The organism is [Ruminococcus] torques ATCC 27756, from assembly GCF_000153925.1.
Taxonomy (GTDB): domain Bacteria; phylum Bacillota; class Clostridia; order Lachnospirales; family Lachnospiraceae; genus Mediterraneibacter; species Mediterraneibacter torques.
Map to the genome: position 1 here is coordinate 1 of NZ_DS264344.1, position 57,671 is coordinate 57,671.

At 41.9% G+C, this 57,671-nt stretch carries 51 protein-coding genes, 3 pseudogenes and 1 riboswitch (1 of these 55 running past the window's edge); of the genes and pseudogenes, 50 read left to right on the plus strand and 4 right to left on the minus strand.

Going from position 1 to position 57,671, the window contains the following annotated elements; translation table 11 throughout:
- The first annotated feature begins 127 nt into the window (after window positions 1-127).
- The 29 genes and pseudogenes from RUMTOR_RS00110 to RUMTOR_RS00250 all read left to right on the plus strand — a co-directional run bounded on the left by RUMTOR_RS00110 (window position 128) and on the right by RUMTOR_RS00250 (window position 36,454).
- Window positions 128-1,720 (plus strand): peptide chain release factor 3, encoded by a 1,593-nt coding sequence (locus tag RUMTOR_RS00110; protein WP_004844925.1) that lies wholly within the window; start codon window positions 128-130, stop codon window positions 1,718-1,720.
- 109 nt (window positions 1,721-1,829) lie between these two features.
- Window positions 1,830-2,213 carry an Asp23/Gls24 family envelope stress response protein gene (locus RUMTOR_RS00115; RefSeq protein WP_009243331.1) on the plus strand — a complete coding sequence of 128 codons (384 nt, stop codon included), beginning with the start codon at window positions 1,830-1,832 and terminating at the stop codon, window positions 2,211-2,213.
- Between the two features lie 187 nt (window positions 2,214-2,400).
- Window positions 2,401-2,808, plus strand: a complete 408-nt coding sequence (gene nusB / locus RUMTOR_RS00120) for a transcription antitermination factor NusB (RefSeq protein WP_004844929.1) — start codon at window positions 2,401-2,403, stop codon at window positions 2,806-2,808.
- A gap of 1 nt (window position 2,809) precedes the next feature.
- Window positions 2,810-4,018: an exodeoxyribonuclease VII large subunit gene (gene xseA / locus RUMTOR_RS00125; RefSeq protein ID WP_004844930.1), complete on the plus strand. Its 1,209-nt coding sequence runs from the start codon at window positions 2,810-2,812 to the stop codon at window positions 4,016-4,018.
- Between the two features lie 22 nt (window positions 4,019-4,040).
- The gene (xseB, locus tag RUMTOR_RS00130; protein ID WP_009243330.1) at window positions 4,041-4,253 is read left to right on the plus strand and encodes an exodeoxyribonuclease VII small subunit; all 213 of its coding nucleotides are present in this window, start codon (window positions 4,041-4,043) and stop codon (window positions 4,251-4,253) included.
- A complete protein-coding gene (locus RUMTOR_RS00135) occupies window positions 4,243-5,133 on the plus strand; it encodes a polyprenyl synthetase family protein (protein ID WP_004844932.1) in 891 nt (296 codons plus the stop codon). Before xseB ends, RUMTOR_RS00135 begins: the two co-directional genes overlap by 11 nt.
- Window positions 5,134-5,150: 17 nt before the next feature.
- Entirely contained in the window at window positions 5,151-7,010 is a 1,860-nt protein-coding gene (gene dxs, locus RUMTOR_RS00140; RefSeq protein WP_004844933.1) for a 1-deoxy-D-xylulose-5-phosphate synthase, read from the plus strand.
- A 16-nt stretch (window positions 7,011-7,026) separates the two neighbouring features.
- Window positions 7,027-7,845, plus strand: a complete 819-nt coding sequence (locus RUMTOR_RS00145; RefSeq protein WP_004844934.1) for a TlyA family RNA methyltransferase — start codon at window positions 7,027-7,029, stop codon at window positions 7,843-7,845.
- Window positions 7,846-7,889: 44 nt separating this feature from the next.
- Entirely contained in the window at window positions 7,890-8,723 is an 834-nt protein-coding gene (locus RUMTOR_RS00150; RefSeq protein ID WP_004844935.1) for an NAD(+)/NADH kinase, read from the plus strand.
- Window positions 8,724-8,727: 4 nt separating this feature from the next.
- The gene (locus tag RUMTOR_RS00155; RefSeq protein ID WP_004844936.1) at window positions 8,728-9,186 is read left to right on the plus strand and encodes an arginine repressor; all 459 of its coding nucleotides are present in this window, start codon (window positions 8,728-8,730) and stop codon (window positions 9,184-9,186) included.
- A gap of 9 nt (window positions 9,187-9,195) precedes the next feature.
- On the plus strand, window positions 9,196-10,872 hold the full coding sequence (recN, locus tag RUMTOR_RS00160; protein ID WP_004844937.1) for a DNA repair protein RecN: 1,677 nt from the start codon (window positions 9,196-9,198) through the stop codon (window positions 10,870-10,872).
- 132 nt (window positions 10,873-11,004) lie between these two features.
- Window positions 11,005-12,096 (plus strand): SpoIVB peptidase, encoded by a 1,092-nt coding sequence (gene spoIVB, locus RUMTOR_RS00165; protein WP_004844939.1) that lies wholly within the window; start codon window positions 11,005-11,007, stop codon window positions 12,094-12,096.
- Window positions 12,097-12,203: 107 nt separating this feature from the next.
- A complete protein-coding gene (gene spo0A, locus RUMTOR_RS00170) occupies window positions 12,204-12,995 on the plus strand; it encodes a sporulation transcription factor Spo0A (RefSeq protein ID WP_004844940.1) in 792 nt (263 codons plus the stop codon).
- Window positions 12,996-13,087: 92 nt separating this feature from the next.
- Window positions 13,088-14,536 carry a glycogen synthase GlgA gene (gene glgA, locus RUMTOR_RS00175; RefSeq protein ID WP_004844941.1) on the plus strand — a complete coding sequence of 483 codons (1,449 nt, stop codon included), beginning with the start codon at window positions 13,088-13,090 and terminating at the stop codon, window positions 14,534-14,536.
- A 272-nt stretch (window positions 14,537-14,808) separates the two neighbouring features.
- Window positions 14,809-15,678: a methylenetetrahydrofolate reductase [NAD(P)H] gene (gene metF, locus RUMTOR_RS00180; protein ID WP_004844942.1), complete on the plus strand. Its 870-nt coding sequence runs from the start codon at window positions 14,809-14,811 to the stop codon at window positions 15,676-15,678.
- Window positions 15,679-15,686: 8 nt separating this feature from the next.
- The gene (locus tag RUMTOR_RS00185) at window positions 15,687-16,328 is read left to right on the plus strand and encodes a vitamin B12 dependent-methionine synthase activation domain-containing protein (protein WP_004844943.1); all 642 of its coding nucleotides are present in this window, start codon (window positions 15,687-15,689) and stop codon (window positions 16,326-16,328) included.
- A 60-nt stretch (window positions 16,329-16,388) separates the two neighbouring features.
- On the plus strand, window positions 16,389-18,869 hold the full coding sequence (locus RUMTOR_RS00190; protein ID WP_004844944.1) for a homocysteine S-methyltransferase family protein: 2,481 nt from the start codon (window positions 16,389-16,391) through the stop codon (window positions 18,867-18,869).
- Between the two features lie 119 nt (window positions 18,870-18,988).
- On the plus strand, window positions 18,989-20,500 hold the full coding sequence (locus RUMTOR_RS00195) for a 4Fe-4S dicluster domain-containing protein (RefSeq protein ID WP_004844945.1): 1,512 nt from the start codon (window positions 18,989-18,991) through the stop codon (window positions 20,498-20,500).
- Between the two features lie 187 nt (window positions 20,501-20,687).
- Window positions 20,688-23,330: an alanine--tRNA ligase gene (gene alaS / locus RUMTOR_RS00200; RefSeq protein ID WP_004844946.1), complete on the plus strand. Its 2,643-nt coding sequence runs from the start codon at window positions 20,688-20,690 to the stop codon at window positions 23,328-23,330.
- Window positions 23,331-23,506: 176 nt separating this feature from the next.
- The gene (rpsU, locus tag RUMTOR_RS00205) at window positions 23,507-23,683 is read left to right on the plus strand and encodes a 30S ribosomal protein S21 (RefSeq protein ID WP_004054229.1); all 177 of its coding nucleotides are present in this window, start codon (window positions 23,507-23,509) and stop codon (window positions 23,681-23,683) included.
- Window positions 23,684-23,934: 251 nt separating this feature from the next.
- Entirely contained in the window at window positions 23,935-25,269 is a 1,335-nt protein-coding gene (gdhA, locus tag RUMTOR_RS00210; RefSeq protein ID WP_004844947.1) for an NADP-specific glutamate dehydrogenase, read from the plus strand.
- 363 nt (window positions 25,270-25,632) lie between these two features.
- Window positions 25,633-28,254 carry a cation-translocating P-type ATPase gene (locus tag RUMTOR_RS00215; protein WP_004844948.1) on the plus strand — a complete coding sequence of 874 codons (2,622 nt, stop codon included), beginning with the start codon at window positions 25,633-25,635 and terminating at the stop codon, window positions 28,252-28,254.
- Window positions 28,255-28,317: 63 nt separating this feature from the next.
- Window positions 28,318-30,255, plus strand: coding sequence for an ATP-dependent zinc metalloprotease FtsH (gene ftsH / locus RUMTOR_RS00220; protein WP_004844949.1), 1,938 nt, complete (start codon window positions 28,318-28,320; stop codon window positions 30,253-30,255).
- Window positions 30,256-30,424: 169 nt separating this feature from the next.
- Complete coding sequence (locus RUMTOR_RS00225) at window positions 30,425-32,860, plus strand: cation-translocating P-type ATPase (protein WP_004844950.1); 2,436 nt, start codon at window positions 30,425-30,427, stop codon at window positions 32,858-32,860.
- A gap of 202 nt (window positions 32,861-33,062) precedes the next feature.
- A complete protein-coding gene (locus tag RUMTOR_RS00230) occupies window positions 33,063-33,695 on the plus strand; it encodes a flavodoxin family protein (RefSeq protein WP_004844951.1) in 633 nt (210 codons plus the stop codon).
- Window positions 33,696-33,934: 239 nt separating this feature from the next.
- On the plus strand, window positions 33,935-34,405 hold the full coding sequence (gene tnpA / locus RUMTOR_RS00235) for an IS200/IS605 family transposase (RefSeq protein ID WP_004844952.1): 471 nt from the start codon (window positions 33,935-33,937) through the stop codon (window positions 34,403-34,405).
- 151 nt (window positions 34,406-34,556) lie between these two features.
- Window positions 34,557-34,922 (plus strand): annotated as a pseudogene (locus tag RUMTOR_RS00240) (ATP-binding protein); the annotation flags it as partial.
- The gene (locus RUMTOR_RS00245; protein ID WP_004844954.1) at window positions 34,919-35,128 is read left to right on the plus strand and encodes a MerR family transcriptional regulator; all 210 of its coding nucleotides are present in this window, start codon (window positions 34,919-34,921) and stop codon (window positions 35,126-35,128) included. The pseudogene RUMTOR_RS00240 and the gene RUMTOR_RS00245, both read left to right, overlap by 4 nt.
- Before the next feature lie 135 nt (window positions 35,129-35,263).
- Window positions 35,264-36,454, plus strand: coding sequence for a site-specific integrase (locus RUMTOR_RS00250; protein ID WP_004844955.1), 1,191 nt, complete (start codon window positions 35,264-35,266; stop codon window positions 36,452-36,454).
- 1,125 nt (window positions 36,455-37,579) lie between these two features.
- On the opposite strand, the gene RUMTOR_RS00260 is transcribed toward RUMTOR_RS00250, so the two are convergent.
- Window positions 37,580-38,875 carry a tyrosine-type recombinase/integrase gene (locus tag RUMTOR_RS00260; protein WP_004841158.1) on the minus strand — a complete coding sequence of 432 codons (1,296 nt, stop codon included), beginning with the start codon at window positions 38,873-38,875 and terminating at the stop codon, window positions 37,580-37,582.
- Between the two features lie 86 nt (window positions 38,876-38,961).
- Window positions 38,962-39,591: a helix-turn-helix domain-containing protein gene (locus RUMTOR_RS00265; protein WP_004841162.1), complete on the minus strand. Its 630-nt coding sequence runs from the start codon at window positions 39,589-39,591 to the stop codon at window positions 38,962-38,964.
- Window positions 39,592-39,766: 175 nt separating this feature from the next.
- On the opposite strand from RUMTOR_RS00265, the gene RUMTOR_RS00270 reads away from it, so the two are divergent.
- The 3 genes and pseudogenes from RUMTOR_RS00270 to RUMTOR_RS00285 all read left to right on the plus strand — a co-directional run.
- Window positions 39,767-39,997: a helix-turn-helix domain-containing protein gene (locus tag RUMTOR_RS00270; protein ID WP_002578307.1), complete on the plus strand. Its 231-nt coding sequence runs from the start codon at window positions 39,767-39,769 to the stop codon at window positions 39,995-39,997.
- Window positions 39,998-40,143: 146 nt separating this feature from the next.
- A complete protein-coding gene (locus RUMTOR_RS00275) occupies window positions 40,144-40,458 on the plus strand; it encodes a hypothetical protein (RefSeq protein WP_009243674.1) in 315 nt (104 codons plus the stop codon).
- A 329-nt stretch (window positions 40,459-40,787) separates the two neighbouring features.
- Window positions 40,788-41,477, plus strand: a pseudogene (locus RUMTOR_RS00285) (MobA/MobL family protein); the annotation flags it as partial.
- Here RUMTOR_RS00285 and RUMTOR_RS13840 read toward each other — a convergent pair.
- Window positions 41,478-41,741: pseudogene (locus RUMTOR_RS13840) on the minus strand (transposase); the annotation flags it as partial. It abuts the pseudogene before it with no gap.
- A gap of 56 nt (window positions 41,742-41,797) precedes the next feature.
- Between RUMTOR_RS13840 and RUMTOR_RS00290 the strand changes: the two are divergent.
- The 4 genes from RUMTOR_RS00290 (at window position 41,798) to RUMTOR_RS00305 (ending at window position 44,387) form a co-directional block, all read left to right on the plus strand.
- Window positions 41,798-42,235, plus strand: a complete 438-nt coding sequence (locus RUMTOR_RS00290; RefSeq protein WP_082241021.1) for a CPBP family glutamic-type intramembrane protease — start codon at window positions 41,798-41,800, stop codon at window positions 42,233-42,235.
- A gap of 132 nt (window positions 42,236-42,367) precedes the next feature.
- Window positions 42,368-42,805, plus strand: a complete 438-nt coding sequence (locus tag RUMTOR_RS00295; protein ID WP_004844961.1) for a radical SAM mobile pair system MarR family transcriptional regulator — start codon at window positions 42,368-42,370, stop codon at window positions 42,803-42,805.
- Window positions 42,802-43,491 (plus strand): radical SAM mobile pair protein A, encoded by a 690-nt coding sequence (locus tag RUMTOR_RS00300; RefSeq protein WP_004844962.1) that lies wholly within the window; start codon window positions 42,802-42,804, stop codon window positions 43,489-43,491. The genes RUMTOR_RS00295 and RUMTOR_RS00300 overlap by 4 nt, the downstream gene beginning before the upstream one ends.
- Window positions 43,479-44,387, plus strand: a complete 909-nt coding sequence (locus tag RUMTOR_RS00305; protein ID WP_004844963.1) for a radical SAM mobile pair protein B — start codon at window positions 43,479-43,481, stop codon at window positions 44,385-44,387. Before RUMTOR_RS00300 ends, RUMTOR_RS00305 begins: the two co-directional genes overlap by 13 nt.
- Before the next feature lie 168 nt (window positions 44,388-44,555).
- On the opposite strand, the gene RUMTOR_RS00310 is transcribed toward RUMTOR_RS00305, so the two are convergent.
- Window positions 44,556-45,788, minus strand: a complete 1,233-nt coding sequence (locus RUMTOR_RS00310) for an ATP-binding protein (RefSeq protein WP_004844964.1) — start codon at window positions 45,786-45,788, stop codon at window positions 44,556-44,558.
- Between the two features lie 308 nt (window positions 45,789-46,096).
- Here RUMTOR_RS00310 and RUMTOR_RS00315 point away from each other — a divergent pair, with 308 nt between their 5' ends.
- The 14 genes from RUMTOR_RS00315 to ribH all read left to right on the plus strand — a co-directional run.
- Window positions 46,097-46,342, plus strand: coding sequence for a hypothetical protein (locus RUMTOR_RS00315; RefSeq protein ID WP_004844965.1), 246 nt, complete (start codon window positions 46,097-46,099; stop codon window positions 46,340-46,342).
- 25 nt (window positions 46,343-46,367) lie between these two features.
- A complete protein-coding gene (locus tag RUMTOR_RS00320; RefSeq protein ID WP_044997857.1) occupies window positions 46,368-46,886 on the plus strand; it encodes a ClbS/DfsB family four-helix bundle protein in 519 nt (172 codons plus the stop codon).
- 133 nt (window positions 46,887-47,019) lie between these two features.
- Window positions 47,020-47,373, plus strand: coding sequence for a hypothetical protein (locus RUMTOR_RS00325; protein WP_004844968.1), 354 nt, complete (start codon window positions 47,020-47,022; stop codon window positions 47,371-47,373).
- Between the two features lie 28 nt (window positions 47,374-47,401).
- Window positions 47,402-47,668, plus strand: coding sequence for a TetR/AcrR family transcriptional regulator (locus RUMTOR_RS00330; RefSeq protein ID WP_044997859.1), 267 nt, complete (start codon window positions 47,402-47,404; stop codon window positions 47,666-47,668).
- A gap of 51 nt (window positions 47,669-47,719) precedes the next feature.
- A complete protein-coding gene (locus RUMTOR_RS12860; RefSeq protein WP_004844969.1) occupies window positions 47,720-48,028 on the plus strand; it encodes a helix-turn-helix domain-containing protein in 309 nt (102 codons plus the stop codon).
- A 77-nt stretch (window positions 48,029-48,105) separates the two neighbouring features.
- On the plus strand, window positions 48,106-48,264 hold the full coding sequence (locus RUMTOR_RS14030; RefSeq protein ID WP_004611461.1) for a sigma factor-like helix-turn-helix DNA-binding protein: 159 nt from the start codon (window positions 48,106-48,108) through the stop codon (window positions 48,262-48,264).
- A 228-nt stretch (window positions 48,265-48,492) separates the two neighbouring features.
- Complete coding sequence (locus RUMTOR_RS00345) at window positions 48,493-49,116, plus strand: TetR/AcrR family transcriptional regulator (protein WP_009243655.1); 624 nt, start codon at window positions 48,493-48,495, stop codon at window positions 49,114-49,116.
- A 110-nt stretch (window positions 49,117-49,226) separates the two neighbouring features.
- On the plus strand, window positions 49,227-50,999 hold the full coding sequence (locus tag RUMTOR_RS00350; RefSeq protein ID WP_009243654.1) for an ABC transporter ATP-binding protein: 1,773 nt from the start codon (window positions 49,227-49,229) through the stop codon (window positions 50,997-50,999).
- A gap of 1 nt (window position 51,000) precedes the next feature.
- A complete protein-coding gene (locus RUMTOR_RS00355; RefSeq protein WP_004844974.1) occupies window positions 51,001-52,734 on the plus strand; it encodes an ABC transporter ATP-binding protein in 1,734 nt (577 codons plus the stop codon).
- Window positions 52,735-52,753: 19 nt separating this feature from the next.
- The gene (locus RUMTOR_RS00360; protein ID WP_004844975.1) at window positions 52,754-53,560 is read left to right on the plus strand and encodes a class I SAM-dependent methyltransferase; all 807 of its coding nucleotides are present in this window, start codon (window positions 52,754-52,756) and stop codon (window positions 53,558-53,560) included.
- A gap of 472 nt (window positions 53,561-54,032) precedes the next feature.
- Window positions 54,033-54,147: riboswitch (FMN riboswitch) on the plus strand.
- Between the two features lie 276 nt (window positions 54,148-54,423).
- Window positions 54,424-55,551, plus strand: coding sequence for a bifunctional diaminohydroxyphosphoribosylaminopyrimidine deaminase/5-amino-6-(5-phosphoribosylamino)uracil reductase RibD (gene ribD / locus RUMTOR_RS00365; RefSeq protein WP_009319981.1), 1,128 nt, complete (start codon window positions 54,424-54,426; stop codon window positions 55,549-55,551).
- Complete coding sequence (gene ribE, locus RUMTOR_RS00370) at window positions 55,533-56,186, plus strand: riboflavin synthase (protein ID WP_004844978.1); 654 nt, start codon at window positions 55,533-55,535, stop codon at window positions 56,184-56,186. The genes ribD and ribE overlap by 19 nt, the downstream gene beginning before the upstream one ends.
- An 18-nt stretch (window positions 56,187-56,204) precedes the next feature.
- The gene (locus RUMTOR_RS00375) at window positions 56,205-57,422 is read left to right on the plus strand and encodes a bifunctional 3,4-dihydroxy-2-butanone-4-phosphate synthase/GTP cyclohydrolase II (protein WP_004844979.1); all 1,218 of its coding nucleotides are present in this window, start codon (window positions 56,205-56,207) and stop codon (window positions 57,420-57,422) included.
- Between the two features lie 29 nt (window positions 57,423-57,451).
- A protein-coding gene (ribH, locus tag RUMTOR_RS00380) for a 6,7-dimethyl-8-ribityllumazine synthase (RefSeq protein WP_004844980.1) crosses the window boundary here: on the plus strand, window positions 57,452-57,671 show its start. It continues 254 nt past the right edge of the window; the window shows 220 of its 474 coding nt (coding positions 1-220); its start codon is at window positions 57,452-57,454; the stop codon falls past the right edge of the window.

The following is a 57,671-nucleotide window of genomic DNA, read 5'->3' on the forward strand; positions in this document are numbered from 1 at the left end:
GCCTGAATCCCGTGGTTGAAGTATCTTTTGAGATATGATAAACTAAATTGGTATGTCCGGAAGATGTTCCGGGAAAAATAAAAGAACGAACAGATGCATTTTATAAGCATTAGGAGAAAAGAAACATATGTCAGAGATAACGAATGAAATAAAAAAGAGAAGAACATTTGCCATCATTTCTCATCCCGATGCGGGAAAGACAACGCTGACGGAAAAATTTCTATTATATGGAGGGGTGATCAATCAGGCAGGTTCTGTCAAGGGAAAAGCGACATCCAAACATGCAGTTTCAGACTGGATGGAAATAGAAAAAGAAAGAGGTATTTCGGTTACTTCTTCTGTATTGCAGTTTAATTACGATGGATACTGTATTAATATCCTTGATACGCCGGGGCATCAGGATTTCTCGGAAGATACTTACAGAACACTGATGGCGGCAGATTCGGCGGTTATGGTGATTGATGCGTCGAAGGGTGTGGAGGCTCAGACGCGAAAACTGTTTAAAGTATGTGCGATGCGTCATATTCCGATTTTTACCTTTATCAATAAGATGGATCGTGACGCAAAAGATACGTTCGATCTTTTGGATGATATCGAAAAGGAGCTCGGCATTCCGACTTGTCCGGTAAACTGGCCGATCGGCTCGGGAAAAGCATTTAAAGGCGTGTATGACAGACAGAAAAAGGAAGTAGAGCTTTTCTCGGATACGAGGAAAGGAACAGCGACAGGTGAAGTGAAAGTTGTAGCTATGAACAATCCGGAGATTGACTGGCTGATCGGAGATGAAGCAAAGACAACTCTGATGGAAGAAATCGAACTTTTGGACGGCGCTTCGGCAGAATTTGACAGAGAGCTTGTCGATAAAGGCGAGCTCTCTCCGGTGTTCTTCGGTTCTGCACTTACTAACTTCGGAGTGGAAACGTTTTTAAGACATTTTCTTTCCATGACGACGTCCCCTTTGCCGAGGATGTCAGATCATGGTGCGATCGATCCGATGAAAGAAAAAGAATTTTCGGCCTTTGTTTTTAAAATTCAGGCAAATATGAATAAAGCTCATAGGGACAGAATTGCGTTTATGCGTATTTGTTCGGGTGAGTTTGATGCCGGGATGAACGTATATCATGTTCAGGGGAAAAAAGACGTAAGGCTTTCCCAGCCGCAGCAAATGATTGCCAGTGAAAGGAAAATTATAGACAAAGCATATGGGGGAGATATTATCGGTGTATTTGATCCGGGAATTTTTTCGATAGGCGATACACTGACAACGTCAAAAGAAAAATTTGCTTATGAAGGAATTCCGACATTTGCGCCTGAGCATTTTGCAAGAGTGCGTCAGGTTGACACGATGAAAAGGAAACAGTTTGTAAAAGGAATCAATCAAATTGCACAGGAAGGAGCAATTCAGATCTTTCAGGAATATAACACAGGAATGGAAGAAATCATTGTCGGCGTTGTCGGCGTTTTGCAGTTTGATGTATTGAAATACCGTTTGAAAAATGAATATAATGTAGAGATCCTCCTCGAAAACCTTCCGTACGAATATATCCGATGGATCGAGAGTGCGGATACGGATCTTGACCGTATAAGCGGAACGTCGGATATGAAGAAAATAAAAGATTTGAAAGACCGGCCGTTACTTTTGTTCATCCATGAGTGGAGCATTAGAATGACGTTGGAAAGAAATGACGGACTTGTTCTTTCGGAGTTTGGAAGATCTTAAAAATCGGATTCAAATACAGAGTTCTCTTGGCGGTGAACTTTTTCTTTGCAAACGGATGGAGATTTGTTATAATAAGAAAAGAGATGATACAAAACGGGAGGTTTTGAATATGGCTAAGGACGAAAGAAATGCTTATACAATACAAAATGATGCGAGTCTCGGCGAAGTTAAGATCGCGGATGAAGTTGTAGCGATCATTGCGGCTCTGGCTGCTACGGAAGTGGATGGCGTTGCTTCCATGGCCGGAAATATTACGAATGAAGTGATTGGAAAGCTTGGAATCAAGAACCTGTCAAAAGGCGTAAAGGTAGATGTATTAGAGGGTGTCGTTACAGTATCTCTGGCATTAAACCTGAAATATGATTACAGTATTATGGAAGTTACGAAAAAAGTTCAGGAAAAGGTGAAAAATGCGGTTGAGAATATGACGGGGCTTGAGGTTGCGGATGTCAATATTAAGGTTGCCGGAGTAGAGATGGAGAAACAGAACTGATCTGCTTTCGTATTGCAATATGTGACAAGGCGATCCGCCCCTGACATTGATACTAAGGGATGTCGCAAGACATCCTTTTTCAATATTGCGCGGCAATAAGATACAAGCGGGTACGAGCAGGACAGGAAGATGGCAAAAGGCCGTGTGCGCCGACAGAAGATGATTATGACAATAGAGAGGAATTACTATGGTAAGAACGGAACTTCGGGAACATATATTTAAAATGCTTTTTCAGATCGAGTTTAATGATTCTGTTGATATGCCGGAGAATTTGAACTACTATTTTGAGACGCTTGAAGATGCAAAAGAAAAAGACAAACAGTATATACAAAATAAATATGAAGCGATTTTATCACACATAGAAGAAATCGACGGACTTTTAAATGAGAACGCGACAGGCTGGAAAACGACAAGAATGAACAAAGTCGATCTGTCAATTTTACGGTTGGCGCTTTACGAGATAAAATGGGATGAGGACGTTCCGGCAAAAGTTGCGATCAACGAGGCTGTTGAGCTTGCGAAACGTTTCGGAGGAGATAATAGCTCGTCGTTTGTAAATGGTGTGCTTGCTAAATTTGCAAAACAGGAGTTATAAAATGAACGGCATTTATACAGTGAAGCAGGTTAATTCTTATATAAAAAATATGTTTACACAGGATTTCATGCTGAACCGTATCTATGTAAAGGGAGAAATTTCCAACTGTAAATATCACCCATCAGGACATATTTATTTTTCTTTGAAAGATGAGTCCGGCACGATTGCCTGTGTTATGTTTGCAGGCTCAAGGGCGGGGCTTTCTTTTACATTGAAAAACGGCCAGCGGGTCATCGCATTCGGTTCAGTAAGCGTATATGAAAGAGATGGCAAATATCAGCTTTATGCAAGAGAAATCAAGCTGGACGGAGCAGGAGAACTCTATGAAAAGTTCGAGGCGCTTAAGCGGGAACTTTGTGAAATGGGGATGTTTTCAGACGAATATAAGCAGCGAATTCCTGCCTATGTAAAAACAGTTGGGATTGTGACGGCGCAAAACGGAGCGGCGGTAAGAGATATAATCAATGTTGCAAAACGTAGAAATCCATATGTTCAGCTCATTCTTTATCCGGCCCTTGTTCAGGGTGAAGGAGCGGTGAAGAGCATTATAAGAGGAATACGGATGCTAGAACAACAAGGTGTGGATGTCATGATCGTTGGCAGAGGCGGCGGAAGTATTGAGGAGTTGTGGGCGTTTAACGAAGAAGAGGTTGCACGTGCAATTTTTGAATGTTCCGTTCCGGTCATATCTGCGGTAGGTCATGAAACAGATGTTACAATCGCAGATTTTGTTGCGGATTTACGAGCTCCGACTCCCTCAGCAGCCGCCGAATTGGCAGTGTACGAGATCCGCGAATGTAAAAAAACGATGTCTGCGTATGAAGACAGAATTGTTCGGGCTGCCTTGTCACAGATCGGTCTTTTCAGGACGAAAGCGGAGCGTTTCTCAATGAGGCTGAAACTGCTTCATCCACGGCACAAATTATATGAGCACAGGCAATTTACGGCAGAGATGGAAAACAGGATTCGCGATATTATGGAACGAAGACTGACGCAGGAAAAACATCGTCTGGCCTTGAATGCCGAACGAATGAAAAGAGTGTCTCCTCTTTTAAAACTGAGCAGCGGATACTCGTATATAAGATCCGAAGAAGGAAAAAATATACGATCGACAGCTCAGGTGAAACGGGGAGAAAAATTGGAAATCTTTGTAAGCGACGGAAAGATCGAAGCGGAGGTTCATAATACGGAAACAATGATTCACGGATAAAAACGGATCGGCGGAGGTTAAAGTGTCAGAGAAAAAGAAAGAAAATCTTGAGGAGATGTTCAAAGATTTGGAAGAACTGATCGGAAAGATGGAAAATGAAGAAATCACGTTAGAACAAACATTTGATCTATATAATAACGGAATGGAACTTCTTAAAAAATGTAACTTATCCATAGACGAGGTAGAAAAAAAGGTTCTCGTTCTTGATGAAAATGGAGAGACAGATGAATTTTAAAGAAGACTGTAGAAAACGAACAGAAAAAATAGAAGAGATTTTACGAAAATACCTGCCTGATCAGACAGGACATCAGCAGATCATAGAAGAAGCGATGGAATATAGTCTGATGGCAGGTGGAAAACGCCTTCGTCCGATGCTCATGAAAGAGACGTTTGACTTGTTTGGCGGAAAAGGCGGGGTCATCGAGCCGTTTATGGCCGCTATCGAGATGATCCATACATATTCTCTTGTTCATGATGACCTTCCGGCCATGGATAATGATGATTATCGAAGAGGACGGAAGACGACTCATGTCGTATACGGAGAAGATATGGGAATTTTGACAGGGGACGCACTTTTGAATTACGCATTTGAGACTGCATGCAGCGCCTTTGAAACAGATCCTCAAAACAGCATCCTGATCGGAAGAGCTCTGAAAATTCTTGCAGGCAAAGCCGGAATTTACGGAATGATCGGAGGTCAGGTGGTCGATGTAAGATCTGCAGGATGCAAAATATCAGGAGAACTTCTTGCGTTTATTTATAGATTGAAAACAGGAGCGCTTATTGAGGCGTCTGTAATGATCGGAGCTGTTCTTGCAGGGGCAAAAGAAGAGGAAATCGGAAAAATGGAAGAAATCGCCGGGAAAATAGGACTGGCATTCCAAATACAAGACGATATTCTTGATGTGACGAGTACGACAGAAATACTCGGAAAGCCGGTGCACAGCGATGAAAAAAACGAAAAAACGACTTACGTTACTTGGAAGGGGCTTGAAAAGGCAAAAGAAGAGGCTGCTCGTCTGACGGAAGAGGCGGTAGAAGAACTTCGTTCTATCGGAAAAGAGTGCGGATTTATGGAGGAACTGCTCCGAAGACTTGTATACAGAGAAAAATAGAACTAGGAGGATCAATCATGATAATTGAAATGATCCAGAAAGAGAACGATATAAAAAAACTTGATCATACACAGCTAAAAGAACTTGCAGAAGAGATCCGGGGATTTCTTCTTGATAAGATCAGTTGTACAGGAGGACATCTGGCTTCAAATCTGGGTGTTGTAGAATTGACGATGGCGCTTCATCTTACACTGGATTTTCCGCAGGATAAATTGATCTGGGATGTAGGTCATCAATCTTATACGCATAAACTTCTTACAGGAAGAAAAGATGGTTTTGACGATCTGCGTAAATATGGCGGCATGAGTGGATTTCCGAAACGAAAAGAAAGTGAATGTGATGCTTTTGATACAGGGCATAGTTCTACATCTATTTCGGCAGGTCTGGGGTATGTTGCGGCAAGAGAACTGAAAGGGGAAAAATACAATGTCGTTTCAGTGATCGGAGACGGAGCAATGACCGGGGGAATGGCATTTGAGGCATTGAATAATGCTTCCCGTTTGAAAAGTAATTTTATTATCGTGCTGAATGATAATAATATGTCAATTTCTGAAAATGTCGGCGGAGTATCGAAATATTTGGGATGCCTGCGGACAGCACAGGCGTATACTGATCTGAAAAAGGGTGTTGAAGATACTTTAAAAAAAATACCGGGGACAGGCGATCGGATCGTCAGCAGGCTGAAAAAGACAAAAAGTGGGATTAAACAGTTATTTGTTCCGGGAATGTTTTTTGAAGATATGGATATTACATATTTAGGACCTGTGGACGGACATGATGTTAAAGAGATGGTGCGTGTGTTCAATGAGGCAAAAAGGGTGGATCATGCCGTTTTAGTACATGTACTTACGAAAAAAGGAAAAGGGTATCTTCCGGCAGAGGAAAATCCGGCAAAATTTCATGGGACAGGTCCGTTCCATCTTGAGACCGGAGATGCGAAAGAATCAAAAGGGGCGGATACTTATACGGAAGTATTTTCTAAAGTGCTGCTTGATATTGCAAAAAAAGACGAGCGTATCGTTGCGATTACGGCTGCGATGGCGGACGGAACAGGTCTTACTCCGTTTGCAAAGCATTTCCCAAATCGTTTTTTTGATGTGGGGATCGCGGAAGAACATGCGATGACATTTGCGGCAGGTCTTGCGGCGGGGGGAATGAAACCGATATTTGCAGTATATTCTTCGTTTTTGCAAAGAGCGTATGACCAGACGCTTCATGATGTCTGTCTGCAAAATCTTCCGGTTGTGATCGCGGTAGACAGGGCAGGACTTGTCGGAAGTGACGGTGAAACACATCAGGGGGTGTTTGATTTGTCATTTTTATCAATGATCCCGAATATGACGATCATTTCTCCGAAAAACAGATGGGAAATGGCAGATATGATACGGTTTGCGGCAGATTTTCCATATCCGATCGCAGTGCGGTATCCAAGAGGCGAGGCATATGAAGGAATGAAACAATTCCGCAGTCCGATCTGTTACGGGAAAAGTGAACTGCTGTATGAAGAAGAAAAGATTGTGATCATATTTGTAGGTCATATGGCAGAACTTGCAGATCAGGTGAGAAAAGGCCTGAAAGAAAAAGGATATTGCTGTTCTCTTGTAAATGCAAGGTTTGTAAAACCTCTTGATACAGAATTGCTGGAAAGATTAGCGGAGAATCACGATCTGTATGTAACGATTGAAGAAAACATGCTGACAGGCGGATTCGGGGAACAGGTTCTTGATTATATTTCAGGAGCAGGTATTAATGTACGCGTGAAAAATTTCGGGATAGCCGATGACTATGTAGAACATGGAAATGTAGATCTGCTCCGCAGGGAAGTAGGTCTTGATAAAGATACGATCGTAAAGCAGATAATTGATGAATATGTGTAACTGAAAGGAAAAAAATATGAAAGAACGCTTGGATGTATTACTTGTAAAAAGAAATCTGGCGGAGTCAAGGGAAAAGGCAAAAGCGATCATTATGTCCGGAAATGTTTTTGTGGAGGGACAAAGAGAAGATAAAGCGGGAAGCACGTTCCCGGAAGAAGTCAGTATCGAAGTTCGGGGGCATACACTTCCGTATGTAAGCAGAGGCGGCTTGAAATTAGAAAAAGCGATCGCAAATTTTGATGTCAGCGTAAAAGATAAAGTCTGTACGGATGTCGGTTCTTCAACGGGCGGTTTTACAGATTGCATGCTTCAAAACGGTGCAAAAAAGGTGTTTGCGATCGATGTGGGACGAGGACAGCTTGATTGGAAACTGAGAAACGACCCGAGAGTTATCTGCATGGAAAAGACGAATATTCGATATGTGACACCTGAAGATTTGGGAGAAGAAATTGATTTTTCTTCTATTGATGTCTCATTTATTTCGCTTACGAAAGTATTGGAGCCGATTCGTAATTATTTGGCAAAAGACGGTGAGATCGTAGCTCTTATTAAACCGCAGTTTGAGGCAGGACGGGAAAAAGTAGGAAAAAAAGGTGTCGTAAGAGAAAAGAGCACACACCGGGAAGTGATTCAGAAAATTATGGATTATGCTATGTCGATCGGTTTCGATCTGTGTGCTCTTGATTTTTCTCCGATCAAAGGACCGGAAGGAAATATAGAGTATTTGATTCATTTAAAAAAGAGTGAAAATGAGGCCGGTGAAAATCTCGGCGGACTTGATCCTGTTATTGTTTCAGACAGAGCATTTGAGACGCTGGCAAAGCAGCACGCTTAAGTAATGTATGCGATGCAGTATTTTGTAAAAACAAGAGGACTAAAATGGATTGCTTTTATATTATTACAAATAAATTAAAAGATAAAGATTATGCGATCACGAGTCAGATTGAACAATATATTCAATCTTCCGGTAAAAAATGTTTTTTGTCGGAAAAAGACAGTGAGGGCCATATTATTCCGGGAACTGTTCCTAAGGAAGCAGAATGCGGATTGGTACTAGGTGGTGACGGAACTTTAATCCGTGCGGTCAGAGATCTTGGAGAGCGAAGCCTTCCGCTGCTTGGGATCAATCTTGGAACGCTCGGATATCTTACAGATGTGGATCTGGAAGATTTTGAAAGTGCATTGGATCATTTGTTTTCAGAGACTCCGGTTATTGAAGAACGGATGATGCTGGAAGGAAGCTTTCGTAATTCTCGGAAAGATATGGCGATGAACGATATTGTCATTGCAAGAGAAGGAAAGGTTCGTATCGTAAGTTTTCATATTTATGTCAACGGGGCGCTTCTGAATACTTATCACGCAGATGGAGTGATCATATCGACTCCAACCGGAAGTACAGGTTATAATCTGTCGGCGGGAGGCCCGATCGTTGAACCGACAGCACAGATGATCGTGATCACTCCGATTTGTTCACACGCGCTTAATACAAGCAGTATTGTTCTGTCAGCCGATGATTTGATTGAGGTAGAAGTGTGCGAAGGACGTTATGGAAGGCAGGAACAGGTTTCTCTTTGCTTTGACGGTGCAGAACAGACAACTCTTGTCACGGGAGAAAGAGTTTGTATTAAGCGGTCGTCTCATACGGCAAAACTGATCAAATTAAGCAAAGAAAGCTTTATGAAAACAATGCGTAAAAAAATGAAAGGAAATTGAACATATGAAAGTCAGCCGTCATGCAAAAATTATTGAACTTATCAGTCAGTATGATATTGAAACACAGGAAGAACTGGCAGAATATCTGAATAATGCGGGGTTTAAAGTGACGCAGGCTACTGTGTCGAGAGATATACGTGATCTGAAGTTGTCAAAAGTATCTACAGGAAGCGGACATCAGAAATATATTCTTCACAGGATCGAAGAACCCGGAATGAGTGAAAAATATATACGTGTCTTAAAAGATGGGTATGTGGCGATGGATATGGCGCAGAATATTCTAGTGATCAAGACTGTTTCCGGTATGGCAATGGCTGTGGCTGCCGCTGTAGACGCAATGAAATGGCATGAGGTCGTAGGCTGTATTGCAGGAGACGATACGATCATGTGTGCAATCAGAACTGTAGAAGATACAGCGGCCGTAATGGATAAGATAAGAAAGATCGTTTCAAGAGAAGTATAGGTGAATGGTATGCTACAAAATCTACATGTGAAAAATATTGCTTTGATCGATGAGACAGAAGTAGATTTCGGACAAGGATTGAATATATTGACAGGAGAAACCGGGGCGGGAAAGTCTATCTTGCTCGGCTCTGTCGGACTGGCTCTTGGAGGAAAGTATAGTTCTGATCTTTTGAGAAACGGGGCGGAAAATGGTCTGGTAGAGCTGACTTTTTCGGTTGACGACGGACAGATCAGACAAAAACTGGAAGAGATGGATATTATTCCGGATGACGGTATGGTTACTTTAACAAGAAAGTTTACAGGAAGCAGAAGCATAAGCCGCATTAATGGAGAGACAGTGAATACAGGAAAGTTGAAAGAAGCGGCAGAGCTTTTGATTGACATTCATGGTCAGCATGATAATAAAACCTTACTTCAAAGGAAGAATCATTTGGTGCTTCTGGATCTTTTTGGGAGAAAAGAGATTGCTCCGATCAAATCAGAAATGTCAAAATGTTATAAAGAATATCGGGCGATCTGTAAAAAGGAGGAAGAAACTTCTTTAAATGATGAAGAAAGGCGAAGAGAACTTTCTCTTTATGAATTTGAAGTACACGAGATCGAAGAGGCTGCTCTTCGGGAAAATGAGGATGAAGAATTAGAGGAAACATACCGAAGGATGACGGAGAGCAGAAAAATCACGGATGCAGTTGCGCAGACTTATCGCTATACATGCGAGGACAGTTCGGCAAATGCAGGTGATTGTCTTACTCGGGCGATACGTGCGTTTCGGGAGGCGGCGGAATTTGATGAAGAGGGAGACCGTCTGTGCGCTCTGCTTATGGATGTGGACAGCCTTCTGAATGATTTTAACAGAGAACTGTCCGAATATGCCTCAAAATTTGAATTTTCAGAAGAAGAGTTCAAAGAGACAGAGGAACGGTTGAATCTGATCAATCATTTAAAAGCAAAATATGGAAGTTCTGTAAGTGATGTCCTTGCATATTGCGAATCAAAACGCCATAGAATAGAACAGCTTAATGATTATGATGCATATATAAAACAAATTGAAGAAGAGAAAGAAAAAGCGTTAAAAAAAGTAGAACGTGTAACGAAAAAACTTCATGATGTAAGAAATCGATATAAAACAGTTTTTGCTGACGAAATCTGTATTCATCTGAAGGAATTAAATTTTCTCGATACAAGGTTTGAGATACATTTAAAAGATGCAGGACAGTTTAGCGCGAACGGAAAAGACGAAGCGGAATTTTATCTTGCGCTTAATCCCGGCGAGCCTGTAAAGCCGCTTGAGAATATTGCATCAGGCGGAGAACTTTCCCGTATTATGCTTGCGATAAAAACGGTTCTGGCAGATGCGGAAGATACGCCGACTTTGATTTTTGACGAGATTGATGCCGGAATATCGGGAGTTACGGCAGCAAAAGTCGGAGAAAAACTAAAGCTGATAGGTAAAAGCAGGCAGGTGATTTGCATTACTCATCTTTCACAGATAGCAGCAGTGGCAGACAGTCATTTTCTGATTGAAAAATCTGCGGAAAACGAAAGCGTAAAAACAAGGATTCGTCTATTGAACGAAGAAGATTCGGTAAAAGAACTGGCGCGTATTCTGGGTGGAGATAAGATTACATCCAGTATTATGGAAAGTGCCCGTGAAATGAAAGAAATGGCAAAGAGTGAAATATAATACTAGTGTGGAAAAAGAAGAAACCACATATACTAGAAACGGATACAGAGAAGTATCCGTTTCTTTTTATATAGGAAAGAAGGAGCGGATGCGGATAAAAAATTATCGAGATATCAGAGAAAGGGTGTGGATATGTTGAAAAAACAAAAGTATGTGACCGCTGTATTCTGTCTATTCCTCTCCTTCTTCTTTGCGGCTATGGGTATTTTGCAGTATCAAATGATTCGTGGAAAGAAACCGGTTTCGACAGATGCGGGAATAGAAGCGATGAATAATGATACGGTGCTTGTCGGAGGAATGCCGATTGGTATTTATATGGAAACGGACGGAGTGATGGTTCTTAATACAGAGCAGATTGCCGGAGCGGATGGAAAGGAGCATGAACCAGCAAAAGGAATTGTTAAAGCAGGCGATTATATTATGGCAGTAGATCATTGTGAAATTACGGGAAAAAAAGAGCTTTTGGAGGCTGTCGGAAATCTAACCGGAACGTTCGTGGTGTTGACGGTCAGACGAAATGGGGAGACGATAGATTTGAAAATAAAGCCGGTTGAATATGAAACGGGAGAATATCGGCTTGGTATATGGGTTCGCGATAATGTACAAGGCTTGGGAACAGTTACTTTTTTAACGGATCAAAGTCGGTTTGGCGCGCTTGGGCATGGGATTCATGACGTGGATACAAGTGTTCTTATGTCGATTGCGGAAGGAAATGTATACCGCACGAGTATCAGAGATATCACAAAAGGACAGAGCGGATCTCCGGGAAGTATGGAGGGTATGATCATTTATAACAATTATAATATTCTCGGTACAATCGATAAAAATACAGAGGCTGGGATTTATGGGAAAATCGACAAAATTGATGAACTTTTCACAGAACAGACGGCAATCAGGACTGCAAAAAAAGAAGAAATTATAACAGGACCTGCTACAATCCGATGTTTTGTAGATAATGAAGTTAGAGAATTTGATATTGAAGTGACTCAAGTCGACATGATGTCTCAGGAGATCAATAAAGGACTTGTGATTAAGGTGACGGACGAAGAACTTCTTGAAAAAACAGGAGGGATTATTCAGGGGATGAGCGGAAGTCCGATCATACAAAACGGGAAATTGATCGGAGCAGTAACCCACGTTTTCGTACAAGACTCGACAAAAGGTTACGGAATATTCATAGAAAATATGTTAAAACAGGTGAATTTACCGGAAATGTGTGGATAAATGTCGAATTGTTACTACAAGATTCGCTTGATTATGCAAAATGGCATAGATATAATAAGCGAGTGGCGTTTTAAAGGGATGGTCTCAAAACTAAAGGAGAGACGAGAATGGAGCATTTGAGTGTGGCGATCGCTGACGACAACCAGAGAATTCTAGATATGCTTGACGACATCATACAAACGGACAAGGAACTGGATCTCGTCGGAAAAGCGAAAAATGGAGAAGAGATGTGTCAGATCATAAAGGACAGACAGCCGGATGTTGTCCTGCTTGATCTGATCATGCCGAAAATGGATGGATTGACAGTAATGGAGCAAGTAAACAAGCAGGAGTTTGTCGACAAAAGACCGTATTTTATAGTGCTTACTGCTGTCGGACAGGAAAAAATTACAGAAGATGCATTTAATAAAGGTGCAAATTACTATATTATGAAACCGTTTAATCATACGATTTTATTGGATCGGATCAAATCGATCCGAAAAAAGCCGGCGGTTTTTGAAAAGAAAAATGAAGAGAGTATACAGGAAGTTTCATCAAGACGGGAAAATCTGGAAAGCAGAGTGACGAATATGCTTCATGAGATTGGAATACCGGCGCATATCAAAGGGTATCATTATCTGCGGGATGCGATCATGATGGCAGTAAACGACATGGATGTGTTGAATGCAATTACAAAAATATTGTATCCTACAGTTGCAAAAAAATACCGGACAACGTCAAGCCGCGTCGAACGGGCAATTCGACATGCGATCGAGGTGGCATGGAGCCGCGGAAAATTGGATACGCTTGATGAGCTTTTTGGATATACTGTGAGTACAGGAAAGGGGAAACCGACCAATTCAGAGTTTATTGCGCTGATTGCCGATACAATTCAGCTTGAATACAGGCATAAAAACTAGGAAAGTCCTTTTCATTGCGCAGAGAATAGGGTATAATAACAATTAACAGAATTCTTTCCGGGAATTTATGTGAAGAATGGGAGGATCAGGATATGAAAAATATTTTGTTTGCTGCATCGGAGTGTGTACCGTTTATCAAAACCGGAGGTCTGGCAGATGTTGTCGGTTCGCTTCCGAAAGATTTCGACAAAGAAAAATATGATGTTCGTGTTGTTATTCCGAATTACATGTGCATGAAACAGGAGTGGAAAGAGAAGTTAGAGTATGTTGCCCATTTTTATATGGACATTGCAGGTCAGGACAGGTATGTCGGAGTACTGAAGATTGAATTGAACGGTATTATTTTCTATTTTATCGATAATGAATATTATTTCAGTGGATTTGCTCCGTATGATGGGGATCCGAAGTGGAATATAGAAAAGTTTGCCTTCTTTTCAAAAGCAGTGCTGAGCATACTTCCGGTGATCGGATTTCGTCCGGAACTGATTCATTGTCATGACTGGCAGACGGGACTGATACCGGTTTATCTTGATAATTTCAGATATCTGGGAGAATACTATCGCGGAATTAAAACTGTGATGACAATCCACAATCTGAAATTCCAGGGGGTATGGGATACGAAATCTGTTCGCGAAATTACCGGACTTCCGGAATACTATTTCGTTCCGGATAAGATGGAGGCATATAAAGATGCAAACTTGCTTAAAGGCGGTATCGTATATGCCGATAAAGTGACAACGGTAAGTAACAGTTATGCAGAAGAGATCAAAACACCGTTTTACGGTGAAGGTCTTGACGGATTAATGTCGGCAAGGGCAAATGATCTTTGCGGTATTGTCAACGGCTTGGATTATACAGACTGGGATCCGGCTTCAGATCCTAGAATTGCAAAAACCTTTTCGGTTGAAGATTTCAGGAAGAATAAAGTTCTTAATAAGAAAGCGCTGCAGGAAGAACTCGGTTTAGAGAAAGATACAAAAACGATGATGATCGGAATGATCTCACGGCTTACAGATCAAAAAGGATTTGATCTTGTCGATTACGTTATGGATGAACTTTGTCAGGATGCGGTTCAGATCGTTGTGCTTGGAACAGGTGATGTGAAATATGAGAATATGTTCCGTCATTTTGCATGGAAGTACTCCGGAAAAGTATCCGCAAACATCTTTTATTCGGATGAACTTTCACATAAGATTTATGCTTCCTGCGATGCATTTCTTATGCCATCACTGTTTGAACCGTGCGGATTAAGTCAGCTGATGAGCCTGCGTTATGGAACGATTCCGATTGTGCGTGAGACAGGCGGACTTAGAGATACGGTTGAAGCGTATAATGAATTTGACAAGACAGGAACAGGATTTAGCTTTACTAATTATAATGCACATGAGATGCTTAATACAGTTCGTTATGCGGAAAGAATTTATTATGACAGAAAACGTGACTGGAATAAGATCGTAGAACGTGCGATGAGCAAAGATTTTTCATGGAAGAATTCTGCCGGACAATATCAGGAATTATACAAGAGCTTGATCGGGGAATAAGACATAGTAAGAGGTACATATAAAAACACAAGACGGACATTCGTTTCGTCTTGTGTTTTTTTGCAGCAGCGCCGAACAGGGGGTTAAATTTATCTAAGTTCTTGCCACTCGTTTGCAAATCCAAAATGTGCTTTTGGTATTTTCGGTCGTTTGAAGAAACAATACTTGACAGAAAAAGCGTTTTAGAGGATAATTTTACCTAAAAAATGTCGAAGGAAATGGATTTCTAATACTTAGCCGTACGACAGAGAAAAACAGTCAGGAGAGTAAAGATGAAAATTATAGACAGATTAAAAGAAGACAAAATACATATTTCATTTGAAGTGTTTCCGCCGAAGACCGATGCGGGATTTGAAAAAGTGATCGCGGCAACTGATGCTATGGCGAAGTTAAATCCGGCGTTTATCAGCGTGACATATGGTGCGGGCGGCGGTACGAGTAAGAATACGGCAAAGATCGCATCTCATATAAAGGATGATCTCGGAGTGGTTAGTCTTGCACACTTGACATGTGCTTCTTCAACGATAGAGGAAGTAAGAGATGTGATTGAAAATCTGAAAGAAAACGGGATTGAAAACATTCTTGCGCTTCGGGGAGATATCCCGGAAGGGATGCCGTTCCCGAACGGAAATCGTTTTAGATATGCATATGAGTTGATAGAGGAGATTCGTAAGCATGGCGATTTTTGTATCGGAGCTGCATGTTATCCGGAAGGTCATGTAGAAAACGAACATAAGGCAGAAGATATCAGGTATTTAAAACAAAAAGTAGATAGCGGCGTTGATTTTCTTACGACACAGATGTTTTTTGATAACGATATCCATTATAATTTTTTATACAGGATCAGGGAAGCAGGGATCAATGTTCCGGTACTCCCGGGAATTATGCCGATGACGAGTGAGAAACAGATGAAAAGAAGTCAGGAATTGTCAGGGACAGTGTTTCCGAGAAGATTTTTAGCTCTCCTTGATCGGTTCGGCAGCTCGGCGGCGGCGATGGAACAGGCGGGAATCGCATATGCGACCGATCAGATCATTGATCTTCTTTCTAACGGTGTGAACAATATTCATATTTATACAATGAATAAACCGCATGTTGCAGCTGCAATTATGAACAATTTGTCGGAGATTATAAAGGCGTAGGTGATAGAATGGAAAAATGTTTTCAGGAAGCTGTCCGCTATTTGGGGTATGGGAAAAATCCGGTAGATGAGGCAACAAGCCGTCTTGTTGAAAAAGGTTTTTTGGAGCTGGAAAAAGTATCGGCGCTTCGCTCGGTGTTTCGTATTTTTGAAATGAATCGGATAGATGAAGAAAAAGTTGCGATCGGAACATTACAGATTAGCAGCAAAAGCCTTGCAAGAAACTTAAATCACTGTGAAAAGGCTGTTTTGTTCGGTGCGACATTAGGGACAGGAGTGGATCGTCTGATAGCAAGAACATCTCTGACAGATATGGCAAACGCTGTTGTGCTTCAGGCATGTGCAGCGGCAATGCTGGAAGAATTTTGTGATGAGAAACAATTTGAAATCGGCGAGGAACTTGAAAAGGAAGGTCTTTATCTGCGCCCGAGGTTCAGTCCGGGATACGGCGATTTTGATATCGGTTTTCAGAAATCATTTATGCAGATGCTGGATTGTGCAAAGGCAATCGGACTTACGATGACGGAAAGTTTTATGATGACACCGACGAAATCTGTTACCGCAGTGATCGGGGCAAGTCGAATAAAAGAGAGATGCCCGATTGCAGGCTGCGAAGTCTGCGATAAGAAAGAGTGTATTTACAGACGCTGACAGTTAGATGTATGAGACAAATATGTAGAGAAGGAAAACGACGAAAAAAAGGAGAAAGAGATGATCAGACAACGACTTGGAAAAGACCTCCTCTTTTTTGATGGGGGAATGGGAACTCTGCTTCAGGAAAAAGGGCTCGCGCCGGGAGAATTACCGGAGACGTGGAATCTGACACATTCGGAAGAAATATACAAGATACACAGGCAATATATAGAAGCCGGAAGCGATATCATTTTGACGAATACATTTGGTGCAAATGCGCTGAAGTTTCATGATGATTCCTGCTCTTTAGAAGAGATTATAAAGGCGGCGGTCAGCCATGTGAAAAAAGCAGAGCGGGAGGCGCTCTTACAAACAGGAGACGAGCGTAAAATCTATACGGCTCTTGATGTCGGACCTACGGGGAAATTGCTGAAACCTATGGGAGATCTGGAATTTGAGACGGCATATGAAGCTTTTAAGGAAGTAGTGATCTTAGGAGAGCAGGCGGGAGCAGATTTAATCCATATAGAGACAATGAGCGATACATACGAATTAAAAGCAGCTGTTTTAGCGGCGAAAGAAAACACGTCTCTTCCGGTATTTGCTACCGTAATATTTGACGAGAGGAAAAAACTTTTGACAGGAGCGGATGTTTCATCTGTTGTTGCGCTTTTAGAAGGTTTAGGCGTCGATGCTCTCGGGATAAACTGCGCAATGGGACCAAAAGAGATGCTTCCGGTGTTGGAAGAACTGATCAAATATTCGTCTGTTCCGATTATTGTAAAGCCAAATGCAGGACTTCCGAAACAGAGAGACGGGAAAACATATTATGATGTGACAGAAGATGAATTTGCGGCATATATGGAGCAAATCGTCCGGATGGGGGCATGTGTGATCGGAGGCTGCTGTGGAACGACGCCGGAACATATCCGTGCCATGCGTAAAAGATGTGAAAACGCAGAACTTGTTCCGGTGACAGAAAAAGAGTTTACGGTTGTTTCCTCTTACGGGCAAAGCGTTATTTTGGGTGAGGGTTCAAAAATTATCGGAGAGCGGATAAATCCCACCGGTAAAAAACGGTTTAAACAAGCGCTGAAAGAACACGATCTTGACTATATTTTAAGAGAAGGGATTACACAGCAGGATCAGGGAGCTCACATTCTTGATGTGAATGTCGGACTGCCGGATATTGACGAGCCGGCGCTTATGGAAGAGGTAGTTCAGGAACTGCAAAGCGTCGTTAATATTCCGCTGCAGATAGATACGGTTGATGAAAAAGCGATGGAAAAAGCGCTTCGTATTTACAACGGAAAGGCAATGGTTAATTCCGTAAGCGGAAAGAAAGAGTCAATGGAAAAAGTGTTTCCTCTTGTAAAAAAATACGGCGGAGTTGTTATCGGTCTGACTTTGGATGAAGACGGAATTCCGGCGGATGCGGACGGCCGTGTGAGGATTGCGGAAAAAATCATAAAAACAGCTGAAAAATTCGGGATTAAAAAGAAAGATATCGTAATCGACGCACTCGCAATGACGATCAGTTCTGAGCCGGAAGGAGCAAAAGTGACATTGGAGACGCTTCGCAGACTTCGAGATGAGATCGGAGTCAATACAGTTCTCGGAGTTTCTAATATATCCTTTGGACTTCCATGCCGCCCGATCGTAAACGCAGCCTTTTATACAATGGCAATGCTAAACGGTCTGAGTGCCGGAATTATAAATCCATCATCGGAAGACATGATGAAATCGTGGTATGCATACCATGCTCTTATGAATCTGGATAATAATTGTGAACAATATATTCAAAAATATGCCAATTCGGTAGTGAGCACAAATATAATGAAAACATCTGAACTTTCCGAAACGAAATTAAAGGGGGAAAATGACAGAAGCAGAAAAAGCAGCTCAAAAATGACGCTTCAAGAGGCAATCGAAAAAGGGCTGCGGGATGACGCGGGGAAAATTACAACAGATATGATTGCGACAGAAGCTCCGCTCGATATTATCAACGAAGAATTGATTCCTGCATTAAATCATGTCGGCGACGGCTTTGAAAAAGGAACTGTTTTTCTGCCTCAGCTTCTGATGAGTGCGGAAGCTGCAAAATCCGCATTTTCTGTTCTGAAGGAAAAGATGGAAAAAAGCGGTGAGATCAGAGAAAAAAAGGGACGAGTCATTTTGGCGACCGTGAAAGGAGATATTCATGATATCGGAAAAAATATCGTGAAAGTGCTTTTAGAAAATTACAGTTTTGATGTGATCGATCTTGGAAAAGACGTATCGCCTGAAAAAATTGTAGAAACGGCATGTGAAAAGCAAGTTCCGCTTGTCGGATTAAGCGCTCTTATGACAACAACGGTAGTCAGTATGGAAGAGACGATAAAGATGCTTCGGGAAAAGAAACCGGACTGTAAAGTGATGGTCGGGGGAGCTGTGCTCAACCAAGAGTATGCAGATATGATCGGTGCGGATTTTTATGGGAAAGATGCGATGCAGTCCGTACATTACGCCGAAAAGATTTTTAAAGATGCGCTGCAAAAAAGTGCCGATAAAAAAGAATAAATACTTGTCAGAGAAAGAATATTCGGTTGTTGACAATGATTTTGTAAACAGATATATTTAAAGAAATAGGAACAGATGTGCTCGTCGTTTCAATTTAGTATATCAGGAGGTAAGTGCAGATGATGAGAGGATTACATACTCCGGTACGGGCAATCCGGAGAAGAGTGTTTAAGGAAGTGGCGCAGCTTGGATTTAAGGCAGATGAGGATACGCTTCTTGCGGATATGGAAGCCATTCCGTATGCGATCGTAAATGAAGATTCAGAGAAATACAGAGAAAGCGTTTACCGCGCACGGGCGATCGTAAGGGAACGGCTGCGTTTGGCGATGGGACTTTCCCTGCGTCCGGAAAATAAGCCGGTTCATTTAACTGCGGGCGTGGAAGCAAGCAATATCTCTGAAAAATATTATGAGCCTCCGCTGATGCAGGTTATTCCGTCCGCATGTGAAAGCTGCGAAGAGAATAAATACGAGGTAAGTAATATCTGTAAAGGCTGTCTTGCGCACCCGTGTCAGGAAGTCTGTCCGAAAGACGCTATTTCCATGGTGAACGGGCGGTCGTATATCGATCAGGAAAAATGTATCAAATGCGGAAAATGCAAATCAGTCTGTCCGTACGATGCGATCGCGAAAAAGGAGCGTCCATGTCAGAAAGCCTGCGGTGTGAATGCGATTAAATCCGACAAAATGGGAAGAGCATATATTGATAATGAAAAATGTGTTTCATGCGGTATGTGTATGGTAAGTTGTCCGTTTGGCGCGATTTCGGATAAGTCTCAGATATTCCAGCTTGCACGGGCGTTATCAGAAGGTGAAAATGTAATTGCGGAGATCGCTCCGGCATTTGTAGGACAGTTCGGTGATAATATTACACCGAGAAATATTAAAGCCGCTCTTCGTGAACTCGGATTTTCGGAAGTGTATGAAGTTGCGCTTGGAGCAGACATCGGCGCGATTGCAGAGGCGCATCACTATGTGGATAAAGTTGTGACGGGTGAACTGCCGTTTCTTTTGACATCCTGTTGTCCTTCATGGTCTGTCATGGCAAAAAAATTTTTCCCGGATCTGATCGACCAGATCTCCCAGGAACTTACTCCTATGGTGGCGACGGCAAGGACAATTAAGCAGAAACACCCTGAAGCAAAAGTAGTCTTTATCGGACCATGTGCCGCGAAGAAACTGGAAGCGTCAAGAAGAAGCGTGCGAAGTGACGTTGATTTTGTTGTTACTTTTGAGGAATTGCAGGCAATGTTTGATGCAAAAGAGATCGATCTGACAGAGTATGAAGCAGAGTCTTCCTTCCATGATGCAACCGGAGCTGGCAGGGGATACGGATGTGCAGGCGGAGTTGCCGAGGCAATAGAAAAATGTATTAACGAATATTATCCTGATGTACAGGTGAATATTGAGCACGCAGAAGGATTGAAGGAATGTAAAAAGATATTAACTCTGGCAAAGGCAGGCAAGATGAACGGTTGTCTGATCGAAGGAATGGGATGTCCGGGAGGATGTATTGCCGGAGCGGGAACGAATATTCCTCTTCCGAAGGCGAAGAAAGATCTTGCGGCTTTCGTGAAAAACTCAAGTAAGTCAATTCCGCCGAAAGAATTAGAAGAGATCGAACTTGATTAAAATAAATACAAATTTGACAGCCGGACTGCAAGAAAAGAAAGCGAAAATGCCGTAAACGGAAAATTGCAGATAAAATATGGGATAAGATAAGTAAGCGGGCGCCTTTTTTTGGCGTCCGCTTTACAAATATAACCCTCTATGATATATTATAAAACAGGCTTTTGGAGCGAAAGAGGAGGAAAATGCAATGAAGGCATATGGAGTAAATGAACTTAGAAAAATGTTTTTAGAGTTCTTTGAGAGTAAAGGACATCTTGCGATGAAGAGTTTTTCATTGGTGCCGCACAATGATAAGAGCCTTCTGCTTATCAATTCGGGTATGGCGCCGTTAAAACCATATTTTACAGGACAGGAGATTCCGCCGAGAAAGCGAGTGACTACCTGCCAGAAATGTATCCGTACGGGAGATATTGAAAATGTCGGAAAGACAGCGCGTCACGGTACATTTTTTGAAATGCTCGGAAATTTTTCGTTTGGAGATTACTTTAAAGAAGAAGCGATTCAGTGGACATGGGAATTTCTGACAGAAGTAGTCGGCCTTGACCCGAATAGACTGTACCCGTCCGTATATGAGGACGATGCGGAAGCATTTGAAATATGGAATAAGAAGATGGGGATTCCGGCAGAACGTATCTTTAAATTCGGAAAAGAAGATAATTTCTGGGAGCATGGTTCCGGTCCGTGCGGACCCTGTTCAGAAGTGTATTATGACAGGGGAGAAAAATACGGCTGTGGAAGTCCTGATTGTACAGTAGGCTGCGAGTGCGACCGTTACATGGAAATTTGGAATAATGTATTTACACAGTTTGACAATGACGGAAACGGCAATTACAGTGAGCTGGAGCAGAAGAATATTGATACGGGAATGGGATTGGAACGTCTGGCGTCTGTTGTGCAGGATGTAGATTCTATTTTTGATGTTGATACGATTAAAGCGCTTCGTGATCACGTATGCCGCCTTGCGGAAAAAGAATACGGGGAAGAGTACAACAATGATGTCTCGATCCGCGTCATTACAGATCATGTCCGTTCTGTGACTTTTATGATCTCAGATGGAATTATGCCGTCTAATGAAGGCCGCGGTTATGTTCTTCGCCGTCTGCTTAGAAGAGCCTGCCGTCATGGAAGACTTCTCGGCATTCACAAAGGATTCCTGCCGGAGCTTGCAGAAACTGTCATTGCGGGATCAAAAGACGGGTATCCGGAGCTGGAGGAGAAGAAAGAATTTATTTTGAACGTGATTTCCAAAGAGGAAGAGCAGTTCAATAAAACAATAGATCAGGGACTTGGAATTTTGGCAGAGATGATCTCTGATATGGAGAAAAAAGAAGAAAAGATATTAAACGGCGAAGATGCTTTCCGCCTGTATGACACATATGGATTCCCTCTCGATCTGACAAAAGAAATTTTGGAAGAAAAAGGACTCTGTGTGGATGAAGATGGATTTAAAGCCTCCATGGAAGTTCAGAGAAAAAAAGCCCGTGACGCCCGTGAAGTGACGAATTATATGGGAGCTGATGTAACAGTATATGAGTCTATCGATCCGAATGTGACAAGTGAATTTGTCGGATATGAACATCTTACATGGGAATCAGACGTGACTGTTCTTACAACGGAAACGGAGATTGCGGACGCATTATCTGAAGGAGAGCACGGTACGGTCTTTGTTCAGGAGACCCCGTTTTATGCGACAAGCGGAGGTCAGGAGGCGGATACAGGATATATCCGTACTGCAGAAGGTGAATTTAAAGTAGAAGATACAGTGAAATTGCTCGGCGGAAAAGTCGGTCATGTCGGAGTTATGACAAAGGGAATGATCAGATCCGGAGATAAAGTAGTGCTGGAAGTGGATGCGAAAAAGCGTGCTCTTTCAGCAAGGAATCATAGCGCAACTCATCTTCTTCAAAAAGCACTTCGTACAGTGTTGGGAAGTCATGTAGAACAGGCAGGATCAAGCGTAAATGAAGACAGACTTCGCTTTGATTTTACACATTTTTCGGCGATGACAGAAGATGAGATCACACAGGTTGAGAAACTTGTCAATGAAAGTATTGCAAAAGCATACGATGTAGATATTAAAAATATGCCGATCGAAGAGGCAAAAAAGACAGGAGCGCAGGCTCTGTTCGGAGAAAAATACGGTGATATAGTCCGTGTCGTGAATATGGGAGATTATTCTATTGAATTTTGCGGCGGAACTCATGTGAATAACACATCGGAGATTATGGCTCTGAAAATTGTTTCAGAGACAGGTGTGGCGGCAGGAGTTCGCAGAATTGAGGCTTTGACTTCAGAAGGGCTGATGAAATATTATGCGCAGACAGAAGAAAAATTGAAAAATGCGGCAGCGCTTTTAAAAGCAACGCCTGACAATTTATCAGATAAGATTCATCATATGATTGCTGAAAACAAAACATTACACAGCGAAGTGGAAAGTCTGAAAAGTAAGATCGCTCAAAGTGCGGCAGGAGACGTACTGGATCAGGTGAAAGAAGTAAAAGGAATAAAACTTTTGGCAGCGCAGATCGAGGGCGTTGACATGAACGGACTTAGAGAACTTGGCGATCAGTTGAAAGAAAAATTAGGAGACGGAGTTGTCGTCCTTGCATCAGGAAGCGATAGTAAAGTCAGTCTGATGGCTACTGCGACAGACGGAGCGATGAAAAAAGGCGCTCACGCCGGAAATCTTGTGAAAGCGATCGCAGGATGTGTCGGAGGCGGCGGCGGTGGTCGTCCGAATATGGCGCAGGCGGGAGGAAAGAATCCGTCAGGAATCCAGGATGCATTGAAAAAAGCGGAAGAAGTTCTTGCAGAACAGATCAAAGAATAGTTTTATTTTGTAAAAATATAGAAAAATGCATTTTTTATAAGATTTTATGAAGTTTTTGCTCGGAAATAGTTGACGGGAGAAAAAAATATGTTATAATCTTTATTAGTGCAATAAAAATACCCGAACAGTCGTATTATGCACAATACAAGGCTGGAGGGGAGGTTAGGTGTGAGACTATGTCAAATGTAATCGTTAAAGAAAACGAGACGTTAGATAGCGCTTTACGCAGATTCAAAAGAAACTGTGCTAAAGCTGGTATTCAGCAGGAGATCCGCAAAAGGGAGCACTATGAAAAACCAAGCGTAAGACGTAAGAAAAAATCTGAAGCTGCTAGAAAACGTAAATATAATTAATAAGTGCACTTAAACAGGATGCCGACGGCATCCTGTTTTTCGTTATGGAAGAAAGAATCTGATTAAATTATATAGCGCCCAAAATGAATAAAACAAGATGTTTTTCTTTCAAAATAGGATATATTATATGTAATAAAGGCAAAAAATTGAAATTTTACGTTGACAATCTTTCATTTTCCTTTTAAAATGTACGAGTAGAAAAAATTCTATGTCGGATATGATCCGTAAATTCATTCAGGAGGTAATTTGAGATGTCATACGTTGATGAGGTAATTGATTTAGTTGTGAAGAAAAACCCGGCAGAACCGGAATTCCATCAGGCAGTAAAAGAGGTTCTTGAATCTCTTCGTGTTGTAATTGAAGCAAATGAGGAAAAGTTCCGTAAAGAAGCTCTTCTTGAAAGACTCGTCGAACCTGAAAGACAGATTAAGTTCCGTGTTCCGTGGGTAGATGACAACGGACAGGTTCAGGTTAATACAGGATACCGCGTACAGTTCAGCAGTGCAATAGGACCGTATAAAGGCGGACTTCGCCTTCATCCTTCAGTAAATCTTGGTATCATTAAGTTCCTCGGATTTGAACAGATATTTAAAAATTCCCTTACAGGACTTCCGATCGGAGGCGGTAAAGGCGGATGTGATTTTGATCCAAAGGGCAAATCCGACAGAGAAGTTATGGCATTTTGTCAGAGTTTTATGACAGAACTCTGTAAATATATCGGCGCAGATACAGACGTTCCGGCAGGAGATATCGGAACAGGCGCAAGAGAGATCGGATATATGTTCGGTCAATATAAGAGAATCCGCGGCGTTTACGAAGGCGTTCTTACAGGAAAAGGCTTAAGTTACGGCGGTTCTCTTGCAAGAAAAGAAGCGACAGGATATGGTCTGTTATACCTGACACAGGAGATGCTTAAGATCAACGGAAAAGAACTGGCAGGAAAGACAGTTGCAGTTTCAGGTTCAGGTAATGTTGCAATTTATGCGACGGAAAAAGCACAGGAACTTGGAGCAAAAGTAGTGACAGTAAGTGATTCTACAGGATGGGTATATGATCCGGAAGGAATTGATCTTGCAGCATTGAAAGAAATTAAAGAAGTAAATCGTGCAAGACTGACAGAGTATAAAAAATATCGTCCGAATTCCGAATATCACGAAGGAAAAGGAGTATGGTCTGTGAAAGTTGATATCGCTCTTCCATGCGCAACACAGAATGAACTTCATCTTGAAGATGCAGAAATGCTTGTTGCAAACGGATGTATGGCAGTTGCAGAAGGCGCTAATATGCCGACTACGATGGAAGCAACAGAATACCTTCAGGAGAACGGAGTCCTCTTCGCACCGGGAAAAGCAGCAAATGCAGGCGGTGTCGCAACATCTGCTCTGGAAATGTCCCAGAACAGCGAGCGCTTAAGCTGGACATTTGAAGAAGTAGATGCGAAACTGCAGTCGATCATGGTAAATATCTGCCATAACATGGCTGATGCAGCTGAAAAATACGGATTTAAAGGTAACTATGTAGTAGGAGCCAACATTGCCGGATTTGAGAAAGTTGCAGATGCAATGACAGCGCAGGGAGTATGTTAATATAGGAAATAAGATATTTTCATTTTTTATTCGTTTAGAACATGCTGCCAGGAAAGTAAAAGCTTTGATCGATAGTTTGTGAAAAAACTGTTAATTTAAGAAAAGGCGTTGACACATACTTTTATTTCAGATATATTACTGTTTAGTAAAAGGGAGTAACTGGCGCTTGTTAAAAGCGTTTGCGATGTCGTCAGTACGATGCATATGCATCCGTATCGTGATTAAACAGTGAGACTTTTATTGCATTACATAATTAGTGTGCAATAGGAGTCTCTTTTTTATTGTATGAGAAATATTACTTCTTATAGGATGAAAAAGCTCCGTGCATAATGCACACTCATATAATCTTAAGGAGGAAAACAGATGAAAACATTTTATCAAATGTCCGGAGAGGATACGATGAAGCAGTTAAACGGCTCTGCCGAACCGCTTACTGAATCGCAGGTGAAAGAGCATCAGGAAAAATACGGTCGGAATGAGCTTGTGGAGGGCAAGAAAAAGACGGTGCTTCAGATCTTTCTTGAACAGTACAAGGACTTTCTTGTTATCATCCTGATCATTGCGGCTATTGCATCGGGATTTATGGGAGATGTGGAAAGTACGGCGGTTATTTTAATCGTAATCACAATGAATGCAATACTGGGAACAGTTCAGACTGTGAAAGCAGAACAATCTCTTGCCAGCCTGAAAAAACTTTCCGGTCCGGAAGCAAAAGTGCTGAGAAACGGAACAGTTATCCCGATTCCGTCTTCGGAAGTAACAGTCGGTGATATTGTAATGTTGGATGCAGGAGATTACATTCCTGCCGACGGACGTCTTTTGGAAAGCGCCAGCCTGAAAGTTGATGAGAGCGCTTTGACAGGAGAAAGTCTTGGAGTAGAAAAGTCTGTAGATATTATAAATGAAGAAGAGGTTCCGCTTGGCGATAGATTGAATATGGTTTATTCAGGAAGCTTTGTCACATATGGAAGGGGATCTTTTGTTGTAACCGGAATCGGGATGGAGACAGAAGTCGGAAAAATCGCAAGTCTGTTAAAGACAACTTCCGAGAAAAAGACGCCGCTTCAGATCAATCTGGATCAGTTTGGTCAAAAGTTGTCGATCTTGATCCTTGTATTCTGTGGTATTTTATTCGGAATCAATATTTTGCGAGGCGATAAGATCGGTGATGCCTTTCTTTTTGCAGTAGCCCTTGCAGTGGCGGCAATTCCGGAAGCGCTTAGTTCTATTGTTACAATCGTACTTTCTTTTGGTACGCAGAAGATGGCGAAAGAACATGCGATCATGCGTAAACTTCAGGCAGTGGAAGGACTCGGAAGCGTATCGATCATTTGTTCTGATAAAACAGGAACGCTGACACAGAACAAAATGACAGTAGAAGATTATTATGTTGATGAGCTTTGCATTAAAGCAGAAGATATAGATTTGAATGACCCTTCCCAGAGCAGGCTGTTGATCGGAAGTATGTTATGCAACGATTCTAAAAATACAGACGGCGTAGAAATCGGAGATCCGACAGAAACAGCTTTGATCAATCTTGGAAGTAAGCTTGGACTTGATCCGGAAGAAATAAGAACGAAATATCCTCGTGAGAGTGAAAATCCTTTTGACAGCGATCGTAAGTTAATGTCAACAAAGCATACGATTGAAAATGTTCCTACGATGATCGTAAAAGGTGCGGTCGATGTGTTGCTGACTCGTATGGATCAGATACAGATCGGTTCTGAAGTGCGTCCGATGACGGAGCAGGACAGAAAAAATATCGAAGAACAAAATCAGGCATTTTCAAGACAGGGACTCCGTGTTCTTGCTTTTGCATATAAAACAGTGTCAGACGAGTTGGAATTGACTTTGGAAGACGAATATAATCTTACGTTTATCGGCTTGATCGCAATGATGGATCCTCCGCGTGAAGAATCCAAAGCTGCTGTAGCGGAATGTAAGAAGGCGGGTATTCGTCCGATTATGATCACGGGAGATCATAAAGTGACGGCTGCGGCGATTGCGAAAAGAATCGGTATTTTGGAAGATGAGTCTGAAGCATGTGAAGGTGCGGAGATTGATAAACTTTCCGATGAAGAATTGAAAGATTTTGTAGAGGGAATTTCCGTATATGCCCGTGTTTCTCCGGAACATAAAATCCGTATTGTACGTGCATGGCAGGAAAAGGGAAATATTGTATCTATGACAGGTGACGGAGTAAACGATGCGCCGGCGCTGAAACAGGCGGATATTGGTGTTGCAATGGGAATCACCGGAAGTGAAGTATCGAAAGATGCAGCGGCGATGGTATTGACAGATGATAACTTTGCAACGATCGTAAAAGCGGTAGAAAACGGAAGAAATATTTACCGGAACATTAAAAACTCCATCCAGTTTTTGCTTTCGGGAAACTTTGGCGCGATTCTCGCTGTGCTCTACGCTTCTATCGCAGGTCTTCCGGTTCCGTTCGCACCTGTGCATTTGTTGTTTATTAACTTGTTGACAGACAGCCTTCCGGCAATAGCACTCGGACTTGAACCTCACTCTAAAGAAGTGATGGAAGAAAAACCAAGACCGATGAACGAGTCGATCCTTACAAAAGATTTTATGCTGAAAATCGGAACAGAAGGACTGTCAATCGGAATCACAACAATGATCGCATTTTTGATCGGATATAAAGGCGGTAATGCATTGCTTGGAAGTACAATGGCATTTGCGACACTGTGCTCTGCAAGATTGTTCCATGGATTTAACTGCAAATCAGACAGACCTGTTGTATTTACAAGCAAGCTTTTAAATAATATTTATTTGATAGGTGCATTTGTTGTAGGTCTGGCATTAGTGACAATGGTTGTTATGATTCCGGGACTTCACAGTATTTTTAAAGTACAGACGTTGAATTTGACGCAGCTTTTGATCGTATACGGCCTTGCGGCAGTGAATATTCCGATCATCCAGATTTTGAAAGCAATCCGTCTGGCGCTGAAGAAAAAAGAAAAATAAAGCTCTCTTTAAAAGATTGGTTTAACAGAAGAGAAGCAGAGGGATACAGAAAGGAGGACTTTTATGAAACAAGTACAAAAACCAAGAAAGCCATTGATCGTATATTATCTGATAGCGATTGCGGTGCTGATCCTTTTTAACTCCTTTGTATTCCCTGCCATTGTAGGGGGAAATGTTGAGGAAGTTGATTACGGCACGTTCCTTACGATGGTAGAAAACAAAGAAGTATCGAAAGTACAGCTCGAAGGCGAAAGCATTTATTTTACAGATAAAAGTGAAGATTCCAGACAGTATGAAACTACGAGGTTTGATGACCCGGATCTTGTAAACCGTTTGGAAAAAGCAGGATGTAAGTTCGGAAGAGTTGCGGATCGACAGATGAGTCCGTTTTTAAGTATGCTCTTATCAATCGTGATTCCGATGATCATTTTCATTCTCCTCGGACAGTTTTTGTCACGTCAACTCATGAAAAAGATGGGCGGAGCGGCAGGCGGAAACCAGTTTATGCAGTTTGGAAAGAGCAATGCAAAAGTATATGTGCAGTCTACGACGGGTATTACGTTTAACGATGTGGCAGGTGAAGATGAAGCAAAAGAACTTTTGACAGAGATTGTTGATTTCCTTCATAATCCTCAGAAATATCAGGAAATCGGCGCCGTATGTCCGAAAGGCGCCCTCCTTGTGGGGCCTCCGGGAACAGGAAAGACGCTTCTTGCAAAAGCCGTTGCAGGGGAAGCGGGAGTTCCGTTTTTCTCTATTTCGGGTTCGGAATTTGTAGAAATGTTTGTCGGCATGGGAGCTTCAAAAGTGCGTGATCTGTTTAAACAGGCAAATGAGAAAGCCCCTTGTATTGTATTTATCGATGAGATCGATACGATCGGCAAGAAACGTGACAGCCACGGAATGGCAGGAAATGATGAACGGGAGCAAACATTGAATCAGCTCCTTACAGAAATGGACGGTTTTGATGCGTCGAAAGGTGTTGTAATACTTGCGGCAACAAACCGACCGGACACATTGGATCCGGCGCTTTTGCGCCCGGGACGTTTTGACCGGAGAATCCCTGTAGAACTTCCCGATCTTAAAGGGCGTGAAGAAATACTGAAAGTGCATGCACGAAAAATAAAACTCGGGGATAATGTGGATTTTAATGCGATTGCAAGAGCAGCTTCGGGAGCATCAGGAGCGGAGTTGGCAAATATGGTGAATGAGGCGGCTCTTCGGGCTGTCCGTGAAAACAGAAAATTTGTTGTGCAGTCGGATCTAGAGGAAAGTATTGAAGTTGTGATCGCGGGATACCAAAAGAAAAACCGTGTTCTTTCGACGAAAGAGAAACTGATCGTCGCATATCATGAGATCGGTCATGCTTTGGTGGCGGCATTACAGACACATTCGGCTCCGGTGACAAAAATTACGATCATTCCCAGAACTTCGGGTGCGCTCGGATATACGATGCAGGTAGAAGAAGAGGAACGTAATCTGATGACTGAAGAAGAACTTAAAAATAAAATTGCGACATTGACAGGAGGAAGATGCGCGGAGGAGCTTGTATTCGGCTCAGTGACAACAGGAGCGTCAAATGATATTGAACAGGCGACGAAGCTTTCCAGGGCAATGATCACCAGATATGGTATGAGCAGCCGATTTGGAATGGTTGCTCTTGAGACGCAGTCAAATCCGTACCTCGGAGGCGACAGCAGTTTAAGTTGTTCTCCTGAGACAGCGGCAACTATTGACGATATGGTTGTAGATATGGTAAAACAGTCTTATGAGAAGGCGCGAAAGCTGTTGAAAGATAATCAGGGGAAATTGCATGAACTTGCCAAATATTTGTATGAGAAAGAAACAATCACAGGGGACGAATTTATGCGGATCTTGTCACAGAAAGAACTTTCTTCAGATGGAGAGACTGCATCAGGCGCAGAGTTTGCGGCAGATGGCAGACAGATTTTAGAGGAAGAAAAAGCATCAGACAAAGAAGTGCATATTTCTGAGGAATAAAGATTATCTGTTAAAATTAAAAAATTGCAGGCGATAGCGTCGCTGTACAGAAAGAACCGTTTACGGTCTGTACATCGACGCTACCCTTGTACAACGGTATGAATAGAAAATAAAAAAGAACAGCAATAAGAAGTTAGACACAAAAGAAGAGACAGAGGTGAAAAGCTGTATGGCAAGAAGAAAAAAATTGCAGGTAGAAGAAAAAAAGGAACGACGGCTCCCGACAACAAGATATAATCCCGAATATAAAAAGGGACTGACAAGTCAGCAAGTTCAGGAACACCGGCTGCACGGTTGGACGAACAAGGCGGTTGAACCTCCGTCAAAGACGACGAAAGAGATTGTTCATGAAAATGTATTTACTTATTTCAACTTAATCTTTGTCGTGCTTGCAGTATTGCTCTGTCTTGTGGGATCTTTCAGAGATTTGACATTTCTTCCGGTTATTATTGCAAATACATTGATTGGAATTATTCAGGAGATTAGAGCAAAACAAGTACTGGATAAGCTGACTATGTTGAATGCGCCCCGCGCCTCTGTTGTCCGAGACGGAAAAAGAACGGTGATCAATGCCGAAGATCTTGTCGTAGATGATATCGTAATTTTTAAAGCCGGCGATCAGGTGTGTGCCGATGCGGAAGTATCTGCCGGAGAAGTTCAGGTGAATGAATCGCTTTTGACAGGTGAAGCCGATGAGATTACAAAACGTAAAGGCGATAAACTGATGTCAGGCAGCTTTATTGTTTCCGGACAATGTCACGCGCGGCTTGATAAAGTAGGAGAGGATTCATATATATCGAAATTGACATTGCAGGCAAAAGCGATGCAGTCAAAAGAACAGTCGGAAATGATTCGTTCGCTTGATAAGCTTGTTAAATGTGTAGGAGTAGCTATTATCCCGATCGGAATCGTTCTTTTTTCACAGGCATTTTTCATTCAACATGATGGATTTAGAGAAAGCGTGACATCTATGATCGCGGCGGTGATCGGAATGATTCCGGAAGGATTGTATCTTCTTGCAAGTGTGGCGCTTGCGGTGAGTTCAATTCGTCTTGCACAGAAAAAAGTGCTTTTGCATGATATGAAATGTATTGAAACGCTTGCCCGTGTAGACGTGCTTTGTGTGGATAAGACAGGAACGATTACGGAAAATACAATGAAAGTCCAAAAGCTGATCAAGACGGATGAGTACGATGAAAAAGAAAAGGGCGGGTTATCTTTGCTTGTCGGAGATTTTGCGGCAGCTATGACAAATGATAATATTACGATGGCTGCCCTAAAAGAATATTTTACAAAAGCATCAGGAAAGAAGGTTTTGTCAAAAACAGGATTTTCTTCCGCAACAAAATACAGCAGCGTTACATTTGAAGACGGAGCTTATGTGCTCGGAGCGCCGGAATTTGTTTTAAAAGAAAAGTATGACGATTATGCGGAAGAGATCACAGAATATGCATCTACAGGATCCAGAGTTCTTGCTTTTGGAATTTATGACGGAGAGGTTGACGGAAAACCTCTGACACATGGCATTCTTCCGTTTGGCTTTGTTTTACTTGCCAATCCTATACGAGAAGCTGCAAAAGAGACGTTTGAGTATTTCGCAGAACAAGGCGTAGAAGTAAAGGTTATCTCAGGGGATAATCCGGTTACTGTTTCCAATGTTGCAAAGCAGGCCGGAATTAAAAATGCAGACAGATATGTAGATGCGTCAGAGTTTGAAGATGAACAGTCCATGAGGAAAGCGCTTCTGAATAATACGGTTTTCGGTCGGGTTACGCCGAGTCAGAAACGGAAGTTTGTCCGTATTTTAAAAGAGGCAGGACATACGGTAGCAATGACGGGAGACGGGGTTAATGATGTGCTTGCCTTGAAAGATGCCGACTGCAGTATTGCCATGGCATCGGGAAGCGACGCTGCGGCACAGGCATCTCAGCTTGTTTTGCTGGAGTCAGATTTTTCATGTATGCCGGAAGTTGTGTTGGAAGGAAGGCGGGTTGTAAATAATATTCAGAGATCGGCAAGTTTATTTCTTGTGAAGAATATTTTCTCATTTTTGCTAAGCGTTGCGTCTGTCGTGTTTATGTTTACTTATCCGTTGGAGCCGTCTCAAGTATCATTGATCAGTATGTTTACAATCGGTGTTCCTGCATTCTTCCTTGCTCTGGAACCGAATAAAAATATGATCAAAGGACATTTCCTTACAAATGTGCTATTAAAAGCGCTTCCTGCTGCGTTGACAGATGCTCTTGCAGTTGCGGCTCTTGTCATATTTGGAAGAACATTTGACGTAAGCTCTACGGATATATCAACGGCGGCAACGATGCTTTTGGCGATCGTAGGATTTATGATCTTATATAAGATCAGCGCGCCGATGAATAAAATACGGTTTAGTATTGTAAGCGGATGTATTGCAGGATTATTGTTCTGCAGCATCTTCCTAAAAGATCTGTTCGCTATTACAAGTATGACAAAAGAATGTATTATGCTCTTTGTAGTATTTGCGATTGCTACAGAACCGGTGCTTCGTTATTTGACAACACTTGTCGAAAAAGTGAAATATTACTATCTGAAGCTGCGAGGCAAAAATCTGTCTTCAGATGATACATAATATTTTCAAGAATAAGAAAGATACGGAAAATGAATGGATATTAGGAGCAAAGCAGCTTAAAAATGAATGATGCCGATTAAGGAGGAATAGAAATATACAACCGGAAAATAGAATAGAGATAGAGTAAGAGATATAGTAAAAAATATAGTAAAAAGTATAAGCAGAAAAACAAAGAGAGATGAAATGAAAAGGAGAAGGGGAAATGGCAGAAAAATTGAAAGTATTGATTTTGAACGGAAGTCCTAGAACAGAGGGCAACACGACGATCGCGATCCACGAGATGGAACATGTTTTTGAAGAAAACGGCGTGGAATATGAGACGATCCAAGTTGGGAAAATGGATATCAGAGGATGTGCGGCATGCGGAACATGTTATAAAAACGGAAAGTGTATGTTTGATGATATCGTGAATGAGCTTGCACCGAAATTCGAGGCTGCAGACGGTATGGTTATTGCAAGTCCTGTCTTTTATGCATCTGCAAATGCGACGCTGATCGCCTGTCTTGACCGGTTATTTTACAGTACTAAATTCGATAAGACGATGAAAGTCGGAGCAAGTGTCGTATGTGCAAGAAGAGGCGGATGTTCTGCAACATTTGATGAGTTAAATAAATATTTTACAATTTCAGATATGCCGATCGCATCGGGACAATACTGGAACTGTATTCATGGAAGAAAGGTCGGAGAGGCGGCGCTTGATGAAGAAGGGAAACAGACAATGCGCGGTGTTGCGAGAAATATGGTCTTTCTAATGAAGAGTATCGCGCTTGGAAAGGAAGCGTTCGGTCTTCCTGAAAAAGAGAAAAAGGTTTATACGAGTTTTATTAATCCGTGAGTTTTCAAGACTTGGATCAATACAAAAAGTGTTGCGAATCTTTAATTCAGAGAAACAGGTTACAGAGAAACTGCTGTCAAAATGACGGCAGTTTCTTTTTGTATCAAGAAAACCACGCGATAGTCGCGTGGTTCCGTGAAAGCTTTAGCGGTGTATTCAGAAATAAAAACTCCTAATGTGTATAATAAAAACGTGACCTGCCAGTTACGTAAATAAAAACACATTAGGAGGACCGTATAATGTCAGAACAAAATACAGACGTAAAAAGCTTAGCACATACAAAATGGAATTGCAAATATCATGTAGTGTTTGCACCTAAATATCGAAGGAAAGTATTTTATAACGAAAAGAAAGAAGCAATTCGTGAAATAATCCGAACACTGTGCCAATGGAAAGGTGTTGAAATCATCGAAGGAGAAGTATGTCCGGATCATATTCATTTACTTCTGAGTATCCCGCCCAAAATGAGCGTTTCGGGATTCATGGGATACTTAAAAGGAAAGAGTAGCCTAATGATATTTCAGAGATTCGGAAATATGAAATTTGCATACCGAAACCGCGAGTTTTGGTGTAAGGGATACTATGTTGATACAGTAGGGAAGAACACGGCAGCAATAAAAAGTTACATAGCCAACCAGCTAAAACAAGATAAGGAAATGGATCAGATTAGTCTATTCGATCCGCGAGACTCGTTTACGGGTAGCAAGTAATCCTGCGCGTGGCTGGCAGGCCAATAAAAGACGCACTTGTGCGTGGCTAGTAATATTAGGGCTATGCCCGAAAATGAAAAACCACCCGCTAGGCGGGTGGATGTTTATTTGCACAGCGACGAGCTAAAGTCCGGGTGTGAAAATTTTATGAATCGATGATATATTTCCGCTGGCAGACAAAACGGAATATATCAATGCATTGGCTTCATATCAGCTTTTGATTATTGATGATCTTGGTGTGGAACGAAATTCAGAATATGCGTTAGGAATTATTTTTAGCGTCATAGATCGCAGGATCCGTTCGGGACGACCTTTAATCATCACAACGAATCTTCCGCTGAAAGAAATAAAAAGCGAGACCATGTTGGATAAAAGGCGTATCTATGACCGTATTTTAGAAATGTGTACACCTATGTATGTTGGAGGCACAAGCAAACGAGAAGTGATTGCAAGTATGAAAATGGAGAAAGCGAAAACGCTGTTGAATACAAACAGAGGGGAGGAGGAATGCGAATGAATCATACAGAAAAAACAATACCTGTTTGGAAGAAATATTCTTTAAATGTTTCCGAAGCAGCAGAATATTACGGAATTGGAGAAAAGAGATTGAGACAAATCGCAGGTGAAAATGAAGGAGCAGATTTTATTTTGGAAGTTGGTTCGCATATCCGGTTCAAAAGAAAATTATTTGAAGATTATCTGGACACAGCCAGTACAGTTTAAGTGACAGAATAGAAGAAATAGTAATGAAAATAATGTTCATTTTATCTTAGCGAAGAGAAGGTCTTGTGGTATAATGAATAAACCGAGACGGTCTTCCAAGTTAAATGAACATTTGATGAAGGAGACTAAAATATTATGAGTGAAAAAAGGAGAGATCATAGAGGACGTATATTACACAATGGAGAAATACAGTTATCTGATGGCAGATATCGATTTAAGTATGTAGATGAGATGGGAAAGGAGCGCTGCGTATACAGCTGGCGCTTAGACCATAACGATGCAACTCCGAAAGGAAAGCGCCGTACTTTGTCGCTTCGAGAGATGGAGAAGAAAATCCAGGCGGACCATTTCGAGCAGATTGCAACAAATGGCGGAAATATGACGGTACTGGAACTGGTTGAAAAATATACATCAACCAAAACCGGTGTCAGACCTACTACAGTTGCAGGATACGGAACAGTTATCAATTTACTGAAGAAGGATCCATTTGGAAAAAGAAGAATTGATACGATTCGGATTTCGGATGCAAAATGTTGGCTGATACATCTTCAGCAGATAGAAAAGAAAAGCTATAGTTCCATCCATTCGATCCGAGGAGTTCTTCGTCCGGCATTTCAGTTGGCGGTGGATGATGACCTGGTCAGGAAAAATCCATTTCAGTTTCAGCTAATGGAAGTGGTCGTGAATGACAGTGTGACAAGAGAGGCAATCAGCAGAGCAGAGGAACGTAAGTTTCTACGATTTGTGAAGGAAGATCCTCATTTTTGCGGGTATTATGAGGGAATCTACATTTTATTTAAAACCGGTCTTCGCATCTCGGAATTTTGTGGTTTAACGATTTCTGATATTGATTTCAAGGAGCATACAATCAACATCGATCATCAATTGCAGAAGAAATCAAAAATCGGATATTATATTCAAGAGACTAAAACAACTAGCGGAACGAGAAAGATACCTATGACTGCAGATGTAGAGGAATGCTTTCGGAAAATAATAGAAAAACGAAACCCGCCCAAAGCAGAGCCTATGGTAGATGGAAAAAGTGGATTCTTATACTTTGATAAAAACGGAAGTATTTGTTATTCTCTGCACTGGGAGCATTACTTTCAACATATCATTCAGAAATATAATAATACTTACAAAGCGCAGATGACTGTTATCACACCACATGTATGTCGGCACACCTATTGCTCAAACATGGCAAAATCCGGAATGAATCCAAAAGCATTGCAATATTTGATGGGCCACTCAGATATCAGCGTAACGCTGAATACATATACGCATGTAAATCTTGAGGATGCTAGGGAAGAAGTTGCCCGGATTTAGGTTGTGTAATTACGATTTTTAATTGAAAATAGCAAGGTGTAAAATGGAAAAACATACACCTTATTTTACACCTTTTGCTGACGATATTATGCGAAAATAAACCAGGTTATGCCAGAAAGCAATTTTTTACAAGGGCTTACAAAGCCCGAAATACCAAGAAAAACAAGGAAATGCGAGGTTATGCAACAATGATAAAAGTGCTCTTCATCTGTCACGGCACTCTTTGAAGAACTCCTTAAAAAGTCAGTAAAATCAATACTTGGAAGGTATTTGTGTGGAAGAAATAACCCGAAAATAACCCATAGATTTTTGTGTGAGTGTTACAAGATAAATAATTATAATTTAGGGATGTGACATGATGAGAATGAAAGCTGTAAGAATTCTAATAGTGGAATCTTACAGCTTTTTTATAAATAAATTTGAAAGTAAAATCTTTACAATTTGGTATAGCGTGTTTTAAATGTAAAAAAGCAGATAGTTCTTTACATATAGATGTAACAAAAGAGGCGTTTTTGTGAAGGTTGTTTATGAGGTGAGGTAAGAGTCTTTAGTGGGGGTAAAATCTTTACATGTAATATCCTGTGTTCAAAAGGTAGGATTTAAGCGAAAAAAGCATCGTGACCATGAGGAAATATAAAAGTAAAAAGTATTCTATGATAAAGTATAAAGGCTTAGAGGAGAATGTCTCTTCTAAGTTTTTTTAATAAGAAAGCAGTTTGGGCGTTTGCTTTTGAAGTTATAATAAGTGTAGTAAAACTTACACCAGATGGAACAGGATACCGTACTAAGATGATATTTGTTAAAGAGAAACTATTGATGGATAGAAAGTCGGATATTCAGTTACGATTTTTCAATATAGGGTGAGAAAGTTTTTTTGATGAAGTGTAATAATATGTGGTTATATGCTTTGTAGAAAAATCCGTAGGAATTAAAATTTTTTGTTTTGTGGAAAGATTATAATTATGATATACTGAAAGAAAATGATAAATCGGGATTTGTGGAGAGATTTCCTGAGTTTTCCTTATTTTACAGGCTTTTTAGCCCCTTAGATAGTGAAATGATATGTATTTTCCCTTATTTTTACCCTTGTGAGGAATCCGCAAGGGAAATAAGGGAAATTTTTATTTAAGCGTTGCTCGCTACTTTATCAAGAAGTCTTGCGGAATCCCGCTTTGCTTTTCTTGTTGAGTGAGCGTAAATGTTCATTGTGGTACTGACATCGGAATGTCCTAACAGTTCCTGTACATCTTTCGGAGCAGCTCCATTCGAGAGCAGGTTGCTGGTGTAGGTATGTCGTAACTGGTGAAAGTGAAAATCTTCAAATCCTTCCAGCTTTTTTGATACTGACCTGCAAGCAATGCCGAGTGTACTCGGCAGTTCCAGACTGCCATCCGGTCTGAGGCAGACAAAGGATATTTCTTTATAATCTGCCGGGACTTCCTGTGTTCCGTCAAGGTGATAGTATTCATAATACACCCTGTTTTTCACATGCACCTCTTTGTAGTAGTTGCGGTGGTAAAGTTCCCCGTACTGCATCCGGCTTTTCAGTTGTTCCCGTCTTGCTGCTTTCAATATTTCAGTCAGCGTATCTCCAAAATCAACAATCCTTACTTTCTTTCGCTTGGTCGTTCCAATCACATTTTTATGCTTTGCACCGTCGTAACGGATACTTCTTTTAATGGTCAGGCATTGATCTTCAAGGTTGATGTCCTGCCATGTAAGACCACAGGTTTCACCGATGCGAAGTCCTGCATAATATGCAATCTGAATCGGCAGGATCGCAGGTGGATTTTTCTTTTCCAGATACTTGATAAGTCGCTCATAATCCTCATGTGAAATCGGCTGTGTGCCATCTTCGACTTCATCATCGGAAAAGAGGTCAACTTCCTCTGCCTGTTTTTTCAGCTTAATATACTGCATCGGATTGAAACTGATTAACTGTTTTGGAAATACTGCAAAACGGAATGACTGCTGCAACACTGCGGAAAAAGAATGGATATAATCTTTACTGTATCCTTTTCTCACTTTTCCGTCTGGAAATTCGCCACCGAATGTAAGCAGATCAAGAAATGCCTGTAAATGTTCGGCAGTAACTGTTTTCAGTTTACGGTCTGCAATCGGGTGTTTCTTAGTGCAACGGATTGCACTGAGATAATTTTCCACTGTGCCATTACTGAGTGTTCCGGTTTTCAGTTCTTCTTCTGCCCACATGTCCAGAAGTTCACCTACGGTAAGGTTATCTGCTTTTGCAACAAATTTCTTATCTTCGTAATCTTCCAGTGCCTTGCGGAGAAGTTTTTCTGTCTCACTTTTGCTTTCGGTTCCGGCATATTCTTTCTGAACCATTTTGCCGCTTGCGTCCTCTACATAGAAGCGGTAGTACCATTTCTTTCCTTTCTTTCTAACAGATCCTTTTGCCATAATCGTATGTCTCCTTTCGATATCAGACAATCGGAACTGCTGAAATGCTTCTTGCGTGTAAGTATATCATAACTCCGATTATCTTACTATACCGATTCAGAATCCTCGTACATAACTTCGGATAAAAGATTTGCAAGCCGTTGTTCTGCTGTTTCCGGTTTCTTGGAATAGAGCCTTACAATATCTGCCATGTCATTCAATGCGTTGACAGTATGGGTGATCTCCCTGAGAAACATGATCTCGTTATATTCATCATTCGATTCAAACCCCATTACTTTTGCAATGTCCGCTTCTTTGGTATTGCCTTTGTAATTCTTGCAGGCGAACTGGAACGAATCCAAAAACAGTTCATATTGTTTCAACATTAACAGCAGTAGGTCTTTGGAAAAAGCATCTTCTGTTTTCGTAAGGTCAAGAGGTAACTGTTTGAGAATATCCGTCATGGCATCACGAATCTGTAATTCTCTTTTATCCGTAATGTCGGTTTCATATTCGTCCGTTTCCCCTCTGAGCCATTCCACAGATACATGGAGAGCTTCTGAAAGACCTTCCAGCACCATTTTCTTTGTATTGTCAATCGTTCCGGCTTCATATCTCTGAATCGTAGATGCAGTCACACCCATCTTTTCAGCGATATAAGGCTGTGTCAGATTCAATTCTGTACGGCGCTGTTTTGCCCTGCTACCGATCAGCTTGCGTAATTCTTTATCTTTCATGCTGATGTGCCTCCTTTTTCGGTATGTCATTACTATACCACATAACAAACAATATTGCAATATGCAATTAAACAATAAACAATATGATTTCGTAATGCTTGACAAGATGATATAAACACGCTATACTGACAGCACAAAAGAAATTGCATAATGCAATTTATAAGGAGGTGGTCACATGACGCAAAGAAAGATTGCCTTATCTATTGAGGAAGCTGCGGATTATACGGGAATCGGCAGGAACACCCTGAGAAAACTGGTGGAGTGGAAGAAACTTCCGGTATTAAAGGTCGGGAGGAAAGTCCTGATTAAAACGGATATGCTGGAACTTTTCATGGAAGCCAATGAGGGCAGGGACTTAAGGGATAAAGGAAATGTGAAAGCCGTCACAAGAAACGGTTCCACTTAAAAAGGCGGTTCCCGAAGAAACCGCCAAAGGTTTTATCAGACCGAAGCCATGATATACCTACACGCAAGCAGATTATACCATGTACTTCGTCTGACAGACAACAGGAAACTTATGTTTGGTAGAAAAAAGAAAGGACGATGATATTTATGGCAAGATCAACAAAGAGTTATGAGGAGCGTCTGCTCCAGTTGGAAAAAAGAGAACAGGAAAGCCTTGAAAAAGCGAAACAGTACGCAGCACAGAAACGGGAACTGAAGAAACGTCAGAAAGATGTGGAAACAAAAAAACGAACCCACAGGCTCTGTCAGATTGGCGGTGCGGTGGAATCAGTGATTGGTTCTGCGATTGAGGAAGAAGATATTCCGAAGCTGGTCGGCTTCTTAAAAAGGCAGGAAGCAAATGGGAAATTCTTCTCAAAGGCAATGCAAAAAGAGCCAGTTGCGAATACGGAGGAAGTGTAATGCCGGAGGGAGTGGAGTTTCCATTCCCTTCATTGCTTTTTTATGAAGGGCGCACTTATGGACAACCAGAGGTCGTCCGTATAAGTTTGCCACAGGTGGCAACCGGTCTGCGCTAACGCTTGCCGGGCTCGTTCCGTCGGCGGGCATTTCATGCAGACCTGCTCATGTCGCAGGAGGCACTCTTCGCCAGAGGGGCGCATTCCATGCAGGCTGTTATGCACAGAGCACTCTTACGCAGAGGGCGTTCCGGCAGATACCATTCTCTTTTACAGGAAATGTTAACTGCCGGAAATCAATGCCGGGTACGGCAGAAAGGGGGGAAACGGATCATGGCGATCTTTCATTATACGGTAAAGATTGTCGGACGCAGCAAAGGGAAATCCATCATATCAGCGTCTGCCTATCTCAATGGTGATGTAATGAAAAATGAAGAAACAGGCAGGATCAGTTACTACACTTCCAAAAGAGAAGTTGTTTATACCAGTTTGATGATGTGTGAAAATGCACCGCAGGAATGGCAGAATGTACCTGCCGAAAATATCAAACGGTTTCAGAAATCTGTCCGGTATAAAAGGGCAGACAACAAAGAAGTTGTACTGGAGAAATTCAAACTTACTTTTCAGAAACAGTGCTTATGGAATGAAGTTTTGAAGATTGAGAAAAGTTCAGACGCACAGCTTGGCAGATCGTTTGAGTTCTCACTTCCAAAAGAATGGAATCGACAGGAACAAATTGAATATACAACAGATTATATTCAGAAAAACTTTGTGGACAAAGGCATGTGTGCAGATTGGAGCATTCACGATAAGGGCGACGGAAACCCGCATGTGCATTTACTTGTAACCATGCGTCCCTTTAATCCCGACCACTCATGGGGAAACAAAGAAGTCAAAGACTGGGAGTTTGTCAGAGATACTGACGGAAATATTGTGGTTGATGAATCCCACCCGGACTGGTGGCAGGATAAAAAGAATCCTGACCGTCATGGAATCCGAATTCCGGTATTGGACGAAAACGGTAGAACCATAACGACTATTCACTCTTTTTCGCTTATAACCATTGCGATAATCACCGCTATCAGAACGTTGTGATTTTTCATATCCCAAGTGGTCATCCATTTCCGCTTCCATCATCTCTTTGATGGTTCCACCAAGAAGATCTTTCAGCGCATCCTGGATATCTTCTGCTGATTGGATATCGTATTCTTTCAAGAGCTGGTGAATGATGTTACGTTTTCCTTCTGTCATTTGTACTTTGTGTACAGGTTTCTTTTCTCTTGCCATAATAAAAGGCCTCCTTATGATAAAATATTTTACCATAGAAGACCTTCTAAAACATTATTTACAGAAAAAGTTTCACATTCTCAAGAAAGTTCTCCTGTCGGGTATGGAATATTAAAGTAGCTGTATTAATTCCATCAGTTTTATTTGGATTAGTACATATTATAGGAATGGATTTTTCCATTATAAGTAGCCTGTTGGTTCTTATTGCTGGAACAATGGTGGGAATAATGTTCTCAATGGTTGCTATTGAAAGTGGTTCTGTTTGGAACAGCGGAATTGTCCATTCACTTTGGAATATTTTAATTATTGGCGGCGGTTTATCAATAAGCGAAAAGGCAGATGAATATTCGGTTATGACATATGTACTTGATTCAAAAGACTTTGTTTTCACTGGTGGAGAATTTGGAATTGAATCATCAATTATTGCACTATTAGGTTATGTTATAGTTACTTTAGCAGCAATATGTATGATTAAGAAAAAAGCAAAAGTGTAATAAGTATCAAAAAACAAAATCCAGTTTGGAGAATTGAAAAAAACGGAATTTACCTATTAAGACATATAAACTCTTGACAATAAAGCTCCTATATAGTATGTTTTGAATAAACTACTATATAGGAGCTTTTGTATGGAAATGAATGGAGGATTTCTTGTCACCAAAATAAAACAGCTTGGAGACCGGATTTTCGAGAAGATTCTCAGTGAAAAGAATATTGATGCGTTTAATGGAGCCCAGGGGCGTATTCTTTATGTGCTGTGGCAGAAGGATGGTATTTCAATCAGGTCACTCTCGACTAAATGTGGATTAGCGATAACATCTCTTACTACGATGCTGGAAAGAATGGAAAATCAAGGGCTGATAAGCCGTGTTCAGTCTGAAACGGACAAAAGGAAAACGCTCCTGTTTCTGACTGAGAAAGCACATGCCTTAAAGGGCGAGTACGATTCTGTATCTGATGAGATGGGCAGTATTTACTACAAAGGTTTTTCAGAGGAAGAAATTACCCGGTTTGAGGAATGCCTCGACCGCATCAGAAAGAATCTTGAGGAGTGGCAGAAGTCATGAGTATTTGTATCAAAGATCAGATTCAGAACATGAATATCGTCATTGGCTGCACAGTGGGGTGTACATATTGCTATGCCCGCAACAACGTGAAACGCTGGCATATGATTGATAATTTCGCTGACCCTGAATTCTTTCCGGGTAAGCTCAAGATGATGGAAAAGAAACGTCCGCAGAACTTTCTTCTTACCGGCATGAGCGATCTCTCTGGATGGAAGCCGGAATGGAGAGACGAGGTATTTGCAAAGATCCGTGAAAATCCACAGCATCAGTTCCTGTTCCTTACTAAGCGACCTGATTTGCTGGATTTTGATACCGATCTGGAAAACGCATGGTTTGGCGTTACGGTGACGAGGAAAGCAGAACGGTGGCGTATCGACGCCCTTCGGAAAAACGTTAGAGCAAAACATTACCATGTTACCTTTGAGCCGTTATTCGATGATCCCGGCACAGTTGACCTTTCCGGAATCAATTGGATCGTTGTCGGCACCATGACCGGAGCTCAGAGCAGGAAGATTCATACGGAGCCGGAATGGGCATGGTCTCTGACGGACCAGGCACATAAGCTCGGCATTCCGGTGTTTATGAAGGAAGACCTTGTCCCTATCATAGGGGATGAAAATATGATTCAGGAAATGCCGGAAGAATTTAATAAAGTGTTAGAGGTACAGAAATCATGGAAGAAGTAATAAATGGAATCCTCATTCGTGAGGTGGAAGCAAAGAACATCATGACTAAGTCTAGTCTGCCGGTAGGCGGTTACTCGGTCAATCCCTATGTGGGCTGTACACATGCCTGCAAGTATTGCTATGCTTCTTTTATGAAGCGCTTTACCGGGCACAAGGAGGAATGGGGCACTTTCCTTGATGTGAAGCATTGGCCGGAAATTAAAAATCCGAAGAAATATGCCGGACAGCGGGTGGTCATTGGTTCTGTGACAGATGGCTACAATCCACAGGAGGAGCAATTTGGGAATACCAGAAAACTTCTGGAGCAGCTGATCGGCAGTGACGCAGATATTCTGATCTGCACAAAGTCGGATCTTGTGGTACGGGATATTGATCTGTTGAAGAAGCTTGGACGTGTAACCGTTTCATGGTCGATCAACACACTAGATGAAAATTTCAAGAACGATATGGATTCTGCTTCGAGCATTGAGCACCGTATCGCTGCTATGAAGCAGGTATATAAGGCAGGTATCCGTACAGTCTGTTTCGTATCCCCGGTATTCCCCGGTATCACGGATTTTGAAGCAATCTTTGAGCGGGTAAAGGATCAGTGCGATCTGTTCTGGCTCGAAAATCTCAATCTTCGAGGCGGTTTCAAAAAGACAATTATGGATTATATCGCCGGAAAATATCCTGATCTTGTACCACTTTACGACGAGATCTATAACAAGCATAACCGCAGCTACTTTGAAGCACTTGAAGTAAAAGCTGAGAAAATGGCTAAGAAGTATGATTGTGCCTTTGTGGATAATGAAATGCCTTATGGCAGAGTCCCGCAGGGGCATCCGGTGATCGTAGATTATTTCTATCATGAGGAAATCCGTGGGACAGAGAATACCGGAAAAAGAAATCGCTAACTTCAAGTTTGTAGAATTAAAAATGAAATAAAGTTCCAGTAATCATAGAGTGTATGGATTCAATTCCATATGCTCTTTTTCTTTACTGAAAAATCTAATGTTACGAGTTTCTTACGAGTGGTATTTAAAAAACTCGCAAGAAGACTCGTAAGAGATATTTCGCACTTCTTATTCTTGTAGTAACCAATCGGCTATATCGTGAATTTCGATTCCTTCATAGCTATATAAGGGATGTTTGGTTCTGGCAATAATCATTTTCGGATAAGCATCTCGAATCTGAAGCAGAGGAGAGTATTCTCTCTCAAATGTTTCCTGCCCGGAAATGTTGTCGCTGACCTGAATATAAATCTTCTCGCTGCCTCTCTGAGCGACAAAGTCGATCTCCTTTTGATAGAGCTTGCCGACATAGACATCGTATCCACGGCGAAGAAGCTCGATGCAAACAATGTTTTCATATACTCTGCCATAATCCATATTTCTGCTTCCCAGTATTGCATATCGAATACCGCTGTCACACAAATAGAACTTTTCAGAGCTTTCAAGGTATTTCTTACCTCGGATGTCGTATCTCTTAATATCATAAAATACAAAAGCATTGCACAAATACTTAATGTACTTTCCAACGGTTACATGATTGGTTGGAGTCTCATTTGCTGTCAGTAGCTGACTAACCTTATTCGGAGAAGTCAGGTTGCTGATATTATCCATCAAGAACTCGCTCAGACGCTGCAAAACCAAAGTGTCCGGCAGAGCATATTTCTGTACCAAGTCCCTTGTAACAATGGTTTCGTAGACTTCTTTTATATAGTTTGTTCTGTCTTTTTCGGTTCGATAGGCATAGGAACCTGCTAAACCGCCTTTGATAGCGTACTCATCAAAGAGCTTATCTTTGTCGCTAATATCATCATAAAATTGGCAATATTCCTGGAAACTGAAAGGAAACACATGAATTTCAATATAGCGTCCGGTAAACAGAGTTGCCAGATCCGCACTCAACAGGAAAGCATTAGAGCCTGTTACATAGATGTCGTATTTTCCCTTAGAGTACAGGCTGTTGATTGCCAGCTCAAACTTGGGACACATTTGAACCTCGTCTACAAACAGGTAGTTCGTTTTGCCTTCTTGATAATGTTCTTCCACATAGGCGTGTAAGGCATGGTATTCCTTGATTTCTTCATACGCTAAATCCATGAAGTCAATGAAGATAATATTGATGTTTTCAAAGTTGCTTTTCAGATACGCAATATACGCCTGCATCAGTTTGGACTTACCAGATCGACGAATACCTGTGATGATCTTGATGTCAGGAGTGCCATTCAGTTCAATGATTCTATCGAGATATTTTGCTCTCGTGATTGTTTTCATATAGTCCCCCACTTTCAAAAATTGAAGTTTTTTCATTTTCCGAAACCGCTTCGTTGTACTTAGTATACTGTCTGCTAAAAGTATATGCAAGATGTCGCTTTCAAAAACACAAATTTTTTTATTTTTTGAAAGCGGAAACTATGTACAGGCAACCCGATTCTTTACTGAATTTCAAGTAAAATGCAGAAATTTTCGAAAGATTGCTTTTGACCACTGTAAAACATGCTCTGAGCGTTTCGTTATATGAAGGGATAATTTTTCTTTCATATTTCAAAGAAAAGAGGATAAAGAAATGTCAGAGAAAAGACGTAGAGGAATCTGTTGATAAGATAATCGCCAATCGTATGAGCAAAGCATATTCTGAATGGAAATCAAATCAAGATACACAGTCATTTAATGAAAATATCGAGAAGGAATACCAGAAGCTTTTGGAAACACTGTCTCCGGAACAAGAGAAAGTGCTTACGAAGTATTGTGATGAAATATTTGCCAGCGGAGCAGAAACAGAAGAGTTTTTCTATCGCCTGGGTATAAAGGATGGACTGAGATTAAAAAGTACGGTAAAATCTGTATTAGAAATGATGTCGTGAAATTGGTATTTGAGGAGATAGACTAGTGAGAACATACGAGAACAAAGATGAACTTAAGAACGAGATAAATAAAAGTTTTGCAAAGTACATTTCAGAATTTGATATTATTCCGGAATCATTAAAAGATAAGAGAGTTGAGGAAGTTGACAGAACTCCAGCAGAAAATCTTGCTTACCAGGTTGGCTGGACAACTCTTGTTCTTAAATGGGAATCAGACGAAAGAAATGGTCTTCATGTCAAGACTCCTTCGGATGATTTTAAGTGGAATCAGCTTGGCGAATTATATCAATGGTTTACAGATACATATGCTTATCTGTCGTTGCAGGAGTTGAAAGATATGCTGAAAGAGAATATTAATTCGATTTATGAAATGATTGACTCATTAAGCGACGAAGAGTTATTCGAGCCCCATATGAGAAAGTGGGCCGATGAAGCAACCAAAACAGCGGTCTGGGAAGTATACAAGTTTATACATGTTAACACGGTTGCTCCGTTCGGAACATTTAGAACTAAGATTAGAAAATGGAAAAAGATAGCACTATAACTTTCAGTTTGTAGAATTAAGAAAATCGAAACTTACACAATTCTTGAACTCAACACAAACTGCCGTCAGTGTTGTTCCGTTACTCGTTCTTTGCTGGTATCATAGAACCATCAAATGAAGGAGGCAACAAGCCATGAATACAGATAAAATCTATGCAGAACAACTCGCAAACGAATATGCACCCAAGGACACCTCCAAGGTGGTCGCTCTTCGCAAGCTGGATGCAAAAGCCAAGCTTCCCGCAAACGTTTTTACCTACACCTTCGGTATTATCACAGCGTTGGTAGCCGGTGTCGGGATGTGCCTTTCCATGAAGGTTATCGGCAACGGTAGTACTGCTATGTTTGTTCTCGGCGTGATTGTCGGCATTATCGGGCTGCTGGGTATGGGCGTTAATTACCCCATCTACAAAAAATTGCTGGCTCAGGGCAAGCAGAAATACGCTTTTGAAATCATGGAACTGGCAAAAGAAATCAGTGAGAAGTAAACAAAAACACGAAAGAAGGTGGGAATGATTGAATAGATCAGAAAGCAGATATTTTGCTACTGCAGCCAGAATGGACGAAGCCTTTCTGACACTTCTGGCAAAAAAAGATTTTGAGTATATTACAGTCAAAGAAATCTGTGAAGTAGCAGAGGTCAATCGTTCCACCTTATATCTTCACTATGAAACGATGTCAGACTTCCATTACATATGTTACAGGTGTGATTCAGCAGTGTGTAAAAATGCCACAAAGCGAAACAATGAACGCTGTTTGATAACTTCAAGTTTGTTGAATTAAAAATCAGAAGAAAGTCCTTACAAACGGCGTCCAACACAAAAGAGGACCTGGATGACAGTGCCGGAAATGGGAAAGCTGCTGGGATTAAAAAAGACAGATCGATACTGGCTGGTGCATAAAAATGTTTTTGAATCAAAAGAGATTGCCGGAAAGATACGAATCAATATTGCCAGCTTTGAAAAATGGTACGCCAATCAGATTAAATATCATAAAGTTACCGGAGAAGAATCAGGGAAAGAATTAAAATCCTGGTCCTATTCCGTTAAGGAAGTCGCAGATCTGCTGGGGGTTGATGATTATCTTGTTTATGAATTACTCAAGAAAAATCAAATAGAACAGGTACATATCTGGATACCGTAGCAGCATCCACAGATCAGGCAGAACTGAAAACAGTACAGGACTTTCTGGATCGTATTGAGAATCAGGAATTGTATCATGTGCTGATCACCGTGGACAGGCTTACCCTTCAGATCGTTCTGATGAAGATCCAGGGGTATAGCACTCATGAAATAGCCAGGTATCTGAAGATTACCGAAAAGGCGGTTTACAGGCATATGGACAGGCTGAAAGAAAAAGTGAAGAAGATCTTCGAGTAGTTCATGATAATCACAAAGCAGGGTGTGAGAACAAACTCCACCCTGCTTATCATTTATTAGAAAAAATGAAACTTTTGTCAAAACCAGTATTTGAAAATTTTATCAGTAATAAAGTGCAGAATGCTGTTTGGATTGCTATTTTTATGCAACTATTTCTTGTTGCTCTTGACAAAATAATTTTTAGAGATTAAACTTATAACAGTGTTATATATCACTGTTATATAGGAGGTGTGCAAAATAAACGGAAATGGAACGACTTTAGAAAATATCCACCGGGCAGCGAAAGCAGAATTTTTAGAAAAAGGATATAAAGACGCTTCTCTGCGGAATATTGTGAAATCCGTGGGAATGACTACCGGAGCCTTTTACGGATATTATAAAAGTAAAGAAGAACTTTTTGAAGCCATCGTTGGTGAGCATTACGAATATATTCTCAAACGTTTTATAAAGGCACAGCAGGAGTTTGCCGAACTACCAGCTGCCCAGCAGCCGGAAGTCATGAGTGACATTTCGGGGCTTTGTATGTACGATATGCTCCATTATGCGTACGAACATTTAGAGGAATGTAAACTGATCCTCTGCTGTTCGGAAGGAACAAAATTTGCCAGGCTAATTGATGAAATGGTGGAGATTGAAGTGGAAGGGACTCATGCCTATCAGGAGGTTTTAAGGAAGCTTGGAAGGCCCTCTCCGCATATCGATCCTTCGCTGGAGCATATTCTGATCACCGGAATGTTTCATACCTTTTTTGAATTGATCATCCACGAAATGCCGCTCAAAGATGCCGAAAACTACGTCAGAGAAATGCGCGCCTTTTATACAGCGGGATGGATGAAAATTATGGGGCAGTAATGCCTTATAATTTTTGCTTGGTAGTTAGCTAAAACTAATCTAAATTCGGATATTGTAAGAACATAGACGTGTTCTCTTTATCATAAATACAAAGAAAAGGAGGAATTTTTTTGAAAAAGCAATCCAATTTATCACGCCTGCTGGAAACTGCAGGCAGCCATAAGTACCTGACCTATACTTCCTGGGTGCTTTCTGCGATCAGTGCCCTGATTGCTCTGGTACCATTCTATTACATCTGGAAAATGATCAAGGAAGTATTGGAGGTGGCACCGAATTTTGACCAGGCACAGAACCTGACCGGTAATGGCTGGATGGCAGTATTGTTTGCGGTTATAGCGGTGCTTGTCTACATAGCAGGGCTGATGTGTTCCCATTTGGGAGCATTTCGTATTGCCACAAACCTGCGTATCCAGACCATGGAGCATATTGTTAAGTTGCCTCTTGGGTTTGCCGAGAGTTTTGGCAGCGGAAAACTGCGCAAGATTGTCAACGAATCCAGCGCAGCCACCGAAACCTATCTCGCCCATCAGCTTCCCGACAGAGCCAATGCCATTGCAACCCCCTGCGGTCTTTTGGTGCTGTTGTTCGTGTTTGACTGGAGACTGGGACTATTGAGTCTTGTTCCGGTTGTGCTGGGGTTTCTGATCATGATGGCAATGACCGGAAAGCAGATGCAGGAAAAGATGAAAGAATACCAGAATGCGCTGGATGATATGTCTAATGAAGCGGTAGAGTATGTCCGTGGGATTCCGGTGGTAAAAACCTTTGGCCAGACGATCTTTTCCTTTAAGAAGTTTAAAGACTCCATTGACCGGTATAAAGTATGGGTGATTGCTTATACCAGGCAGCTTCGGACACCGATGATGTTCTATACAGCTGCGATCAACGGCGTTTTTGCCACACTGATTGCCGGAGGACTGTTGCTTACGCAAGACGGTGTGACTTCCGGTTTCTTACTGGATCTTATTTTCTATATCATCATTACACCGGTTATTTCTGTCACACTGACACGCATTATGTTCCAAAGTGAAAACGCCATGATCGTAGACGACGCTTTACAGAGAATTGACAGCGTTTTGCATTTGAAGCCTCTGGAGGAAACGAAACATTCAAAGCATCCTCAAAACGCTTCCGTGGAGCTGAAATCGGTTCATTTCAGCTATGATGGAGAAAAAGAAGTATTAAAAGATATTTCACTGACCATTCCTGCAGGACAGACGGTAGCTTTTGTAGGTCCATCCGGCGGTGGAAAAACAACCCTTGCCAACCTGATTTCCCGATTCTTTGATCCCCAGAGCGGAATGGTAAAAATCGGTGGTGTTAATGTGAAAGACATCCCGAAAGAGGAACTCATGAACACGGTGTCTTTCGTATTTCAGAACAGCCGTCTGATCAAGGCATCCATTCTGGAAAATGTGCGTATGGGAAAACCGGAAGCTGCCCGTGAGGAAGTTCTGACTGCCCTTCATCACGCGCAATGCGATGATATTCTGGAAAAACTCCCACAGGGTGTGGATACGGTCATCGGTACAAAGGGTGTCTATCTTTCCGGCGGCGAGCAGCAACGAATTGCCATTGCCCGTGTGATGCTGAAAAATGCTCCGATTATCATTCTGGATGAAGCCACTGCCTTTGCTGACCCGGATAACGAAAGCCGCGTACAGGCTGCTTTCTCAAGACTTTCCGAGGGTAAGACCGTGATTATGATTGCCCACAGGCTTTCTACCGTAACAAATGTGGATCAGATTTTTGTCATTTGCGACGGACGGGTTGCCGAGTGCGGAAACAGTCGCGAATTGCTTGCAAAAGACGGTATATTCAGCCGTATGTGGAAAAATTACCAGACTTCCGTGCAATGGAAGGTAACAAAGGAGGTGCAGTGATATGATCAAAAAACTGCAGAAAAAATATGCCCTGTCTGAACAGGGAGCAAAAGACCTGATCAAAGGCTGCCTGGCCTGTGTCCTTCAGAATCTGTCTTTTATGTTTCCGGTGGGACTTTTATATTACCTGGTCAGCGATCTGATGAACGGGGGTGTTCCCGGTGGGAAAATTCCATTTTATGTGGCAGGCTGCGTGGTGTGTATCGGCTTGATTCTGCTGACCACTTTCTTTCAATACAATGCGACCTATTTTGCCACTTACAAAGAAAGCGGTATCCGCCGCATTACCCTGGCAGAGCATCTGCGCAAAATCCCCCTTTCCTTTTTCGGGAAAAAGGATTTAGCCGATCTTACCAGTACCATTATGGCGGATTGCACCTTCCTGGAGCAGAGTTTTTCGCATTTTATCCCTGAGCTTGCGGGTTCGATCATTTCTACAGTTCTGATTTCCATTGGTCTGCTCTTTACGGACTGGAGAATGGCACTGGCTGCCTTATGGGTTCTGCCGGTTGCCTTTGCGATTGTGGGATTTTCCGCAAAGATTCAGGAAAATCTGAATCAGAAAGCCATGGATGTAAAGATGGCCTGCGCAGACGGGATACAGGAGTGCATTGAAACGGTTCGTGACCTGAAAGCGAACAATGCGGAACAGGCATATTTAAAAGGTCTGGAAAAGAAGATCCGTGCCGTGGAGCATCGTTCCATCCTCAATGAATTCGGCCTTGCTGTTTTTGTGGTTTCCGCATCGCTGGTGCTGAAGCTTGGTATTGCAACGGTTGCGCTGGTGGGAGCTGTTTTGCTCATGCAAGGAAGCCTCTCCGTGCTTACATTCTTTATGTTCCTTCTGGTAGTATCCCGTTTATATGACCCTCTGCAGGGCGCACTCCAGAATCTTGCGGCAGTCATCAGTACACGAACCAACATTGCCCGTATGAATGAAATTCTCGATCATCCGATCCAGCAGGGCAGCGACAGGCTTTCCAATCAGGGGTATGATATTGTCTTTGACCATGTTGGGTTTGCCTACAATACCGGAGAAACCGTATTGAAAGATGTTTCCTTTACGGCAAAACAGGGAGAGGTTACGGCTTTGGTCGGCCCATCTGGCGGCGGAAAAACAACCGTATCCCGGCTGGCAGCAAGGTTCTGGGATATTAACAGAGGAAAGATTACCGTGGGAGGCATGGATGTATCCCGAATTGACCCGGAAACACTGCTTTCTCTGTATTCCATCGTATTCCAGGATGTTACACTGTTTGACAATACGATTCTGGAAAATATCCGAATCGGAAACAAAGACGCCACAGATGAACAAGTCATTGCTGCTGCGAAACTTGCCAATGTGGATGAATTTGCGGAAAAACTGCCGGATGGATGGCATACCAATATCGGGGAAAATGGCTGTGAACTTTCCGGCGGAGAGCGCCAGCGTATCTCTATTGCCCGTGCATTTCTGAAAAATGCGCCGATCATTCTTTTAGATGAAGCTACTGCTTCCCTGGATGTGGAGAATGAAACTCTGATACAGACAGCCCTTTCCCGTCTGATCGCAGATAAAACGGTTCTGGTCATCGCCCACAGGATGCGTACCGTAGCAGGAGCAGATAAAATTGTTGTCCTTTCTGATGGCACCGTGGCAGAAGAAGGATCACCAAAGGATCTGGAAGAAAAGAATGGTGTATATGCCCATATGGTAAAACTGCAGACAGAAAGCCAGAATTGGAAACTTGCATAAAGAAAAAGGAGGGCTGGTTATGCAAACATTAGGCGTTGTGGAGGATACCCTGTTTGTCCCTATGCTGGGCAGAATCTATGCCAGTGAGCATTACCCGCAAATTTTATATGATAAAAAAGCATTGGAATTGAAAAAGAAGCTACCTTCAGACTTGATTAAACAGAATATGCAGAGCCAGTATACCCTTTTGGCCTCTGCTTCCCGGTCTGCTAATATGGATCGGATTATTCGGACTTTTCTGGAACGCAGACCGGACGGTGTGATTGTCCAGTTGGGCTGTGGTCTGGAGACAACCTATCACCGATGTGATAACGGAAAGACACACTGGTATGCCATGGATCTGCCTCATGTAATCGAATACCGGCGGGGACTTCTTCCCGAACCAGAGAGGGAATTATATATTTCCGGGGATGCCTTTGCAAAGGATTGGATCAAAAAAGTTCGCAATGATGTACTTGATGCTCCTATTCTCGTTACTGCAGGCGGGTTATTTCATTATTTTGAGGAACATAAGGTCATTGCCCTTCTGCGTATGATTGGGCAATTTGGAAATATGGAAGTTGTTTTTGATACGGTGAACAAAAGAGGAATGACCATGATGAAGAAAAAATATATGAAACAGGTCGGCCATGCCGATGCACAAATGTTTTTTTATGTGGATTCAGCGGAAGAACTGGCAGCAAAGATCGGGGGTAATGTGAAGGTGATTGCGGAGGAACCATACTATCGTTACATCCCTAAAAATGGCTTAAAGCTATCCACAAAGGTCAGTATGACAGTTTCTGATCAATTCAAGATGGTAAAGATGATACATCTAAAACTATAGTGGATATACAATATCAGAGAGATAGAACTTTATCATTTTTTCGGACGCACTGATGAAACACCATCAAAAGCCGCCTTCTATCACCAGCGTGCAAAATTAAAAGATAATGCACTATGGGAACTTTTGCAAATCTTTAACCAGAAGCTTCAACCAACTCTATACAGAAACCGTTATCGTTTGGTTGCTTGTGACGGTTCTGTTGCTGATGAAGTTGATCCGGAACTTCTGGCAAAAGTATTGGCTAATCCAGAGATGTGGGCATTGCTCAATTCACTGGCGAAAACGATGAAGTAATGAAAAATAGTGAAAAAATAGTGTGATTTTAGTGAAAAAACAATTCATAAAACGATATAATATATGGATAAAATGAGGATATTTATTGTGTATATGGATATTCTATCTCCATCAGTAAACTAAGTAAAATAAAAATTCTGCTTTACAAATAACAGATAAAGTATTAAAATAAACAAAAAGATATCTTCAGGGCAGGGTGAGATTCCCTACCGGCGGTAAAGCCCGCGAGCCGAGAGGCATGATCCGGTGAGATTCCGGGGCCGACAGTACAGTCTGGATGGAAGAAGATGATAGTACAGTTGATTTTTTGTATGAATGAATGTAGTATCAGAGCTCTGAGATGGTGATCCATTTCAGAGCTTTTTATATAGGAAAATCAGACATTCATTTATCAATCATATGTAACAGATCAATTCCACCCTGCAGATATTTCTGCAGGCTTTTTTTGTATCTGGTACATCGTTTTCGAAATAACTATACCATTCACTTGTCTGTGAATCCGATTGCACATGTTTAAAAGCCTCGGCGTAGCCCAGGCAAAGAACAGGAATAAGAAAGAAGGAATAGAAATGACGGATCAGGAATATATGCTTCGGGCTATTCAACTGGCCAAAAAAGGAGAAGGCTGGACGAATCCCAATCCTATGGTAGGGGCAGTGATCGTAAAAGACGGAAAGATCATCGGGGAAGGCTATCATAAAAAGTATGGAGAACTTCACGCGGAACGTAATGCAATTGCTTCTCTTACAGAATCAGCAGAAGGTGCGGTGATTTATGTCACGTTGGAGCCTTGCTGTCATCATGGTAAAACACCTCCATGTACGGAAGCGATCATTGAACAGAAGATCAGAAAAGTGGTGATCGGTTCCAGAGATCCGAATCCGAAAGTGGCAGGAAAAGGTGTACAGATGTTAAGGGAAGCCGGTGTAACAGTAGTTGAAGATTTTATGAGAGAAGAATGTGATCAGCTGAACCCGGTGTTTTTCCATTATATTACTACGAAGACTCCTTATGTGGTAATGAAGTATGCCATGACACTGGATGGGAAGATCGCAACGAAAACAGGAGCATCAAAATGGATCACCGGAGAATCTGCACGAAAAGAAGTACAGCATATGCGGCATCAGTACATGGGAATCATGGCTGGTATTGGAACTGTGCTTGCAGATGATCCGATGTTAAACGTCCGGGTAGAAGGCTGGAAAAGTCCTGTCAGGATTGTGTGTGACAGTAAGCTCAGGATCCCGCCGGGCAGTCAGATTGTAAAAAGTGCGGAAAAGTACCGGACGATCGTGGCTTATGCAGAACAGAAAAATGCAAAAGAGAAAATAAAAATATTACATACCATGGGAGTTGAAACCATTTACTGTCCCGACGAAAAGAATCAGATAGACCTTAAGAAGCTGATGGCAGATCTTGGAAACAGAGGCATTGACAGCATCCTCCTGGAGGGAGGAGGTACGTTAAATGACAGTGCACTGCGAGTTGGAATTGTAAAGGAAGTACAGGCTTTTGTGGCACCAAAGCTGTTTGGCGGTGTGGCTGGGAAGACACCGGTAGAGGGTATTGGAGTTGAACTGCCGTCTGAAGCAGTGGAACTGAAATATACAGATATCTGCCAGATCGGTGAGGATATCCGGATAAAATGTCAGGTGTGTGATAAAAAACAGGAGGAATCATGTTTACAGGAATCGTAGAAGAGAAAGGAAAAGTCCGTTATATACAGCTGACAGGGGAATCAGGGATCCTGGCAGTGAAAGCCCGGAAAGTCCTGGAAGGGACAAGGATCGGTGACAGTATCGCTGTGAATGGTGTGTGTCTGACAGTTACGTCGATTCAGCCGGACGGATTTACTGCCGATGTGATGGCAGAGACGATCAGAAGAAGCAGTCTTGGCAGCTGCAAGGCCGGAAGCCAGGTAAACCTGGAACGTGCAATGGCTGCAGACGGCAGGTTCGGGGGACACATAGTAAGCGGCCATATTGATGGGACTGGCGTGATACGTTCCATGCTCCGGGAAGAAAATGCCATCTGGGTATCAATTGAGACATCGCCACAGATTTTGCATCTGATTGTGGAAAAAGGATCCGTCTGTATTGATGGGATCAGCCTGACAGTTGCAAGGGTTGATGAAGCTGGTTTTCAGGTGTCGGTCATTCCACATACAGGAGAAGAAACCACTCTTTTGGAAAAGGTGCCGGGGGATCTGGTTAATCTGGAAAATGATGTGATCGGAAAATACGTAGAAAAACTGCTTGGCATCAGAAAAAACGAAGAAGAGAAAAAAGAATCCGGAATTACGATGGAGTTTCTTGAAGAATTCGGGTTTTAGAACAGGAGGATATACACTATGTCACAAAATTATCAGTACAACACAATTGAAGAAGCACTTAGGGATCTTAAGGAAGGAAAAATAGTTCTGGTCACAGATGATCCGGACAGAGAAAATGAGGGAGATCTGATATGTGCGGCAGAGTTTGCGACCAGAGAAAATATTAATTTCATGGCGACCTATGCAAAGGGTCTTATCTGTACACCGATGAGTGCAGAAATTGCGGTGAGATTGAACTTTCCGCCGATGGTTGCGGAGAATACGGACAATCACAGTACAGCATTTACCGTGGCAGTAGATCACGCAGATACAACCACAGGTATCTCTGCGGAAGAGCGCTCCTATACTATCATGAAGTGTGTGGATGATCAGTCAAAACCGGAGGATTTCAGAAGACCGGGACATGTGTTTCCGCTTATTTCCAGAAAAGGCGGGGTTTTGGTACGAAATGGCCATACAGAGGCAACAACAGATCTTATGAGACTTGCCGGACTGAAAGAATGCGGCGTGTGCTGTGAAGTTATGAAAGAAGATGGAACTATGATGCGTACATCACAGCTATGGGAAATGGCAAAAGAGCATAACCTTACATTTATTACGATCCGTGATCTGCAGGATTATATAAGAATACATGAAAAGCATGTAAAGGAGGAAGCCGTTGCAAACCTCCCAACGCAGTACGGTGATTTTAAAATGTATGGTTATATCAATGATATTACAGGAGAGCATCATCTGGCACTGGTAAAAGGTGATCTGGGAGATGGTGAGGATGTGCTTTGCCGGGTACATTCGGAGTGTCTGACAGGGGATGCATTCGGATCGCTCAGATGTGACTGTGGCCTGCAGCTGCAGACAGCGATGCGCCAGGTAGAAGCAGAAGGCCGAGGAATCATTCTGTATATGAGACAAGAAGGCCGAGGAATCGGACTGATCAATAAGATCAAAGCATATGCGCTTCAGGAGCAGGGATACGATACTGTGGAGGCTAATGTGAAGTTAGGGTTTGCACCGGATCTCAGAGAGTACTGGGTCGGGGCACAGATACTGTCAGACCTTGGTGTGAAATCATTAAGATTACTGACAAATAATCCGGATAAAGTCTATGGACTTGGCGAATTCGGACTGAAGATCAATGAGAGAGTACCTCTGGAGATTCCGGCACAAAAGTATGACCGGAAGTATATGAAGACGAAGCAGGAAAAGATGGGTCATATTTTTAAAGAAATAAATTTATAAAAAACAGCAAATATCAGGAGGAAGAAAAAATGAGACAGATCAATTTAGTAGAAGGAAAAGTAGTAGCACCGGAGGGAATGAAGGTTGGTATCGTGGCAGCGAGATTCAATGAAATTATTGTGAATAAATTATTGGGAGGGGCAGTCGACGGACTGGTAAGACATGGAGTAGAAGAAGAGAACATTACTGCAGCATGGGTACCGGGAGCATTTGAGATTCCGATTACAGCACAGAAGATGGCACAGTCAG

Coding starts and splice junctions, on each gene's coding strand:
- RUMTOR_RS00110 (WP_004844925.1), top strand. CDS start 128: ATGTCAGAGATAACGAATGAAATAAAAAAGAGAAGAACATTTGCCATC.
- RUMTOR_RS00115 (WP_009243331.1), top strand. CDS start 1,830: ATGGCTAAGGACGAAAGAAATGCTTATACAATACAAAATGATGCGAGT.
- nusB (WP_004844929.1), top strand. CDS start 2,401: ATGGTAAGAACGGAACTTCGGGAACATATATTTAAAATGCTTTTTCAG.
- xseA (WP_004844930.1), top strand. CDS start 2,810: ATGAACGGCATTTATACAGTGAAGCAGGTTAATTCTTATATAAAAAAT.
- RUMTOR_RS00135 (WP_004844932.1), top strand. CDS start 4,243: ATGAATTTTAAAGAAGACTGTAGAAAACGAACAGAAAAAATAGAAGAG.
- dxs (WP_004844933.1), top strand. CDS start 5,151: ATGATAATTGAAATGATCCAGAAAGAGAACGATATAAAAAAACTTGAT.
- RUMTOR_RS00145 (WP_004844934.1), top strand. CDS start 7,027: ATGAAAGAACGCTTGGATGTATTACTTGTAAAAAGAAATCTGGCGGAG.
- RUMTOR_RS00150 (WP_004844935.1), top strand. CDS start 7,890: ATGGATTGCTTTTATATTATTACAAATAAATTAAAAGATAAAGATTAT.
- RUMTOR_RS00155 (WP_004844936.1), top strand. CDS start 8,728: ATGAAAGTCAGCCGTCATGCAAAAATTATTGAACTTATCAGTCAGTAT.
- recN (WP_004844937.1), top strand. CDS start 9,196: ATGCTACAAAATCTACATGTGAAAAATATTGCTTTGATCGATGAGACA.
- spoIVB (WP_004844939.1), top strand. CDS start 11,005: ATGTTGAAAAAACAAAAGTATGTGACCGCTGTATTCTGTCTATTCCTC.
- spo0A (WP_004844940.1), top strand. CDS start 12,204: ATGGAGCATTTGAGTGTGGCGATCGCTGACGACAACCAGAGAATTCTA.
- glgA (WP_004844941.1), top strand. CDS start 13,088: ATGAAAAATATTTTGTTTGCTGCATCGGAGTGTGTACCGTTTATCAAA.
- metF (WP_004844942.1), top strand. CDS start 14,809: ATGAAAATTATAGACAGATTAAAAGAAGACAAAATACATATTTCATTT.
- RUMTOR_RS00185 (WP_004844943.1), top strand. CDS start 15,687: ATGGAAAAATGTTTTCAGGAAGCTGTCCGCTATTTGGGGTATGGGAAA.
- RUMTOR_RS00190 (WP_004844944.1), top strand. CDS start 16,389: ATGATCAGACAACGACTTGGAAAAGACCTCCTCTTTTTTGATGGGGGA.
- RUMTOR_RS00195 (WP_004844945.1), top strand. CDS start 18,989: ATGATGAGAGGATTACATACTCCGGTACGGGCAATCCGGAGAAGAGTG.
- alaS (WP_004844946.1), top strand. CDS start 20,688: ATGAAGGCATATGGAGTAAATGAACTTAGAAAAATGTTTTTAGAGTTC.
- rpsU (WP_004054229.1), top strand. CDS start 23,507: ATGTCAAATGTAATCGTTAAAGAAAACGAGACGTTAGATAGCGCTTTA.
- gdhA (WP_004844947.1), top strand. CDS start 23,935: ATGTCATACGTTGATGAGGTAATTGATTTAGTTGTGAAGAAAAACCCG.
- RUMTOR_RS00215 (WP_004844948.1), top strand. CDS start 25,633: ATGAAAACATTTTATCAAATGTCCGGAGAGGATACGATGAAGCAGTTA.
- ftsH (WP_004844949.1), top strand. CDS start 28,318: ATGAAACAAGTACAAAAACCAAGAAAGCCATTGATCGTATATTATCTG.
- RUMTOR_RS00225 (WP_004844950.1), top strand. CDS start 30,425: ATGGCAAGAAGAAAAAAATTGCAGGTAGAAGAAAAAAAGGAACGACGG.
- RUMTOR_RS00230 (WP_004844951.1), top strand. CDS start 33,063: ATGGCAGAAAAATTGAAAGTATTGATTTTGAACGGAAGTCCTAGAACA.
- tnpA (WP_004844952.1), top strand. CDS start 33,935: ATGTCAGAACAAAATACAGACGTAAAAAGCTTAGCACATACAAAATGG.
- RUMTOR_RS00245 (WP_004844954.1), top strand. CDS start 34,919: ATGAATCATACAGAAAAAACAATACCTGTTTGGAAGAAATATTCTTTA.
- RUMTOR_RS00250 (WP_004844955.1), top strand. CDS start 35,264: ATGAGTGAAAAAAGGAGAGATCATAGAGGACGTATATTACACAATGGA.
- RUMTOR_RS00260 (WP_004841158.1), bottom strand. CDS start 38,875: ATGGCAAAAGGATCTGTTAGAAAGAAAGGAAAGAAATGGTACTACCGC.
- RUMTOR_RS00265 (WP_004841162.1), bottom strand. CDS start 39,591: ATGAAAGATAAAGAATTACGCAAGCTGATCGGTAGCAGGGCAAAACAG.
- RUMTOR_RS00270 (WP_002578307.1), top strand. CDS start 39,767: ATGACGCAAAGAAAGATTGCCTTATCTATTGAGGAAGCTGCGGATTAT.
- RUMTOR_RS00275 (WP_009243674.1), top strand. CDS start 40,144: ATGGCAAGATCAACAAAGAGTTATGAGGAGCGTCTGCTCCAGTTGGAA.
- RUMTOR_RS00295 (WP_004844961.1), top strand. CDS start 42,368: ATGGAAATGAATGGAGGATTTCTTGTCACCAAAATAAAACAGCTTGGA.
- RUMTOR_RS00300 (WP_004844962.1), top strand. CDS start 42,802: ATGAGTATTTGTATCAAAGATCAGATTCAGAACATGAATATCGTCATT.
- RUMTOR_RS00305 (WP_004844963.1), top strand. CDS start 43,479: ATGGAAGAAGTAATAAATGGAATCCTCATTCGTGAGGTGGAAGCAAAG.
- RUMTOR_RS00310 (WP_004844964.1), bottom strand. CDS start 45,788: ATGAAAAAACTTCAATTTTTGAAAGTGGGGGACTATATGAAAACAATC.
- RUMTOR_RS00315 (WP_004844965.1), top strand. CDS start 46,097: ATGAGCAAAGCATATTCTGAATGGAAATCAAATCAAGATACACAGTCA.
- RUMTOR_RS00325 (WP_004844968.1), top strand. CDS start 47,020: ATGAATACAGATAAAATCTATGCAGAACAACTCGCAAACGAATATGCA.
- RUMTOR_RS12860 (WP_004844969.1), top strand. CDS start 47,720: ATGACAGTGCCGGAAATGGGAAAGCTGCTGGGATTAAAAAAGACAGAT.
- RUMTOR_RS00355 (WP_004844974.1), top strand. CDS start 51,001: ATGATCAAAAAACTGCAGAAAAAATATGCCCTGTCTGAACAGGGAGCA.
- RUMTOR_RS00360 (WP_004844975.1), top strand. CDS start 52,754: ATGCAAACATTAGGCGTTGTGGAGGATACCCTGTTTGTCCCTATGCTG.
- ribD (WP_009319981.1), top strand. CDS start 54,424: ATGACGGATCAGGAATATATGCTTCGGGCTATTCAACTGGCCAAAAAA.
- ribE (WP_004844978.1), top strand. CDS start 55,533: ATGTTTACAGGAATCGTAGAAGAGAAAGGAAAAGTCCGTTATATACAG.
- RUMTOR_RS00375 (WP_004844979.1), top strand. CDS start 56,205: ATGTCACAAAATTATCAGTACAACACAATTGAAGAAGCACTTAGGGAT.